The following is a 57,671-nucleotide window of genomic DNA, read 5'->3' on the forward strand; positions in this document are numbered from 1 at the left end:
TTGTAAAGGGAAAGTTAGAGGATTTTAACGTATTATTCCATAGTAATGATAAATTAAAAAACAAGAATTTTGATGAGACTAAACTTATGGAGGATATAGAAATTAGAGTAGAATTAAGAAGTTTTTCTAGAAGATATAATACAATAGTGGTAGTTCAGTCAGAAGATTATTATTTAACAGATGGATTTAGTGAATTTCATGTAGATGGATATCCAGATAAGTTTAGTAATATATTAGGAATTCAATCAATATTATGTGGATTAATTTCTGTGGGGGTTGCAGCTGCAAGTAATAATGAACAAATATTTAGAGCCGTCTTAGTTGCTATTATGACTATAGCAGTAAGTGAAAAAATAGTTATACAAAAGAACTTAAAACCAGAAAATAAAGTATGGTTAAAGGAATACTTATTAGATGAAATAGAAAATATAAATGCAGATAAATTAAATAGATTAGCAAAAGTTGATTATTCTTTTGTAAGATAAGTTAGTGGGAAGATATAATATTACTTGCGACCTCGCAAGATCCAAGTTGCCGTAATATTATATCTCCTTCTTTATAATGATTAAATAGAATTCATTGCTTGGGCAAATTTATGAATATTATCATTTAGTATATTTGATTTGCTGGAGGATGTTTTGGCTATTTTCTTAACTATAAATTTTTCAAAGAAGTTCATTTTGTCAAAATTGAATTCTCCTCCAAAATAGATCTTTGATATTGCTATATTAATTAATTCTGGCGGGAAATTTTCAATGAGTTCATTATTTATTGCATCTCCTTCTTGCATTCCACAAATGAATAAACCAATTTGCTTTTCTTTTAATTCTTTCAAATTATTTGAACAGAATTCTGTTACTTCTTTTTGTATTCTACCCATATATATTGATCCGCCAATAATGACTTTATCGTACTTTGAAATATCAATATCTCCTGAGTTTTTTAAGTTAATTATATTTGGTTTATCCTTAAGTTCTTTAGACATAAATTCTACACATCTTTCTGTACATCCGTATTTGCTTGAATAAAGGATTAAAGTACTCATTTAATTCACCTCATTTTTTATTTAATACATTTTCTATAGACTTAAGATAAGCTTTAGATGTTACTGTTGCGCCAGATATAGCATCTATTTTAGTGCTTTGGGTTTCAATAACTTTATTAAATAATTCCTCACTTACACCTGGCTTTGAAAAAGTAACATCATCTTTAATTAAAATCTCAGTAATTTTATTATTCTTAACTGTAATATCAAGCTTATTGGTCCATCTTCCATGATCATATTCTCCAGTGTATTTGCCATCATCTAATTTAGAGATGTCTATGCCATTTAAACTAATGCTCATACCTTCATTAAGACCTCGAGATAAATAAAAAATTACTCCTACAAAAATAAGCAAAAATAAAAGTATTAGTGACATTAATATTTTAAAAAATGTCTTCAAATAGATTCTCTCCTAACTATTTATTATTGTGAGCTATTTTTAATACTATTTCCTTTGAGTAAAACTCAATTAATTTTTGTTTTTGTTCTTCTTCCATATCTTTTTCTATAGATAGCTTTATTATAAGTCCTAATGTTGATACTGCTATAATTTGAGCAGTTAATTCTAGGGTTTCTTCATCTATGAGTTTATCTTTATAAATATCCTGTAAGCATTTATATAGTGAAGATAGAGCTGCTTTTTCTTTTGAGGCCCCTTTAAATAAATAGGATGTGTATTTTAAAGCTTCTTTTGACGTATTTAACTGAGCAGCCATAAATTCTTCAGGCATACTTAGGGCTATGTTTATATAATTTTTAGTCATTTCTATTAATTTTTCTTCAGCAGAATTAGATTTTGTTTCGGCTGAAGATATAGCAGATACTATTTTTTTATATCCTTTTAGCATTAAATTATTTATTATTTCTTCTTTATCGTTAAAGTAGTGATAAATTATAGCAGGTGAGTATTCAATTTTCTTAGCTATTTTTCTAATAGATAATTTTTCAAATCCTTCTAAAGCTATAATTTCATTTGCTGCTGAAAGAATAAGCTCTCTCATTTCTTCTATTTCACGATCTCTTCTTTTTTCTATAATCATAATTAACTCCTAATTTATTAAACATCGTTTAATTATTGAACAGTGTTTAATGATATAGTATCATTGTATTTTTTTTATGTCAATATATAGAAAAGAAATTAAAAAAAGATAGTGTAGAACTATTTCTAGTTATACACTATCTTTAAATATTGGTTGCGGGAGCAGGACTTGAACCTACGACCTTCGGGTTATGAGCCCGACGAGCTGCCAACTGCTCCATCCCGCGATATCAATGCACTAACCTCAGTCAGTATGTTAAGTATAGTACTATTATTAACAAAAGTAAAGGAAAATATTAAAATATTTTAAAAAAAATTTAAAAATATTAAAAAAACCATTACAAAACGTTTACGAATGATTTATTATTTAGTTAAGCGATTCACTAAACCGCTTCAGTAAATAATAAATCATTTAGGAGAGAGATTTATGAATAAGATATGTGTACTTGGAAGCATGAATATGGATTTAGTTTTAAAGGTTAAGGATATACCTCAAGTAGGTGAAACTATTTTATCAAAATCTTTTGAAAAGATATCAGGAGGAAAAGGAGCTAATCAAGCTGTAGCAGCAAGAAGAAGTGGTTCAAAAGTATTCATGATATCTAAAATAGGTAAAGATGATAATGGATTAATATTAAAAAGCAAACTAAAAGAAGATAATATAAATGTAAATTTCATATATGAAGATGACAAAGAAGCAACAGGAATGGCAATTATAATGGTTAACGAAAATGGAAACAATTCAATAGTTGTTGCACCAGGATCAAATATGACAATGAATGAAGGGGAAATTGATAAATCTATAAGAGCTTTAGAAGAAAGTGATATACTTATATCTCAATTTGAAACTCCTGAAGAAATTACATTAAAGGCATTTAAGAAATTTAAAGAATTTGGAAAAGTAACAATATTGAATCCAGCACCAGCAAAAACGATGGATGATGAACTTTTAAAAGTAACAGATATTATAGTTCCAAATGAAACAGAAGCAGAAGTCTTAACTGGGGTTAAAGTTGAAAGTTTAGAAGATGTAAAGAAAGCAGCGAAAACTTTCCAAGATAAAGGAGTGAAATTTGTAATTATCACTTTAGGGGCAAGAGGTGCAGCAGTAATAGGAAAAGATTTCTGTGAAGTAGTACCAGCATTTAAGGTTAATGCAATAGATACAACGGCAGCAGGAGATAGCTTTATAGGAGGTTTGAGTTCTAAATTAGATATAAGAAATTTGAATAAAGAAAATCTTATAAAAGCAGTAACCTTTGGTAATAAAGTTTCATCAATAGCAGTTCAAAGAAAAGGAGCACAACCTTCAATACCATATTTAAAAGAGGTGGAAGAGGTTTATGGAGAGGAGTAAGCTAATGAGAAACTATACTATTAAATAGAATATTATAGTAATTATTCATAGATAATGAAAAGATACTTTCATTAAAGAAGGTAACCTTTTTTATAAATATAAAATATATTCAAAATTTTAAAGAATATAATTTCAAAATTATAAATATTATGATAAATTATAAGTATAGGAATTATTTAGGGGGACTGTAGTAATGGATGTTATAATATATAAGCTAGTTTTAAATTACTTAAATGAAAAAGTAACAAATGAATTAAAGGATGAATTAAAGGATGAATTTATTAATGCAGCTTTACATTTTAATATAAATAATGATATATACCAAAAGTACTCACCAGTACAAATTGAATGTATGATAAATAAAATATCATCAGAAGAAATAATAGACTATGTTGAATTATGCTCAGTATATGGCTATATATTATATAGATCTATAGAACAGAATAAACTTAAAAATGAGGAAAGAATAGAAGTTCTTCAGATAGTTTTAAAAATAAGTAATACTATAACTGGCTATTTAAGAAATTTAATAAGTGAAGATGAATTATTTGAAAAGTTATTAAATATAACAAAGAAACTTAATTTAACAAAGGAACAAAACAAGAAGATAATTGAAATATTAAATCAATAAGCATAATTATGTAAACGTTAATTATAATTTTAAATAAGTAAGGTTTCTATTAGTATAGGAATCTTACTTATTTATTGCTAGAGGAAAGTATAAAAGTTCAGAGTTTTGAAAACGTAATCATATAATTTTTTATATGAAATGTTTTAATAATTTAAAAATATGGTAGAATTTTAAAGAGAAAGGAGTGGATAACGTTATGAATAAAGCAATAGAAGTGTTAGAAAAGTATTTTGGATATAACTCCTTTAGAGAAGGGCAAAGTGAAATAATATCTAATATTTTAAGGGGAAGAGATAGCTTTTGTATAATGCCTACTGGTGGTGGAAAGTCAATTTGTTACCAAATACCAGCTTTAATTCTTAATGGAATTACTTTAGTTATATCTCCTTTAATATCTTTAATGAAGGACCAAGTAGACTCTATAAATGATATAGGAATAAAAGCAGAGTATATAAATAGTACTCAAAGCTTAGATGAAATAAATGAAATTTTAAAAAGATGTTATGATGGTGAAGTTAAGCTTTTATATATAGCGCCAGAAAGATTAGAAAGCGAATATTTTAATAAAATGCTTAGAAAGCTTTGGATAAGTCAAATTGCCATAGACGAAGCCCATTGTGTTTCTATGTGGGGACATGATTTTAGAAAGAGCTATAGGTTTATATCTCCTTTTATAAAAAGCTTAAATGTTAGACCTGTAGTTACTGCATTTACTGCTACAGCAACTACAGAAGTAAGAAAAGATATTTTGAATCTTTTAGAGCTTATTAACCCATATACATATTTAGGTAGTTTTGATAGAGAAAATCTAGCTATATCAGTACATAAGGAAGAAGATAAAGCAGAATTTGTAAAAGACTATATTAAAGATCATGAAGAAGCTTCAGGAATAGTCTACTGTGCAACTAGAAAAGAAGTTGATGCTTTATATTACTATTTAAAAGAAAGAGGCTTATCTGTAGCTAAATATCATGGTGGTTTAAAGGATGATGAAAAAAACTATTATCAAGATGAGTTTTTAAAAGATAATTTTAATGTAATGATTGCAACTAATGCTTTTGGTATGGGAATAGATAAATCTAATGTAAGGTATATAATACATTTTACTCTATGCAAAAATTTAGAAAGTTACTATCAGGAAATTGGTAGAGGGGGAAGAGATGGTGAAAAAACGGAATGCCGTCTTTTATATAATAGAGAAGATATAAGAACATTAGAATATTTAATATATACTACGGTAGGAAATAATAGAAAAGAAGTTGAAATTAGAAAACTTCAAAATATGGTGGATTTTTGTGAATATGGCAATTGCTATAGGAGCTTTATATTAAATTATTTCGGAGATGAAAATGTAAAACCTTATTGTAATAATTGTAGTAATTGCTTAACTAATGAAGAGCTTAGAGATTTTACTATAGAAGCACAAATGATTTTATCATGTGTATATAGAACAAGAGAGCAGTATGGAATTTCAGTATTAGTTGATATTTTAAGAGGTTTTAAAGGACCTAAGATAATTCAAAATCAGCTAGATAAACTATCAACTTATGGAATAATGAAGGATTATAGTAGTAAATTTATTAGAGATTTAATTAAAACATTAATAGACTTAGGATATGTTAACTTAAAAGACGGTACATATTCAATGCTAAGATTAAATCCCAGATCAATAAAAGTATTAAAATCTCAAGAAAAAGTAATTTGTAAGTTAAGTGAAGATATAGAAGAAAAGATACTAAATAAAGATTTATTTAATAAATTAAGATTATGGAGAAAAGAGAAAGCAAACATATTAGGAATAAAGCCTTATATAATATTTTCAGATTCAACTCTTATAGAACTAGCTAATAAAATCCCAAAGGATAAAGAAGAATTACTTAATATAAGAGGTATGGGAGAAAAGAAATTTGAAAGGTACGGAGATGAAGTTCTTAATATAATAAATGTTAACTAATATTAATGAGTATGTATCAAATTGAATGTTAAATTCAATATGATACATCCATAGTGTATATTTATTATAAAATGCTAAGAATGAGTTTTGTAGTATTTACCGTAATTATAAGTATTATTTTAAAATTATTAATTTTAATCACATAAATAGGAAAACGTATGAATAAAAATGTAGAAGAATATAGAAAAATCTAGAAAAATATAAAATAAAATGTAGAAAAATACATATGTATATTGTATAATACCCATTGTAATTAGTTAAATTAAAAAACTTAATTAATTAAAAAAACTAGATAGAGAGGTTTGAGATATGTACACTGGGATATATGACATTATAAATAGTTTTCTTCAAACTATTATGATTATTATTACAATAAATTATTGTGTTGATAAAAAATATAAAAAAGATGCAATACAATTAATTGTATTGATAGTAGTGATATCCTTAGCAACAATACTGATTACCTCTTTTATGGGAAATTATAGTTTATCAATCATAATAATGCATATAGTATCATTAATTTTAGCAATTTTCCCTTATTACAAAGATAAATTATCAGCAACTATTGGATTTAGCATAATATATTTTATAATTTGTATGCATTCAATTATTAGTAATATTATACTTAGATTTCTTACCAATGTTATAAATGTTAATAGCAACAATATGAATTTACTAATGATATTAACTATATATTTGTCTTCATATATTATTTCATATTTTGTTTTAAGGAATATGAAATTTATGTATAAAGTATATTTAATGATTAAATCAAGAATTTCATCTATAATTACTTTTATAATAATAACAATAATATTTGATTTTATAATATCTTTATCATTTATTATTAATGGTAAGGATAATCCAATATTTGAAGAAACAATATTTTTATTATTAGGTGCATTTATTATTTTCGTTACTTTGTATTTTGCAAGCATAGATAAAAAATCTAAAGAGATAAATAGTTTAAACAAAGAATTAGAAAAGAAGATTAATGAACTAAAAAAAATAAAGCACGATCATGGTTCACAGATTTCATATTTATATGGAGCACATCTTATGGGGAATTATGAAAAGCTTGGAGAGTTATTAAAAGGTATAATAGCTGGTAATAATATTTCAACAAATGTTAAAGTTCTAAGTAGTGAATATTCCATTATATCTCAGATAGTTAATTCTATTGATTTAAAAGATGTAGATGTTTTAATAGACGAAAAAGCAGAATTAGAACATACAAATGTAAGTGAAATGGAGCTACAAAGAGTTATTTCTAACATAGTAAAAAACTCTGTTGAGGCATTAGATGGAAAAGGATTATTAATGATTAAAAGTTATTATAGTTATAATAATATTGTAATAAGTGTACAGAATAATGGACCAGAAATTGATAAAAATATTATCAATAGAATCTTTCAACAAGGATTTTCTACTAAAGAAAATAAAAATGGGGATAATGGTTTTGGTTTATACATAGTAAAAGAAATCGTTGATAAGTATAATGGAGATATTGATATATTAAGTAGTAAAGAGTTAACAGAGTTTATTATAAAATTACCATTACATATTAATTAGTTTATATATACATAAATAGAAAAAGCCTATAGAGTAGAGGGAAAATCTACTCTATAGGCTTTTTACTCTTTAGGAAATTATATTTCTATATTTATTGTGTATAACTATTGTAAGATGTTTAGTTATTAAAGTTATCTTCTAAAGAGTAAAAATATTAATAAATAAAAATATGTCGAATAAAATATTCGCAAAAAAGACGTTATTTTACATAGATTGAAGGCGATAATATATATAATGTAATATATGGGGAGAGAGTAATATTTTAAAAGTATTATATTGTTAGCCTTGTATGTTAAAGCTATGTTTCATATTGTAATTGATAAATAATAAAAAGCTTAAAAATTTTTATATAAAGGAGAATATTTATGGAAAATAAATTTGAATTACTGTGTAGTGATAGCAATAAAGTTATAAAGATAAATGCAGTTAAAGGAGAAGAGTTCATAGTTGAATCTGGTGCTATGGTTTCAATGAGTCCTGTATTTGATGTTAAAGCTAAAAGTGGAGGAATTGGAAAAACATTAGGAAGAATGTTTTCAGGAGAAGGTTTATTTATACAAAAGTTCAAGGCAAAAGAAGATGGAGAGCTTATATTGGCTCCTCAATTTTTAGGAGATATAAAATTAATAGAAATGGATGGAAGTATAAGTTATAGGTTAGGGAGATCGACATTCTTAGCATCAACATCTGGAATTGATGTAAGTACTAAATCAGGTGGTATTGCTGGAATGTTCTCAGGGGAAGGTTTAATTCAAATGCAGGCATCAGGAAGAGGTACTTTAGTAATTAGTTCTTATGGAGCTATTATAAAAAAAGAACTTGGTATTGGCGAAAATTATGTGGTAGATAGCAATCATATGGTGCTTTGGGATAGTAGAATGAAATATAGTGTTGAGTTTATGTCAGGAGTATTTAGTTCTATAGCTGGTGGAGAAGGATTAGTTTGTAAATTTGAAGGGCCAGGAGAGTTATGGATACAAACAAGGAACCCTGCAGTTATGCAACAACCTTCCAAATGATATAGGAGTTTTGGAAAAGAAAGGTGAGCATAATGCGAATATAGAATTCTATATTAAATTTAATCTATAGTATATTTAAAAGAAATGGAATAGAATTACTAAAAAAAGTTCTAGTTTTTAAAATTATAAGTGAAAAATGTAGAATAAGATATAGATATACTGTATAATATAAGTTACATAGTAAAAATAAGGTAAAAGGTAATTAAAATGGTAGAAAAGTTAATATATAGATGGGTTGAGAATTTAGGAGAATATAATAATTATAGTAATGAGCAAATAGAGCAAGCTAAGTATGCGTTAAAGATTTTTGTATATGAAGTTGTAAAATTTTCATTAATAATTTTTATATTTTCTTTATTAGGATATTTTAAAGAAAGTGTAACTATAACTTTTATTATGTGTATTACAAAGCCTTTCATTGGTGGATATCATGAAGATACACAAATAAAATGTTTTATTGCTACGTTAATGATAGTAGTATTAATAATAGTTCTATTTGAAAATAATAAATTAAATTTAATAAGTTGCATTATATTAAACCTAGTAAGTATATTTTCTATTTATAATAAGGCACCGATAATAGACAGTAGAATGCCTATTACAAGAGAAGATCTTATTAGAAAAAATAGAAAAATAGGTGTTATAAATGTTTTAATACTAACTCTACTTTCAATTATTATGTTCAAAATTAGTTGGTTTTCACAAATAATAGTTTGGACAATTTTAGTACAAGCTATATTAATGTTTAATAAATATAAAAATAAGGAGGTGAATCAAATGAAAAGAAAGAAGTATTTAGGAGCTTTTGTATTATTTTTAGCAGCAGTTTTAGTAAATGCAGGACCAGCATCTTTAGCAGGTATAGGTGTAGAAGATATGCCAGAAGCAATTAAAAAAACTAGATAGAAAAATTAGTTGGTTTTCACAAATAATAGTTTGAATAATTTTAGTACAAGCTATATTAATGTTTAATAAATATAAAAATAAGAAGGTGAATTAAATGAAAAGAAAGAAGTATTTAGGAACTTTTGTATTATTTTTAGCTGCATTTTTAGTAAATGTAGGACCAACATCTTTAGCAGGTATAGGTGTAGAAGATATGCCAGAAGCAATTAAAAAGACTAGATAGAGAGGTTTAATATATGTACACTGGGATATATGATATTATAAATAGTTTTCTTCAAACTATTATGATTATTAGTACAATAAATTATTGTGTTGATAAAAAATATAAAAAAGATACAATACAATTAATTGTATTGATAGTAGTGATATCATTAGCAACAATATTGCTTACATCTTTTATGGGAAATTATAGCTTATCAATCATAATAATGCATATAGTATCATTAATTTTAGCAGTTTTTCCCTATTATAAAGATAAATTATCAGCAACTATTGGATTTAGCATGATATATTTTATAATTTGTATGAATTCAATTATTAGTAATATTATACTTAACTTTGCTATCAATAGTATAAATATTAATATCAAGAATATGAATTCACTAATGATATTAATTACCTATTGGTCTTCATATATTATTTCATATTTTGTTTTAAGGAATATGAAATTTATGTATAAAGTATATTTAAGTATTAAATCAAGAATTTCATCTATAATTACTTTTATAATAATAACAATAATACTTGATTTTATAATATCTTTATCATTTATTATTAATGGTAAGGATAATCCAATATTTGAAGAAACAATATTTTTATTATTAGGTGCATTTATTATTTTCGTTACTTGGTACTTTGCAAGCATAGAAAAGAAATCTAAAGAGATAAATAGTTTGAATAAAGAGTTAGAAAAGAAAATTAATGAACTAAAAAAAATAAAGCATGACCATGGCTCTCAGATTTCATATTTATATGGTGCATATCTTATGGGGAATTATGAAAAACTCGGAGAGTTATTAAAAGGTATAATATCCGGGAATAATATTTCAACACAAGTTAAAGTTTTAAGTAGTGAAGATTCTATTATATCTCAAATAGTTAATGCTATTGATTTAAAAGATGTAGACGTTCTAATAGATGAAAAAGCTAAATTAGAAGATACAAATATAAGTGAGATTGAAGCACAAAGGGTTATTTCTAATATAGTAAGAAATTCTGTTGAAGCATTAAAGGGAAGTGGATTATTAATGATTAAAAGTTATTATAACTATAATCATGTTGTAATAAGTGTACAGAATAACGGACCTCAAATTGATAAAAAGATTATTGATAGAATTTTTGAACAAGGATTTTCTACTAAAAAAAATAAAAATGGTGATAACGGATTCGGTTTATATATAGTAAAAGAGATACTTGATAAGCATAATGGAAGTATTAATGTAGTAAGTAGTAGAGAGTTAACAAATTTTATAATAAAGATACCTTTATGTATTAACTAGTGAATAATAAAAATACATAAATGTAATATACCTATAGAGTAGATATAAAAAATCTACCCTATAGGTTTTTTTATGTTTATAATATTTAGTAGTATATAAGATAAGTACAGATATAAATATTATTTTGAGAAGAGGTGATACATATGAATTTAAAAGTTATGATGAATTATATTTTAAATTTAAGCTCTAGCATCTCAAAAAGAAATGGAATAGAGTTGTTAAAAAAAGAATTAATTTCTAAAGTTATAAGTAAAAAAATAAATGATACTTATCATATATATGGAAGAGTTTTAGAAAATAAAGATGAATATAGTACTCATTTAAAGTTTGATTCTAATAATAAAATAATTGATACTAAATGTAGCTGTAATCAATTTGAAGAAAATAGTAAGCAAATGAAAAATTATATTTGTAGTCATTTAGTAGCTACTATGTATAAATTTTATTATGCAATATTAAATAATAGAGAACAAGAAAATATTAGTGAAGAAAAAAATGACATTAATAAGAAAATATTAAAATTAGATATAAAGATAAAGCAAGTTAAAGTAAATAAAAATGAAGAATATCATTTAGAGCTTAGAGCAGGAGAAGAAAATACAATTGTAGTAGAAGTATTAGGTAAGTTTTTATTTGATAAAAATAATAAGTTTAATGAAAATGATACTTTAATAATAGATTTTTTAAAGGCGAGATTTAAAGAAAGTAAAAATAGAATTATAGATAGTAGAAACTTTATATTATATAGAGATGAACTTAGAAGTTTTTTAGAGTTAATAGATAATAATAAAAATATAGTTTTAACATATGACTATATGAACTATAATTCAATAATTCACAAAGAGGATATGCCTTTAATCTTTACATTAAAGAAAAAAGGTGAAGCTTTGATATTAAAGCCTCAAAAGAAGAGTACAATACCTATTGATAATAAAAAAGAAGTTTGGATATATGATAAGAAAATATATTTACCTACAGAAAAACAATTAAAATATTATAGAGCAATATATGATAAGCTAGCTCAAAAAGATAGTTTGATTTATAAAAATACAGAAAGTAACTTAAAGAAATTATTATTTATAGTAGGTGAAATTTCAAAGGATATAATTATAGATGAAACTGTAAAAAATGAAATAAATAAAGTTAATACTCCAAGATTTTATATAGAAAAAGAAAATGAAAATATATATTGTAGTATTGATATAAATTATGCAAATGCCTTAAATGGGTTAAAGGATACTAGAGCTAAAGAAAAAATAGAAATGGAACTTGAAAGATATAAGTTTATAAAACATAAAGATAAATTTATATTTATAGGAAATGATGAAGATAAATACATATTACTTAGTGAAGGTATAAATAAGTTGAATAAAATTGGAATAGTTACTTTATCTAATGAATTTGCTGAAATAAAGCTTATAAAATCTAATAATATATTAAGTGAAATTGAAGAAATAGAGGATTATTATAAGTTTAATTATAAGATAGATGGAGTAAACTATAACGAAATAGTAGATATAATGGAACAAATAAAAAAGGGAAAATCCTTTTATAAAACTAAAGAAAATAATTTTTTAGATTTAAATGACATGGAAGTAGTTGAGTTTTTCAAAACAATAGAAGAACTAAATTTATTTAATGATGTGTATAAAAAAGAAATATATGTGGATAAATTTAACTTATTACATTTAGAAAATAAAATAAAAAATAGAACAATTCCATTTATAACTGGAGAAGAAAAAATAAATGAATTAATAAATAATTTAAAGAATAAAGAAAAAAATTATGAGCTTCCAAAGGATTTAAATGCAAATCTTAGAACTTATCAAATTAAGGGATACAATTGGCTAAGGACAATAGAGAACCTAGGCTTTGGAGGAATATTAGCTGATGATATGGGACTTGGTAAAACTATTCAAACAATAACTTTATTACTTTCAAACAAAAATAAAAAGAGTTTAATTATAACTCCAACTTCTGTTGTATACAATTGGAAAAGTGAATTTGAAAAATTTGCAGATAGTTTGAAAATAGGAATAATTCATGGAAGTGTTAATGAAAGAAATAAAGTTAAAGATGATTATAAAAAATATGATGTTTTACTAACAACTTATGGAACTTTAAGAAGTGATTATGAATGGTACAAAGAGAAAAAATTTGATTTTTGTATAATTGATGAAGCACAAAATATTAAAAATAAAAAATCTAAAATTACAGAGTTAGTTAAATCAATAAAAGCTAACTGTAAATTGGCTCTAACAGGAACACCAATAGAAAATAATTTGCTAGAATTATGGTCAATATTTGATTTTATAATGTCTGGATATTTATATAATGAAGAAAGGTTCAAAAATAGATTTTTAAATGGAGATGATGAAAGTTTAAAAGAACTTAAAGAACTAATTTCTCCATTTATACTAAGACGATTAAAAGAAGATGTATTAGATGAATTACCAGATAAAATAGAAAAAGAATATTTAATACCAATGACATTTAGTCAAAAACAAATTTATAATTCATATATGAAAGAAGTTAAAAAGAAGCTTAAGGAAAATAAAAAAATTAAAGATAATAAAATTGTTATATTATCTTATCTTACAAAATTACGTCAGCTTTGTTTAGATCCATCTTTATTAATTGATGATTTTAAAGAAGAAAGTGCAAAGATAAAAGCAGTTAAGGAAATTGCAAAAGAAACTATAGACTCAAATAAAAAAATAATTATATTTTCACAATTTACATCTGTATTGAAAAAGATAGGAAATAAATTAGAAGAGGATAATATTAGCTTTTTATATCTAGATGGAAGTATTAAAGCAAAAGAAAGAATAAATTTAGTTAATGAATTTAATAATAGAGATAAAAATATATTCTTAATTTCTTTAAAAGCTGGTGGAGTTGGATTAAATTTAACTTCAGCTAGTGTTGTTGTTCATTTTGATCCTTGGTGGAATCCAGCAGTTCAAGATCAAGCGACAGATAGAGCTCATAGGCTTGGTCAAAAAAATGTAGTTGAAGTAATAAAACTTATATCTAAAGATACTATTGAAGAAAAGATTATAAAGCTTCAAGAAGAAAAGAAAGAATTAATTAGCAAAATAATAGATGGAAATATATTAAGTGGAGAAAGATTAAATACAATAACAGAAGAGGAGTTACTAAAACTATTTAGTTAGTAAAAATAAGCTATGGATATATATACAATAGGACATTCAAACTATACAGTTGAAAAGTTAATAGATATGCTAAGATATTATGATATTAATTGCGTTGTGGATATTAGAGGAACACCTTATTCTAAATATAATGTTCAATTTGACAAAGAAACTATAAAATATACCTTAACTAAAGCAGGATTTATATATATTTATATGGCTAAAGAGCTTGCAGCAAAAAGAATAAATAAAGTTTCTTATAACAATGAAGGATATTCAGACTTTGAAAAAGTTATATATGAAGAAGACTTTATAAAAGGTGTTGAAAGGCTAGAAGATGGTTGTAACAAGGGATATAAAATTGCATTACTTGGAGCAATGCAAGATCCAATAAGATGCCATAGAAGCATATTAGTTGGAAGGTCATTAAAAGAAGCTGGATTTAATGTAATGCATATTTTGGATGATTATTCTATAAAAAATCAAGATTACATTGATGAAAGAGTACTTGATAAATACTTTCCAGGTAGATCACAAATAACTATAGATGCTTTATTAGGAAATGAAATGAGTAGAGAAGAAATGGTAAATGAGGGATATAGAATGGCTAACAAGGAAATTGGTTATAGAATTGAATGTTTACCTGTAGAGAAAAAGCGTTGATCTAAGCGAAAACATTAATTATATAGTAAAACAAAGAGCTTTATGAAAGGAGAGAAATCTTTATGAGATATGTTATAGTTTGTGTAGTAAAGGGAGAAGCTGGTGATTTTAATAACGAAATGAGAAAGGATATTTTTCAAAAGTTTAAGGCAAAATCATCAAAACTTCCTGCACACTTTACTATAAAAGCACCTTTTGAGTACGATAAAAGTATAACAGATTTAGAAGAAGCTATAAGTGAATTTTGTAAAAATCAAGAAAAGGCAGAGTTTTCAATGAATAGATATAATCATTTTGATAATAGAGTTATTTATATGGATGTTGATATGTCTAGAAAAGGAAAAATTCTTCATAACAACCTAATAGACCTATTAAATAATTTTGATTATATTGAATTTAATAAGAAAGATGGAAAAGATAAGGTTTTTCATGTTACTTTAACATCAAAGAAGGTTCCAGAAATATATGATAAGGTATGGGAGTATGTAAATAAGCTTCCATTTAACTTCAATTGTTATTTTGATAATGTAAGTATATATAAGTGGGAAGAGAATACATGGAAGCTGCATAAAGAATTTATTATAGAAAATCATATAAGTAATTAATAAAAATGTAAAAAAATATAAAATAATTAGAAATAAGCATCTAATATTGATAGATGTTTATTTTTTATATACTTTCAAAATGATATTTTGATAAAATGATAAAAAAGTATTAAAATTATTAACTATATAAAATATTTATGTAAAAATATATAATATTTTATTAAGAAAATATTGATTTTATTAATATTTTAATATATCATATATTTAATGTTAATAAGCAATAAAAATAAAGATTTCAGAGGGGGCGATTTTATGGAAGAAAACAGAGAACAGTGGGGATCGAAACTAGGATTTATTGTAGCGGCAATTGGGTCAGCAGTAGGTCTAGGTAATATATGGAGATTTCCTTATATAGCATATACAAATGGGGGCGGGGCATTTTTAATACCTTATTTCTTTGCTATATTTACAGCAGGTATTCCATTATTAATACTAGAATATGGACTTGGACATAAATATAAGGGCTCAACTCCACTTGCAATTGCAAAAGTAAAAAGAAAGTGGGAATGGCTTGGATGGTGGCCAACTATAAATGCATTTATAATTCTTACTTATTATTCAATGATTTTAAGTTGGGCTGTAAATTATTTAAGGTATAGTTTTAATAAAGGTTGGGGCAATGATACAAATAAGTTTTTCCACGTTGATTTCTTAAAGCTTACAGATTCACCTTTTAATTTTGGTGGATACATTTTACCAATATTAATTGGAATCGGATTAATATGGTTTATAAATTGGTTTATTTGCTATAAAGGAATAAAAGGTGGAATTGAAAAAGCTAATAAAATACTTTTACCTATGCTTGTTATAATAATGATTGTAATAGCAATTAGAGCAGTAAATCTAGAGGGAGCATCATTAGGATTAAATACATTATTTACTCCAGATTGGTCAAAAGTTATGGATCCAAAAGTTTGGATAGCAGCTTATGGACAAGTATTTTTCTCTTTAAGCTTAGCAATGGGAATAATGATGACTTATTCTAGTTATTTACCTGAAAAAACTGACATAAACAATAGTGCATTTATGACAGCTTTTGCAAATTGTGGATTTGAATTTTTATCAGCAATTGCAGTATTTTCAATATTAGGATTTATGGCTAATATGAAAGGTGTTCCTATGAATGAAGTTGTTTCAAGTGGGGTAGGGCTTGCTTTTGTAGTTTTCCCAGCTGTGTTTGGAGAAATGGGAACTTTAGGAACTATTTTAGGTGTATTATTCTTTGTTTGCTTAGTATTTGCAGGAATAACATCAACAGTTTCTTTAATAGAAGCAGTTTCTGCACCGTTTATAGATAAGTTTGGGTGGGCAAGAAATAAAGTTGTTGCCTCAATTTGTTTAATAGGATTTTTAATTGGAAGTATATATTCAACTGGAGCGGGATTATATTTGCTTGATATAGTAGACAATTTTATAAATAATTATGGAATTGTTGTAGTAGGATTATTTGAAGTTGTATTAATAGGTTGGATATCAACTCCAGATAAAGTAAGAAATCATACAAATGAAATTTCCTATTTTAAGATAGGTAAGTGGTGGAATGTTTGTGTTAAGTTTGTTACACCATCTATATTATTATATATGTTAGTTCAAAGCATATTAACAGAAATAAAAACTCCTTACGGAGGATATCCACTTTCAGCATTATTTGCTTATGGTTGGAGTGTAATAGGATTTGGAATAATAGTTTCTTTAATAATTTCTAAAAAGAAATGGAGAAATAAAAATATAGAGAATTTAAATTGAAAATAAATTTAAGGGGGGCTTTAATTATGACAGGAGTATCATTATCATTTTTTGCATTAGGAGCAGTTGTTTTATGGGGAGGTTTAGTATTAACTCTTGGAATAACTATCTATAATGAAAGAAAAGAAGTTGTTTAATATTGATGATGTATTAAAGAGAAGAGTAAAGGGATAGAAATTAACTTCTATCCCTTTAATTTTTATATTCAACTTTAATATATTTTTTATCATACAGTTATAGTATTCTCCAAGGTTCCTCTATTTTTTCTTCAATAATAGTATATTTTATTTCTTTAGTTACTTCTCTAGGAATTTTTAATTTTTTAATTCTATCAGTAAATTCTGTAGAAAATACTTTTAATGATTTACCTATTTGCTTAGTAGAAGAATTAAATACTTCTAAAGGAGTTAAAAAGTCTTTACTATCTCTAAATTCATCTAGATATCTTGATGCTTCATTTGAAGCTTCAATTGCACATAGATTTATTTTATCTATCAATTGTTTATTAAATTCTTCTGGGTATGTTAATTCAAGAACTATCCTATAATTAGTTGATCTTCTTTGTTTACAAGGTATTTTAGCAGTTAGTTCGTTACCATCAACTTCTCCTAAATAATTAACTACAAAATCATCTTTTATTTCAGGAACTTCTACAGAAGTTAATAACCTTGTGTAAATATTTTTTATACCTGTAGGGGAATATTCCTTTCTTAGGCTTTTTAATGATTTGGTTTTATTTTTAGATTTAGAATTTGACTCACAACCTGATTCACAATTTGATTCACTTCTATAACATACAAATGAATCTATTCTTCTCAAGTCTAGCCCAAAGAACACCCAAGTTCCTCTAAACCAACGTAACCCAGACACAGTTCTTCTATCTACATTTAGTAAAAATGACCAGTATTCTCTTCCACTAGTTTCCCAAATATATGTGAATTTAAACAAACAAAAACTAATAGAACCAGGACTTACAGCTTTAGTTTGAGGGCCACCGGAGCTAAGGTGTTTTACGTCAGCACTAGTCTTAGATGGAGTAAAGTTTGGTGGTGGGCCTACATTTAAATTGCTTCCCATAGATGGAGAACCTTGAGGTCCTTGGGAAGGAGAACTTTTAGCAGGACCGGAACCAGGACCGGAACTTGGGAAGCCAGGAATTAAATTTCCAAGTGGAGGAGGTCTTAATCTAGAATCATCTGGATATAGAATTGAATCATCATCATTAAAATTCATTGATAAACTCCTAATATATTATTTTATAATCATTATAAGGAATTATGATAAAATTTGTTACTTAAATCTATAGATTTAACTATGTAACAATCTATTAAACTTCTTAATACAAATATCATGAGGTGATAAACTTGGGGTAGAAATAAGAAATGCCAAATTAGCGGATTATAAATATATAAGTAACATTTCAAAAGAATTACACATATTTCATGTTAAAAATAGACCTGATATATATAAAGAAGTCAGTAAGACCATATATAAGTCATATTTTAAAGAATTATTAAATGATGAAAATGTTGAGGTTATAGTAATTACCAAAGATAAAAAGATAGTAGGTTACACCATAACAAGATATGTAGAACTTAAAAATATGAATTTATTAAATGACAAGTTCTTTGCTTATATAGATGAAATTTGTATAAAGGAAAACTACAGAAGACAGGGATTAGGAAGAATCCTTTTTAATTACTTATATGACTTAGTAAAGAGTAAAGGTGCAGAAACTTTAGAACTGGGAGTTTGGAGTTTTAATGAGACTTCTATAGAATTTTATAAAGCCATGGGGATGGTAGAGAAGAATATCAGGATGGAGAAAAAATAAAAATGAAGAAAATAATTTGTTTAGAGCAAGTTATTATATCTAATTTTAAAGGGGCTCATGAAACGTGAGCCCCTTTGTAAGCGTTAATAGGAACTAATTGTAGGTGCTATAATGTTCTGTCTAATCTTAAAAGGGTGTCGCGAAATGTGCCCCCCTTTGTAAATCTTTGATTTTACTTCTTTTAAGAATTTTAGTAGATAAAAAATTATCTATTATATAAATATGCAAAAGAATATAGATTTTAAAAAATATATTATATAAAAAAATTAGAAAAAAATGTAAAAATCAGTTGACATTATATGTATATACTGTATATAGTATACATATACGGAAAATACAGTTTGAAAGGTGAAGAAATGAAAATAATAATTAGTAATTCATCTAAGCTTCCTATATATGAACAGATAGTAAATTCAATAAGAGAGGAAGTCATAAGTGGAGGATTAGAGCCAAATGAAAAATTACCTTCTATAAGGTCACTAGCTAAGGATTTAAACATAAGTGTTATTACAACTAAAAGAGCTTATGAAGAGCTTGAAAATCAAGGATTTATTGAAACAGTTGGGGGAAAGGGATGCTATGTTTCTTATTTTAATAAGGAACTTGTATATGAAGAGAAACTTAAAGAAATAGAAGAGAAATTAGAGGATATTATACAAACGGCAAGAACTATAAAGCTAAAAAAAGAAGATATTTATAAAATTATAGATTTGCTATATGAAGGAGAGTAAGTATGATTAGGGTGGAGAATTTAAATAAAGCTAGGGGGATTTTTAAACTTGAGAATATTTATTTTGAGTTAAAAAAAGGTTTTATAATGGGATTGGTAGGACCAAATGGATCTGGAAAAACAACTTTAATAAAAATGCTTCTTGGTTTAATTAAGGCTGATAGTGGTGAAATTAAAATATTTGATAAAGATATTTTTGAAGATGAGGTATATGTAAAAGATAATATAGGTTTTGTTTATGATAATTTAAATTTCTATGGTCACTTAAAAGTTAAGGATTTTAAGAGAATAGTTTCTAATTTTTATTCTAAATTTGATTCAGAGCTTTTTGATTCTTATATAGAAAGATTTGAAATAAATAATAAATCTTTAATAGGGAATCTTTCAAAGGGAGAAGTAATTAAAGTTATGATAGCAAATGCTTTATCCCATGATGCTAAGCTACTAATATTAGACGAACCAACAGCAGGATTAGATCCTATAATTAGGAAGGATATTTTAAAGCTTCTTCAAGAAGTAATAGAAGATGGAAATAGAAGTGTTATTATTTCTACGCATATAACTTCAGATTTAGATGGAATAGCAGATTATATAACCTTTATTAATAAAGGAAAATTAGTTTTATCAGAGGATATGGAATATATAAAGGATAGATATAGATTATTTAGAGGATCTAAGGAAGAACTTGAAAACAGTAATTTGAACTTTATTTCTAGAAAGGAATCAAAATACTATCATGAAGGGCTATTTATTAATAGAAAGGAATTAGATAATGAAAATATATCTATTCCAACTTTAGAGGATATAATTTATCACTATGTAAAGGGGGAAAAATAATGTTTAAACTTATAAAAAAAGATTTAATAGTAGGATTAAAAGTGAGATCCTTGAAGTCTGCTATTATTACATTTATAATTGTATTATTTTTATTAACAACTTTTTCATATGTATTTCCAACATTACTTCCAATAATGTTTACCTTTATTGTAGTCATGAATAGCTTTTATTATGATAGGTTAAATAATAGTGAAAGTTTTATATTAAGTCTTCCAAATAAAAGAGAGGATGTGGTTTATTCAAAATATATACTTACTTTAATAATACTTTTTATATCAATAATAATTATGTATATACTTTTTGGAATAAATATATTAAATTCTGCAAGAGTAATGGTTTTTCAAGATATATTTGTTGGCATGATAACTATATTATTTAGCTTTGCAATAATAATTCCAATTATATTTAAATATGGTTACAAGATAGGAAGAATTATTAGTTCTTTTATTATTATATTTATAGGATATTTAGTTTTTAAAAGTAATACTATTTCTAATTTTATTAGTAATGGAAGAGAAACACTTTTATTAAAGTTTTCACGAAAAATAGGTGTTTGTATCTATAATATATTTAGCTTAAAGAGTTATGACTTTAAAACTATGTCAGTAAATGTGTATTTTATTATTACATGCCTTATAGCATTAATTATATTTTTAGTATCTATGTATATTTCATTAAAGATTTATAAAAAGAAAGATATAGCTTAAGGGGGATAAGAAAATGAATAAAAAATTTATAATGATAAGTATAGGAATTTTTATATCAGTTTTTATATTCACTTTAGGCTTTAAATTTATATTAGGAGATAAGGTATTATTTGGTCAAGGAAATGATGAAGCTTTTAATAGTTCCAATCCTATAGTAAAATATGTAGGCTTCGAAGAAGACGAAAATATATTAAAGATAAAGATAAGTATAAAAAATAATTCTAATTATATTGCTAGTGTAAATAATGTAACTATGAGATTTGGAATTTTACCTAATGCAGTTAATGATTCTACAGTTAGTTCACGTAGTAATCCAATATTTGAAGGCTATGATAATGACTTTGAGAAAATAGCGAATGATCAGAATATAAAAATTAATAATTTTGATAGGGCTATATATCCTGGAGAAGAAAGAGAATATGCATTTGAAGTTACTAAAGGAATACACTTCGATAAAAAAGTGTTTGATACAAATAAAATGTATGTTTCATATAATATTAATTATTATAAATATAAAATTAAAGGAACTTTTATTGGAAATGTTATGGGTACTGGTGGTGGTGAAAGATTAGATAATTCATCAAATCCATATGTAATAGATTAATTTTAATGGGAGAAATTTTTATTCTCACTGGGGTATAAAAAATTTCAATTTAAAAAAGTAGAGAATCTGTTGATTCTCTACTTTTTTAGTTCAATTGTCCGAGTTACTAATGTAATGTTTTGGTTTCTTAAGACAATATATTATTTTGTGTAGTGAGGGAGGATTAATTTTAATCTCTATTTACTTTCTTTTTCAGCATCATAAATTTCTTCATAAGTTTTTTGCTCATTATTCATGTTTTGAACTATCTCTTCTGATTTTTCTCTTCTACATTTTTTACTTAGCATGCATGCTATTCCATCCATGTAAAACACCCCTTTATATTTTTTTATTTAATTCTTATTAATTTTAATATTCTCTTATTATTAATATAACTATAATATATTATAGCAAATTTGTCAATAAAAGTTACTAATTAATAATTGTTATTAATATATCTAGTTTGATAAATATTAAATGAACATTTTTTATACAGTATAAGAACTTTTTATTTATTTAAATATATTATTCTTTATTTTGCTAAATTATATAAGATTTTATTCATAAACCTGACAAATATAATATTTTTTTAGTTTATATATAAAGTTAAAATTTATATTTATATAGTAGTTTAATTATTAACTCCACATAAAAAATTCTATCTAAAAGATTTTGTCATATATAAAGTAGGTATAGGAATATATTTTAGTAAAAAGGGGGGGAGTAAATGAACTTTGAAGAATTTATAAAAAGTGATAGAGAAAGCAGAAACAAAGAAAAATTTGAAGGAACATTTCTTGATTATTTAGAGATAGTAAAAGAAAAGCCAGAGGTAGCCAAGCTTTCACATAAGAGAATTTATGATATGGTCGTTAGTAAAGGGATAGAAGTACTAAAGGGAGAAGAAAACCCTAAGGTAAAGAAAATATATGGAAATGATCCAATAAGAAGATATGGTTTTTTTAAAGATGATTTTTTTGGAATTGATAAGGTAATAATGAAGCTAGTAAACTACTTGCATTCAGCTTCAATGAAGGGAGAAGAGGCTAGGCAAGTATTATATTTAGTTGGTCCAGTTGGGGCAGGAAAGTCATCATTAGTTGAATCTCTAAAAAAAGCCTTAGTAGAATGTCCTCCAATATATTCATTAAAAGGGTGTCCAATGCATGAAGAACCATTACATTTAATACCTAAGCATTTAAGACCAAAATTTAAAGAATTATTAGGTGTTGAAATAGAAGGAGATTTATGTCCTGTATGTAAGTATAAGTTGGTTAATGAATTTAATGGTGAATATGAAAAATTCCCAGTGGAAACTAAGGGATTCTCCATTAGATCAAGAAAGGGAATAGGTGTTGTTCCTCCAGTAGATCCAAATAATCAAGATACTTCAATATTAACAGGTTCAATAGATATTTCCAAAATGGATATGTATCCAGAAGATGACCCAAGAATTTTTTCTTTAAATGGTGCATTTAATGTAGGTAATAGAGGACTAGTTGAATTTATTGAAGTATTTAAGAATGATGTTGAATATCTTCATACAATAATTACAGCAACACAAGAAAAATCTATACCTTCACCTGGTAAGGGATCTATGATTTATTTTGATGGTCTTATAGTAGCTCATTCAAATGAAGCTGAGTGGAATAAGTTTAAGTCAGATCATACAAATGAGGCTATATTAGATAGAATTGTGAAAATAGAGGTGCCATATTGTTTAGAACTTGACGAAGAAGTGAAAATATATGAGAAAATTTTAAAAAGGAGTAATTTTAATGCTCATATAGCTCCACATACAATGCAAGTAGCAGCTATGTTTGCAATACTTTCAAGACTATCAGCCTCTGCAAAGGTAGATCCTATAACAAAACTTAAGATTTACAATGGAGAAGAAATAGTTGAAAAAGGAAGTACTAAGAGAATTGATATAAATGAGTTAAGGGAAGAAGCAGGATCATATGAAGGTATGAAGGGAATTAGTACTAGATTTATAATTAAGGCAATAGATAATGCTCTTTCTAGCTCTGAATATAATTGTATAAATCCATTAAGTATAATGGAAAGTATAATAAAATCAGTTAAAGAAATGGATATAGGAGCAGAGGATAAAAAGAAGTATTTAGGATTTGTACAAGATACTATAAGAAAAGAATATAACAAGATATTAGAAAAAGAAATTACAAAGGCATTTATTCATTCATTTAGAGAACAAGCTGAGAGTTTATTTGATAATTATATAGATAACTCTGAAGCTTTTGTGAATAAGAGTAAAATAAAGGATTTATCAACTGGTGAGGAATTAAGCCCAGATGAAGAATTTATGAGAAGTATAGAAGAACAAATTGGAGTTTCAGAAAGTTCTTGTAAGGGCTTTAGAGCAGATGTTACTTCCTATATGTTCTATTTAGTTAGAAATGGAAGCAAGATAGATTATACTTCCTATGAACCTTTAAAGGAGGCTATTGAAAAGAAACTTATGGCATCTGTTAAGGATCTTTCAAGAATAATAACTAAATCTAGAGTTAGAGATAAGGATCAAGCTGAAAAATATTATTCTATGGTTGAGGAAATGAAGAATAATGGATATTGCTCTTATTGCTGTGATGTGATATTAAAATATGCTGCAAACAACTTGTGGAAGGATTGATAGAGATGGCAATCTTTAGAGATAGTGCAGATAACCCATTAGAGCATGACAGATCCATAGAGGATAGAAGAAGGCATAGACAATTAGTTGAAAAGTCTATAAAGGAAAATTTAGGGGATATTCTTTCAGAGGAAAGTATTATTGGTGAAAGTAAAAACAAGAAATTTAAAATCCCAATAAGAGGAATAAAGGAATATCAATTTGTATTTGGAAGGAATAATAAAGGGGTTGCTACTGGAGCTGGAGAGGAAAGAAGAGGAGATAAAATTTCAGATGGAAGTCCAAATGGAAAAGTAGGGAATAAAGGAGCAGGAAATTCACCAGGAGATGATATCTATGAAACTGAAATAACTATGGAAGAGCTTATGGACTATATTATAGAAGATTTAGAATTACCTAATTTAGATAGGAAAAGATATTCTGAAATAGTAACTGAAAGCTCAGGTAAAAAGCGTGGATATCAAAGATATGGAATAAACCCAAGACTTGCAAAGAAAAAGACTGTTATTGCAAAGATCTCTAGAAAGCAAGGGAAGAAAAGAGCTTTACTAGAAAGTGGATTAAAAGCAAATATAACTAGATTTCCATTTAGAGAAGAAGATCTTAGATATTATAAAGTTAAGAAAAAGCCTAAAAAAGAAAGTAATGCTGTAATGATATTTATTATGGACGTATCTGGATCTATGGATAGCAGTAAAAAGTATTTAGCAAGATCATTATTTTTTGTTTTATCTAGATTTATAAAAAGAAAATATAACAATATAGCTTTTGAGTTTGTGTCTCATACCACTGTTGCAAAAAAAGTAAATGAATATGAATTTTTTCATAAAGCAGAGTCAGGTGGAACTTATATATCAAGCGGACTTAATTTGGCATTAGATTTAATTAAAGAAAAGTATTCACCAGAAATGTGGAACATTTACCCTATATACGCTAGTGATGGGGATAACTGGAGTGAAGATAACGAAAGAGCTATGAAATCTGTAAAAGAATTATGTGAAATAAGCAATATGTTTGGATATGCAGAATTATTACCATCCACTTATTCAACAACAATGTACTATAGATTTAATAAAGAAATAAAATACAAGAACTTTATTTCTGTAATTGTGAAGGAAAAAAAGGATTTATGGGATGCATTAAAGATAATGTTGTCTAAAGAGCTAAAGGAGGAATAATTATGGAATACAATGTTAGTACTCTAGAAGAGTGGAATGAAATTATAGAAGAAAAGGCAAGAGAGATGGGACTTAAATTTTATCCACAAGAGTTTGAAGTAATAGGGTTTAATGAGATGCTAGGATATGAAGCTTATGTTGGTATGCCATCTAAATATCCTCATTGGAGCTATGGGAAAGCTTATGATAAAAATAAAACATTATACTCATTAAATATGACTGGATTACCTTATGAAATGGTTATAAATTCAAACCCTTGTCTTGCATATTTAATGAGAGAAAACACCTTGCTTTTACAAATATTAACTATGGCACATGTTTATGGACATAATGATTTCTTTGCAAATAATAGAATGTTTGTAGAGGGAACTAATGCAAAAGGTGCTTTAGAAATGTTTAAATTAGATGCAGAGATAATTAGAGGATATATAAATGATCCAAGTATAGGCTATGAGAAGGTTGAAAAAATATTAGATGCAGCACATGCAATTAAATTTCAAATACCTAGAGTGGTTGGAGTTAAAGAATTAAATAGTGAGGAAATAAAAGAAAGTAAAATTGCTGAATATTATTCAAAAAAAGAAAATAGAGGAATATTAGATTCTAATGAAGAAATTCCTTTTCCAGATGTATCTAAAATACCAGTAGAACCTTGTGATGATGTTTTAGGATTTTTAATAAGATATACTACTTTAGAAGAATGGGAAAAAAATATATTAAGAATAGTAAGAAGAGAAACACAATATTTTTTACCTCAAATAGAAACAAAAATAATGAATGAAGGTTGGGCAAGCTTTTGGCACTATAATATATTAAAAGAGCTAAATTTAAATGATGGATTACATTTTGAATTTTTAAAAAGGCATAATGATGTAGTAGCACCTATGGTTGGTGGTCTAAACCCGTATTATATAGGATTTAAAATATTTCAAGATATTGAAAAAAGATTTGGTATAGAAAAAATATTTGAAGTTAGAAAAACAGAAAGAGATAGTTCTTTCTTAAGACGATACTTAACAAGAGATCTTTGTGAAGAACTTAATTTATTTCAATATGTTAAAAAGAGCTTCGATTATGTAATTGAAGAGATATCAGATGAAATTGGGTGGAAGAAAATAAGAGATCATCTAGCAGATACCTGTGGTATTGCATCTATTCCATATATAAGGGTAACTGATTTAAATAGAAGAGATTTAACTTTAACACTAGAACACTTTTTTGATGGCCGTGAGCTTGAAATGTCATATGCTAAGGAAACCTTAAAATATCTTCAAGATCTATGGGGACATAAGGTAAGGCTTATAACAAAGACAAAAGAAGGAAAAGAAATAGAAATATCTTGTGATGAAGATAGGAAAGTTTCTATTAATTAGCTAATAGTTATATTTAAAATAAAGGCGAAGATAAATAGAATATGTGTAGTAAGCATATAGTGAGCAGTTAGAAGTACTTGGTGAAGGAAGAACTACTAGACCTTAGAGTTGTTGGTTTGTTTGAGTGTAGCGAATTTAAGCAAAACTCTTGGCATAGTAGTTTTTCGGAGCCTAGTACTTCTTTGCGTAGCTATTTAGCTTATGGAACATGTCTATTTATCGTAGCTCTTATATTCTCAATTTATTACTTAAGGGCACACTTAAATATGAGGTTGCATAAATTATAAGTGTATAAATTTTTAGGAGATAGAAATGGACTTTAAGGGAAGTAAAACTGAACAAAATCTTTATAAGACCTTTGCAGGGGAATCTAGAGCAAGAAATAAATATAATTTATATGCTGAAAGAGCAAGATTAGATGGATACCAATGGGTAGCAGAAATATTTGATGAAACAGCACATAATGAATTTGCTCATGCTAGAGAATCTTATGGAACATTTTTAAATTTAATAGGATGTACTAAAGATAACTTATTAGACTGTATTTTAGGTGAAACAGAGGAATATAAAATTATATACAAAGGGTTTGAAGAAGATGCAAGAGCAGAAGGGTTTATGGAAATAGCTGATTTTTACAAAGAGTTAGCTGAAACAGAAGAAAAGCATGCAGAAAGATTTAAAGCATTATACGATAAAATTGAAGATGGTACTATGTTTAAGAGCTCTGAAGAATCATTATGGATATGTATGAATTGTGGATATATCCATGAGGGAAAAGAAGCACCATTAGTTTGCCCACTATGTAAATATCCAAGAGCATACTTCAAACCATACTGTAAGGTTACAAATTCTTAAGGAGGCAGGTTATGTTTATATCAATACCAAAAGAGTTCTTTGTACCTGTATTGTTTAGTGAAGAGTTTAGATATAATTTTGAATCAAATACAATGGAATATGATACAGAAGAAACTACAAATGAAGAAGAAATATTTAAAAATAGTAGAAAAAGGTTAGCTGATATAGATTATATTGCAGATAAAAAGGATACTGAAGAAACAGAGGAAATTGTAGAGGATAACTTAAAAAATATAGAAAATGAAATTATAGAAGATTTTATTTTAAGGTATATAAAGGAATTTATGCGATATACTGAGGAGCTAAAGGAATATAGAGCTTTTGATAGTAATGAAGAAGAAATAATAAATCAATTAAACTTTCATGTAAAGAAGTTTAGAAATATTTATAATGAATATATAAATTTAATTTACAATACTAGAAAGCCATTATCTAAACCTGATATAGAAAGAATAATAAATCATTATGTTGGAGAAATTCATGGTGTTTATGATAAACATTTAAATTCATTAGATTGCAAAAAAATAGATTGTGAGCACATTGAAAATAAGGCAGAGGAAGTAGTTAATGATACAAAAGATGTATTAGAGCATTATATGAGAAAATTAAATTATAGTAATAATGATGACGAATGTAAGAAGCATAAAGATGTAGAAGAAGAATTTAAATATAGTGATAATGTTTTTAATATAGCAGATGATGAATTTATAAAGGGGATGAAGAGGGAAGAGGTGATTGATTGGGGTATAAAGATTTAATTAGAGGACAATATAACGAAATCAATAACTTAACTAACTTACTTAGTTCTATGGTTAATTCATATAGGCTATTAATTGGAGGCGCAAACGAATTAAATAATATATCAGAGGCTAAAAAAAGCCAAGTTAAAGAAGCTGTTGAAAGGGCAGATGATTTAGGTGATATAATAGATGAAATTATAAAGACAATAGAGGAGTGTAGTACTTCTTATACAAAATATTGTAAAATTAAAAAACAATTTATTGAGGAAAAGACAAATAAACATAATATATTAACAGAGATAGATTTTGATTTAGATTTTGATAATTCAGAAAGAGAAGGTGAAGAATAAAAAATAAAGCTATTCCAATTTTTTATTGAAATAGCTTTATTTTTTATTGAAATAGCTTTTTGCTTTTATCATATTTGTGACTAAAGTTTTTTTAATTTAAATGTACTTACCATAAGATATGAACCAAGTGCTAGAAGTATTATTGGAATCCATGGAGTCAATTTATAATTTACTGTAAAAAATACAAATATAGCCATGAAACTTCCGGCAATAGTTATAGGAACTCCTGTAAATACTCCATCAAATGAAGATGTATTATATCTAGCTAATCTATAGGCTCCACATATAGGGAAGGCTAATAAAACGGCAAAACCTATTATTCCAGCTGGTCCTACCTTTGCTAAATCATACATTAAGAAGATAAGTATAGATGGTGCAACTCCAAAGGATACTAAATCAGCTAATGAATCTAATTCCTTTCCAAGTTCACTAGAAACATTTAGCCATCTAGCCACTCTTCCATCATATCTATCTACAAGGCCTGCTATTAATATAAAGAAGCAAGCGAATAAATAATTTTGATCAAAAGTGTATAAAATAGATATTATGCCACATGATAAATTAATAAATGTAAAAACATTTGGAATACAACTCTTTTTCATAAAATCACTCCTGGTTTAAACCATTAATATTATTTATTTTCTAATCTCTGTTGTCAATGCAATATTATATCACATATTTATAATAAATATAAGATATTTAAAGGTTAAATTAATTATTAAGGTAAAATTAAGAATTATAATTAATAATTAATTTGATTTATATGTAAAATATAGTAATATACTATATATAAATATATGAATCATTATATTTATTGTATGGAATTATATAATTTTTATAATTGGAATATAATACAAAATTAGCCTAGGAGGGGTACTGTGAAAAAAGTAAAATTTATTTATAACCCATACTCGGGAGAAAATCTAATATTAGATAAACTAGACAAGGTTATAAAAATACATCAGAATGCAGGGTACACTATAGTACCGTATAGAATAGATAAAGACGAGGATGTTATAAATGCTTTTAATGACTTTAAAGATAATAACTATTATTATATTCTAATAGCTGGTGGAGATGGAACAATAGATAATGTAGTTAATGCAATGGCTAAGTCGGGAATTTCAATACCAATAGGAATATTACCAGTGGGAACTGCAAATGATTTTGGGAAATTTTTAGGTATGCCATCTGATATTGGAAAGGCATGTAAACAAATATTATCATCAGAAGTAACTTCTGTAGATTTAGGAAGTATAAATGATAAGTATTTTGTTAATGTAGCAAGTACAGGATTGTTTACAGATGTATCACAAAAAACAGATGTTAACTTAAAAAATACTATAGGTAAGCTGGCATATTATTTAAAAGGATTAGAAGAGCTTCCTAACTTTAGAAAACTTGACATAAGTATTAGATCAGAAGAAATGACATATGAAGGAAAAATGTACTTTATGCTAGTTTTTAATGGTCAAACGGCTGGTAATTTTAAGTTAGCTACAAGAGCAGATGCAACAGATGGACAGCTTGATGTAATTATATTTAAAGCTATTCCTATAATAGAATTAATCCCTCTATTTGTTAAAATGTTAAGAGGCGAACATCTAGATTCAGATAATGTTATTTATTTTAAAACAAATAATCTATATGTAGAATGTAATGAGAATATAGTTACTGATATAGATGGAGAAAAAGGGCCAGATTTTCCACTTCATATAAAATGCATAAAAGGTGGACTAAAAATTTTAGGAGTAAAATAATATAAAGTTAGAATAAAATAAGAAATTTATTAATAATTATAAATAGCAGGAATATAAAAGGGTGGGGGATTAGTTGTTAGAATTTAGCTATTTATGTCTTTTGCTATTTACAATTACATTTATATTATATTTAGAAAAAAGGAATTTAGATTTATCACCTAAAAAGATAAAATTATTTGTAAGTATATCATTAATGCCACTAATATTAAGATATATTGTACTACTACTTGGGGTATTTATAGAAAAGCAAGGGATAATATACTTTTTAAAGTACTACGTATTTTTTAACTATTTTAGTGTACCATTAATAATACTATCAGCTTTATATATTTTCTTAAGAAATGAAAAGCAGAAGTTTAATAGAAATTATATTTTTATGATAATTTTAGCTTTATTATATGTTGCATTAGTATATACATATAAAATTAGCATAAGTATAACTAATAATTTTGGATTTGTTATTTCATTAAAAGATGGAATGATACCAATTTTAATATATTTAATTATAATAGCTTCTTTATCAGTATTTATATTAATTAATTTAGATAAACCATTTAGTAATAAAGTTGGGATGAGGATACTTTTAATAAGCTTAATGCTATATATAATAGAGTATATTTTGCTTTTAGGTGGAATAAATATATATCCATATCCAATAATTGGAGAAGTATTAATATTAGGTTGTTTATTAAAAGCAATATGCACATTTAAATAATTATTTAAATAAAAAGTGAGAGTTAATTTTTAACTCTCACTTTTTATAATTTATTCTTTATAGTAGTTTAAGTGTGGATAGTAACTTTATGGCTAATTAGAGCGAAGCGACGTAGCAAAGAAAATTACTATCTACACTAAATACATTTCTCATTTAAAGAAAATAGGTTGCCTTTTTAGCAGGATTTAATATAATATAGTATTGGAGACGTTATGTATAATAAAATTAAAAATTATTTATTCTAAATAAATAAGGGGTGAATTTAAAATGGAGGGTGTCCCTCAGAGTAGTGACTTATCAAAATTGAATATTGGAACTTTAGAGGAGATAGACTTCATTATAAATTAGGTTTTATTATATTTATTGTCTAACTCCTCTAAAGGTGAGGAGGAAAAGATATGAAGAGACTATCAGTATTTCTATACACAAATATCTTAGGGAGAAAAATATACGATGAGTTTGACGAAAGTATAGGAGAACTTAAAGATATTTATGTAACCACTGAAGATGGCTATCCAAGGGTAATTGGGTATAAAGTGAGAAGAGATGGATATACTTTTCACTATGAATTTAGAAGTATTGCTTTTTATCAACAAGATAACAAGATAAAAATAGTTACAAGAGGAAGTAAAGAAATACTTCCAAGAACATATTCTTATCTTTTGTCAGAACACTTACTAGATAAAAAGATAGTAGATATAAATGGAAGGCAAGTAGTTAGAGTTGATGACCTAAGAATAGCTGAAATTGCTGGAGAATACAAGGTAATAGCTGTTGAAACAGGTCCTCTTGCAAGATTTAGAAGAATGAACTGTACAAAGCTTGGAAGCTTTATATATAAGATTCTTAAAAAAGATTATGAAGATAGAGTTTTAATGTGGGATGATGTTGAGTCCTTAGAAATGGTAAATAACAATTTGCAGATATCAGTGCCATATAAAAAACTTTCAACACTTCATCCGGCAGACTTAGCTGATATATTAGAAAACTTAGATGCTAGTTCAAGAAAACAAATTTTTGAGTCATTAGATGAAGATTTAGCAGCAGATACTTTAGAAGAAATAGAACCAGAATATAAGGGTAGCATAATAAAAGATTTAAGTGAAACAAAGGCAGCTGAACTTCTAGAAAATATGCCTAATGATGAAATTGCAGATATATTAGATGATTTAGATGATGAAGAGAGAGAAAAAATACTTGTAAACCTAGAAAGAGAAGATGCTGAAGAAGTAAAAGAGCTTTTAAGCTATGAGGATGAAGCTGTTGGTAGTATAATGAGTACAGATTTTATTTCATTTAATTTAGATATAACAATAGGTGAAATAATTGATATATTAAGAGAAATGGAAGAACCAGAAGAAGAGGAATTATATAGAATTTATATTACTGATGAAGAAGATAGAATATTAGGTTCTATTAACCCAGCAGATTTAATTTTAAATAAACCTAATGTTAAGGTTAGGGATATAATGAGTGAAAATATAAATGTTATACGACATGATGCAAATGTAGACGAGGCAATTGAACTTGCAGCTAAATATGATTTATTATCAATACCTGTAATTGATGAAGATGACAAATTAATAGGTGCTGTAAATTCTCATGATTTAATAGATGAAATATTATATCCACTTTGGAAGAAAAAGATAAAATAGAAAAAATTAAGTGGGTTGACAATTAAATGCTTAAGCATATAATGAAAATATAAAACTTACTAAAGTACTCAGAATTAAAAACTGTGAAAAAGAGAAGTAGTATAGAGTGGGGTTACAGAGAGGAAAGCATGCTGAGAGCTTTTTACCTATAATTTATATGAAGTGCACTTTGGAGTTGAAGTTTGAATTATAGTAGGACTTTCCGGTATCATCCGTTATAATGATAATGCATTAATTTGCATTAATGAGTGAGATTAAATTATTAATCTAATTAGAGTGGAACCACGGAGTTAACTTCGTCTCTATATTGTTTAGAGACGAAGTTTTTTGCATTTTAAGTTTAACTAAGTTATTAGGAGGAAAAGATGATATATAATGGAGTATTAGAGCTAATAGGAAAAACGCCAATTTTAAAATTAAATAACCTAATAGATGAAAATAGCGCAGATGTTTATGTTAAGTTAGAAAAATATAATCCAGGTGGAAGCATTAAGGATAGAGCAGCATTAGGAATGATTGAAAAAGCAGAAAAAGAAGGTCTTTTGAAAGAAGGCTCAATAATAGTAGAACCGACAAGTGGAAATACTGGAATAGCTTTAGCAATGATAGGTAGACTAAAAGGATATAAGGTTATAATAGTTATGCCAGACAGTATGAGTAAGGAAAGAAGAGACTTAATAAAGGCATATGGAGCAGAGCTTATATTAACTGATGGAGCAGAAGGTATGAATGGAGCTATAGAAAAGGGAAAAGAGCTAGCTAAACAAGATAATTACTTTATGCCACAACAATTTGAAAATTTAGCAAATCCAGAAAAGCATTATGAAACTACCGCCGAAGAAATATGTTCTGAAATAAATGACTTAGATGTATTCGTTGCTGGCGTAGGAACAGGTGGGACCATAACAGGAGTAGGGAGAAAGCTTAAAGAGAATATAAAAGGAATAAAAATAATAGCAGTAGAACCAATTAAGTCACCAGTATTAAGTGGTGGAAAAGCAGGAGCTCATAATATACAGGGATTAGGTTCAGGATTTATACCAGAAATATATAATCCAGAATGTATAGATGAAGTTAAGAAGGTTTCAGATGAAGATGCTTTTAGGTTAACTAAAGAAATTGCGGTTAAAGAAGGAATATTACTAGGTATATCATCAGGAGCAGCTATATTTGCAGCTTTAGAAGAAGCGAAGAAATTAGGTAAGGGCAAAAAGGTTTTAGCAATATCACCAGATGGTGGAGAAAAGTATATATCAATGGGAATTTATGATTAATATTAGCTATAAGTAATTTTAACAAAGGGGGAATAGCTGTGTTTGAAAAATTAAGATACGATATAAATAATATATATAAAAGTGACCCAGCTGCAAGAAGTAAATTCGAAGTACTTTTGTTATATCCTTGTATTCACGCTATTATAGCATATAGAATAGCACATTTTTTATATAATCATAAGTGTTTTTTTTGTGCAAGGCTATTATCGCAAATGGCTAGATTCATAACTGGAATAGAAATTCATCCGGGAGCTAAAATTGGAAAAGGACTATTTATAGATCATGGTATGGGAGTAGTAATAGGGGAAACAAGTGAAATCGGAGATAATGTTACTATATATCATGGAGTTACTCTTGGAGGAACAGGAAAAGAAAAAGGAAAAAGACATCCAACTGTTGAAGATGATGTTATAATCGGTGCAGGAGCAAAAGTTCTAGGACCTATAACTTTAAAAAAAGGATCTAGGGTTGGAGCTAACACTGTAGTTTTAAAAGAAGTTCCTGAAAAGGCTACTGTTGTTGGATGCGCAGGAAGAAATATTATAAAGAATATTAATGATATAATTGAAGTAATAGATGAAGATGGAAATAGAAAAACAATATATAATAATATGATTATATAGAGGTTATTATGATTAAAGAAAATATAATAAACTATTGTAACTCATTAGGTTTAGATACCTTAGGTTTTATAAAATGTAGGGAATTTACAGAACTTAAGGATTTCTTTTATGAAAGAAGAAAACAAGGTCTAGAAAATGAGTTTGAAGAAAAAGATATTGAAAAGAGAATTAATCCTTTAAATTATATGAATGAAGGGAAAACTATTATATCAATAGCTTTCCCTTATCTTCATGATGTAGATTATTTTGATAATGGATTTTCAGTATATACAAGAGGTATGGATTATCATAAAGTAGTAAAATCATACTTAAGCAAGATATGTGAATATATTGAAAATATTGGGGGAAAAGCTATTTCATTTGTGGATAATAATTTTTTACCTGAAAGATATATTGCTTATTTGGCAAGAGTGGGGTTTATTGGTAAAAATAATTTAATAATTACAGAAAAGTATGGATCATATGTATTTTTAGGAGAAATAATAACAGACTTAGAAATAAATTGTGATGAAGAAAGAAGTTTCAATGAAATTTCTTTATTTAAAGAATGTGGAGAGTGTCAATTATGTTATAAAAGCTGTCCAAGTAAAGCTATAAATGCATATAGAAAAAATAGCAATATATGTGTTTCATATTTTACCCAAAAAAAAGATTTAGAAGATAAACATATAAAATTATTAAAGGGAAGAGTTTTTGGATGTGACAGCTGTCAAACAAGTTGTCCGTACAACAATAATATAAGATTTTCCAATATAAATGAGTTTTATCCCTTTGAATTTATGAATAGAGAAAATACTATAGAGTTAGCTAACATAAATACTAGAGAGTTTAAAGAGAGCTTTTTAAATACTTCTTGTGGTTGGAGAGGAAAAAATGTGTTAAAAAGGAATGCTCTAATTAAAATGAAAGATAATAATGGAGATATTAGTGCAATAAAAACAGATTCTCTTTATTTAAAAGATTATGTTAATAGACTTTTAAATAGTAATAAAATATAATATTACATATAACAATAGGAAGTGAGGGATAATAATGTTATCACCAACATTAGTAAAGGTAATAAATGTTTTACCAGAATCATTAGTAGTAAAGATAACAAAAATTATTGTAAATAAGTATTTTAAAAAATATGCAAATATTAAAATAGAGGGATTCGAAAATATAGAAAAAGCAAAGGGGCCTAAAATATTCATATGCAATCATTTAAGTAATGCAGATGGGTTAATATTAGATAAAATTCTTAGAAAAGAATATGATCCAACCTTTGTTGCTGGAGTAAAACTTTCGAATGATCCTGTAACTAGACTAGGAACTGCAATGATAAAAAATGTAGGAATTAAACCGAATTCTGCAGATAAAGAGGCTATTACAAAGATAGTTAAGCTTGTTAAAGGTGGAGAAAATCTAGTTATTTTCCCAGAAGGAACAAGAAGTAGAGTTGGATCTATGATTGAAGGAAAAAGGGGAATACTATTAATAGCAAGACTTACAAAAGCACAAATAATACCAATTGGTATGTATGGAACAGAAATACTTTTACCTATAAATAAAGAGGGAGATATGGGTGGAGAAAAGTTTAATTATTCAGATGTAAATATTAAATTTGGAGAACCTATAGAACTACCTTTAAAGGAAAAAGATGAAGATAAGCATGATTTTGATGAAAGATCTATGATATACATAATGAAGTCAATTGCTAATTTACTACCTGAAAAATATAGAGGAATATATAAATAGGTGATTTTATGAAGCAAAGAACAAAAACTATATTAGAAATACTAAAAGAAGAATATCCAGATGCAAAATGTGAATTAAATCATGAATCTGCATTTCAACTTTTAGTTGCAACTATACTATCAGCACAAACTACAGATAAAAAGGTAAATGAAGTAACAGAAACCTTATTTAGAGATTATCCAGATTTAGATGCATTTCTAAAATTAGATGTAGAAGAGTTAGAAGAAAGAATAAAACAAATTGGACTTTACAGAAGTAAAGCAAAGAACTTAATAATGATGTGTAATCAGCTTAAAGAAAAATTTGGTGGAGAAGTTCCAAACACAATGGAAGAGATAACATCATTAGCAGGGGCAGGAAGAAAAACTGCAAATGTAGTTTTATCAAATGCTTTTGGAGTACCGTCTATAGCTGTTGATACCCATGTATTTAGAGTTTCAAATAGATTAGGTCTTGCAGATTCTGAGAATGTATTAGAAGTAGAAAAGCAACTTCAAAAAGAACTTCCTAAAAAAGAATGGAGTTTAGCTCATCATCTTTTAATATTTCATGGAAGAAGATGTTGCATAGCTAGAAATCCAAAATGTGAGCAATGTAGATTAACAAAACAATGTAAGTATTATAAGGAAATTAAGAAAAAAGAAATAAAAAAGAAATAAAAGGTTATAAAGTTTATTTTAAATTAGGATTTGTCAGATATTTTTGTTGATATGATAGTTGCATAATCACATATGAGCAAGTTTTTAGAATTTCATTATTTCTGTAGTAAATAATAGAAATTCTTAACGTAGCGAATTAGTGATGAAGTAACCATCATATCAACATTTTCCTTTAACAGAGACTAAATTAAAAATTTCTAGCTGATATGATTAAATTTATATAAACTGATACTTACAATCTAGTCAGTTATTTTATATAATAAACTAGATTTAAATTTAATTGGAGGTCTTGAAATGAAAGTTGGAGTTTTAATGGGGGGAATATCTTCAGAAAGAGAAGTATCATTAAATAGTGGAAACTCTATGATGCAACATATAAATAAGGAAAAGTATGAAGTGGTTCCTGTTGTTATAGATAAAAAAGAAGATGTTATAGAAAAGGTAAAAGATTTAGATTTTGCTTTACTTGCACTACATGGTAAATTTGGTGAAGACGGTACTGTTCAGGCAGTATTACAAACATTAGGTATTCCATATTCAGGATGTGATACATTAAGCAGTTCATTATGTATGGATAAAGATTTAACTAAAACAGTATTAAAGGCTAATGGAGTAAGAACTGCAAGATGGTTAAATGTTAAATCAGTAGAAGAAATTGATTATAATAAAATAGAAGAAATTGGATATCCAGTTTTTATAAAACCTACTAATGGTGGATCTAGTGTTGCAACATTTAAGATAACAAAAAAAGAAGATGTCGAAAATGCAGTTTTAGAAGGACTAAAATGGGACAAAGAGGTTATGATAGAAGAATTTGTTAAAGGTGATGAAATAACTTGTCCGGTTTTTGAGAATGAAATGTTCCCAGTTCTTGCAATAAAGGCAAAAACTGATTTCTATGATTATGAACAAAAGTATTCTGCAAATGGAGCTGAACATTATGCAATAAATTTAGAAAAAAATCTTCATAAAGAAGTAGAAAAGATGGCACTAGACACATATAAAGCATTAAAATGTTCTGTATATGCTAGAATTGATATGATAATTACAGAAGATAGTGTTCCATATGTATTAGAAGTAAACACTTTACCAGGAATGACAGCAACAAGTCTTTTCCCACAAAGTGCAGCTGAAAAAGGAATAAGCTATACTGAATTTATAGATATGATAATAGAATATTCATTAAAAAAATAAAATAGATAGTAAAAGTTTATATTAATATTTAGATAGGTGTGATTTTAAAATAATAAAATCATACCTATTTTTTATATAAGTAAATTATGAAAATTTAATTATTAATCAAAGTATTTTCCAAAAAAATGAAACGTATAATAAAGTGAGGTCTATATATTTGTATAATAGGAGGAATTATTATGAATTTCATTTTCTTAGTTTTAATTGGATCTATTTTAGGACTACTATTTGCAGTTTATCAAGGTTACTTTATATTAAAACAAGATGAAGGAGACGAGAAGATAAAAAGCATTTCAGAAAACATTAAAAAAGGGGCAAACGCATATTTAACTAGACAATATAAAGGAGTAGCAATATTCTTTATTTTGATGTTTGTTATATTTTTTATATTAAGTACCTTAGGATATGTTTCAATATTTGTACCTTTTTCTTTTATTATTGGAGGATTCTTATCAGGTCTTAGTGGATTTATTGGAATGAAAGTTGCAACAAATGCAAATGGAAGAACAACAACAGCAGCTAAAAAAAGCTTAAATGGAGCTTTAAAGGTTTCTTTTAAAAGTGGATCTGTAATAGGAATTGTAGTTGTTTCATTAGGATTACTTTATATAGGATTAGGATATTTATTTTTAGATTGGTATTATAGAGATTTAATAGAGTCAGAACGTATAATTCAAATTACTTCCAATATATTAACTTTTGGTATTGGGGCATCTTCTATGGCTTTATTTGCAAGAGTTGGGGGAGGAATATTTACTAAAGCTGCAGATGTAGGAGCAGACCTGGTTGGTAAGGTTGAAGTTGGTATTCCAGAGGATGATCCAAGAAATCCAGCAGTTATAGCAGATAATGTAGGCGACAATGTTGGGGATGTTGCCGGAATGGGAGCAGATTTATATGAATCTTATGTGGGAGCTTTAGTTTCATCTTGTGCTTTAGCAGTAGCAGCAGGTTTATCTACAAAGGGGGTAGCAGTTCCTTTATTAGTTGCAACTTTAGGAATACTGGCATCTATATTTTCTACATTCTTTGTTAAAGCAAAAGAAGATGCAACTCAAAAAAATCTCTTAAAAGCTTTAAGAAGAGGTGTATATATATCATCAGTAATTGTAGCTGTAGGATCATTTTTTATAGTAAAGGTTGTATTAGGAACTGAGAATATAGGAATTTATTTTAGTATATTATCAGGACTAATTGCAGGAATATTAATAGGATTTTTTACAGAATATTATACTTCAGACAACTATAATCCAACAAAAAAATTAGCTGATATGACTAAAACTGGTCCAGCAACTACAATAATTGGAGGATTATCCTTAGGGATGGTATCTACTGCAATTCCAGTAATTATTGTTTCTTTATCAGTTTTAATAAGCTTCAATTTGTCAGGAGGAGCAAATGATTTTAATTTAGGGTTGTATGGTATAGCTATTTCAGCAGTAGGTATGTTATCAACTTTAGGAATAACTTTAGCTACTGATGCTTATGGACCAATTGCAGATAATGCAGGCGGAATAGCAGAAATGTCAAATCAAGATCCAGAAGTTAGAAAAAGAACAGATGCATTAGATTCCCTAGGAAATACAACAGCAGCAACAGGTAAGGGTTTTGCCATAGGATCAGCAGCGTTAACTGCTCTTGCATTTATTGCAGCTTATAAGGACTCAATTGAAAATATAGTGAAGAGTGGAGCTTATAAATTTGAATTTAATTTATCGATATTGAATCCACAGGTACTTATAGGGCTATTTATTGGAGGAATGGTAACATTTTTATTTTCTTCAAAGACAATGGATGCAGTTGGACGAGCTGCCTCTAAAATTGTTGTAGAAGTAAGAAGACAATTTAAGGAGATTCCAGGTCTTATGGAAGGAAAATCAGAGCCAGATTATGCTGCTTGTGTTGATATTTGTACAAAATCAGCTCAAAGAGAACTTATAACCATAGCTATAATAGCGATAGTAACACCACTTGTTGTTGGATTATTATTAGGACCTAATGGTGTAGCAGGGTTACTTGCAGGTTCTACAGTAACCGGTTTTGCAGTTGCAATTATGATGTCAAATTCAGGTGGAGCCTGGGACAATGCTAAAAAGTATATAGAGTCAGGAGTTTTAGGTGGAAAGGGATCAGATTGTCATAAGGCGGCTGTAGTTGGTGATACAGTAGGAGATCCATTTAAAGATACTACAGGACCATCAATAAATATATTAATTAAGCTTATGTCAATGGTATCAATAGTTTTTGGAGCTCTAGTTTTAGCTTTTGGTATTCTTTAATTTAATATAATTTTCAATATATAAGGGAGGCTATGAAATCGAGCTTCCCTTATGGTTTAAATAAAAATAATTAGAAAAATGTGAAAATGTTAACAGGAATATATTGACAACGATTAATTACAAGCGTAAACTCAATATATAAATTACGAATGTAGTCAATGGGGGTTGATATTTATGAGTAAGTTACCTAGAATATCTGATGCAGAATGGGAAGTTATGAAAATAATTTGGAGATTAGAAGAAGTGACTTCAAGTGAAGTAATTGATAATCTTAAAGATAAGCAAAATTGGAAGAATACTACAATAAAAAGCCTTATAAGTAGGTTATTAAATAAAGAGGCTATAGGATTCAAAAAAGTAGGAAAAGAATATTTTTATTTTCCACTTGTATCTGAAGAAGAATGTATAAAAGAAGAAATGGAATCTTTTTTAAATAAAGTTTTTAATGGTTCATTGAATAGCATGTTACTTAGCTTTATTAAATCAAATAATTTAACAGAAGAAGAGATAAGGGAGTTAAAAGATGCTTTAAATATGCGTTATGCATTGGAGGAAAAATAAAATGAATTATCTTAAAGGCTTCAGATTTAAAGATTTATTGTTTGGAATAGTTATAATTACAGTTTTAGTTTTAGTAGGAATTGGGATAGCTTATAAAGTTAACAGTAAGGGTATAACTCAAATTAATAATAAAAAAGTTACTAGTATTTCTATCAAGTTAATGCCATCATCACCTAAACAAAAAGTTATAGATAATAAAAATGATATTGATAAGATAATAAAACATATAAATTCAATAAAAGTAAAAGAAAAAAAGCAAGAACCTTATAAAGGCTGGGAAATTAATATATCAATTTTAGGGGAAGAAAATTGCGATATTAGCTTTGTAGGAGAATATATTAATGTGAATGGAACTCAATATAGAGTAAGTAAAGATGAAATTGAAAAGTTAAGAAGGTTGTATGATAGCTTAAATTATGATGAAACATATGTATTGGATAAAACTGATGAAAAATTAAATTATACTAGCTTAATTAAAGGATTAATAAATAATAATTTAAAGATAGAAGAAATAGATAAAAGGACTTCTGCAGCAAAGGACAATGGATATTGTGCTAACATTTATAATCTAAAAATAAATGATGAAGATTTATTAGTGTATGAATATAATGATACTAAAGCCGCATTAAGTGAAGCAAATCTTATTAATGAAGATTCATTAAGGCAAATATATTATTCAGATGAAGATATGATAATAGATAGATTAAAGCTACTTTCTATTAATAATGCATATTTAAAGGTCAATCTTGTTTGTTTATATGATGGAGATTCAACAGAAATAAAAGAAGGATTACAATCACTTTTAGGCGAACCATTAATAAAGCAAAGTAAAGATCAATTAGTAATTTCGGATAATAGTGTAATCCTTAGATATCCAGCAAACTGGGATTATTATCAAACACCAAAGGAAATACTTATAGGAAAAGATTCTTATAAAGCAGATACTAGATTTATAAAGGTTAATAAAAATATATGTGAAGTTCCTATTGAAAGAGATGACTTAATCCATAAAATGAGAAAGTTTGATGAAGATGAGCTTAATGTTAATTGGATTTCAAAAATTGATAGTAATAATAAAGAGTTTTTAACTAAGATAGCTAGAGATGATTTTATAAGAGTTAGCAGATTAGGAAATACTTATGTAGACATCAATAAAGTTTATCCTGAAATTGAAATTGACTCAATTGATAAAACTTTAATTGGGAAAAAGCTATATGAGGAATATATAAAAATGCATACTACAAATTGGAGATTTCTTTTAGCTAATAATATTAAAAAAGAACCAGAAGTAACAGTTCTTGATAGCAAAGTTAGTGATGTTAGCCTTGTGGAAGAAGGTAAGAATGTATTTACAGTTAGTATCTCTTATGATATTAAAACTGCAAATGAAAATAGTCCTTGGCTTGCAGGGACTGGAGTAACAGAAGAAGATAATTGGATAAGGCATAAAATTCATATTGCAGATATAGAAAAGGTAGGAGAAAATAGATATAGAATTATAAATTTATATAATTAATTAAGCATAAAAAATAAATAGTTAATAGAAATACTGCATTATTAAAAGTGCAGTATTTTTTGTTAGTAAAGTATAAAAGTTTAAAGTTTCAAAAATTTGATTATATAAGGATTTTAGTAATTTAATGTGAAAGAGTAGAGTTGTTTTATAGTTTTCTTATATTCAGTTTGTAAGTGGACATATGTAAGTTTGCGTTGACTTGGAGCGGAGCGACGGAATAAGCAAACTTACATATGTCCACTTTTTTGAGTGAAAGACAGGGAAATATCATATTTAGGTAACTTTAAGCTAAGATACGGAATAAGCAAAATACTATTTATTATATAATTAAGGTTTTTTTAAGGAATAATAAAGTTTAATATTAAGATATTTTAACTACAATATAGATAAATAGTTAGAGTAAAAAATTAAAAGAATTCTTCTTTTATGTTAAACTAATTTTAGAAGTAGAGAGGAGTGGATTTTTTTGAGTAAAGAAAGAATTTTAATAGTTGATGATGAAAAGGAAATTAGAGATTTAATAGATATATATTTAAAGGGTGAAGGATATGACACAATAAAAGCAGAAAATGGTGAGGAAGCATTAAATATGCTTGGAAACAATGATGTGGATTTAATAATTCTAGATATAATGATGCCGAAGGTAAATGGGATAGAGGTTTGCTTAAAAATAAGAGAGGAAAGAGAAATGCCTATAATTATGCTTTCAGCTAAATCTGAGGATATGGATAAGATACTTGGTTTGAATACAGGAGCAGATGATTACTTAACAAAACCATTTAACCCACTAGAATTAGTTGCTAGAGTTAAATCACAACTAAGAAGATATAAAAGATTTAATAAAACTATAGTGAAAGAAGAGTTAAAGTTTGAAGAGGAAAATATTTTAGAAATTGATGATATAAGCATAAACTTAGAAACTCATGAGGTTTTTAAAGAAGGGGAAGAAATAAAGCTTACACCTACTGAATTTGATATATTAGTTTTACTTGGAGAAAATAGGGGGAAGGTATTTAGTATAGAAAATATATATAACAGTGTATGGAAGCAAGATTTTATGCAATCCGATAATACAGTTATGGTTCATATAAGAAAGGTAAGGGAAAAGATTGAGGAGGATCCTAGAAAGCCAAAATTTATAAAAACTGTATGGGGGGTAGGATATAAAATTGATAGGTAGAAAGAAAGAAGAGAAAAAAGAGAAAGTTAAAAAAGAAAGAGTAGGTTTAATAAGAGGAATAAGAAATCTTATAGTAAAAATTTTTTATAAATTCTACAACTCTAGAATAGGAATTAAAATTAAAGAATTATTAGAATGGATTTACAGAAGAATAGAAAAAAGTATAAGATTTGAGCTTATGGTTGTTTTTGCAATATGTTTTATATCTTCTTTTATGTTTTATGGATTTGCAAACAATATGCTATCTAAAAATAAAACAATAACAAGGCTTGAGTATGATATTGGAGAAGTTCAAGCAGAAGCAAACTCCATAGTTAGAGAATTAAGTGGTGACTATGGCGAAAAAGTAGAAGGATTAGATGATACTAAACACATAAATAATATATTACAACGTTATAATGGTGAAAAAACAAAAATATATATAACAGATTTAGATGGTAAAATATTATTTAAAGTAAATGGGGAATTTGAAGAAAAGGTAGATATATATGCAGTTATAGACAAAAGTAATTCTGTAAAAGATGACGGAAGTGAAAGGGTGTTTCTTTACCCTGTTACTATAGGAGGAGATAGAGCGTATCTTATATATTCAAAGATACCTACTCCATATATTTCGAATGATTACTATGTAGAGGAAAATTCATTTCTAGCCCTTGTATTATCAGTTATTATGTTTATATCTATATTCATAATAATAACAAATAAGAAAATGAAGTACATAGAAGAAATCGCATCAGGATTACGAGTTATATCAAATGGAGATTTATCATACAGAATAGAAGAAAGGGGAAAAGATGAAATAAAAAAACTAGCTGAAAATATAAATAATATGGCAGAAGAAATAGAAACTAGTATTGAAAGTGAAAGAAGAGCAGAAAAGACTAAAGGTGAACTTATAACAAATGTTTCACATGATTTAAGAACTCCATTAACATCTGTAATGGGATATATAGGTTTAGTGAAAGATGGAAAATATGAAGATGAAAACATGATGAAGGAATATCTAAATATAGCTTTTAATAAGTCAAATCAGCTTAAAGAGCTAATAGAGGATTTGTTTGAGTATACAAAGCTTAATAACAAAGGAATAGCTTTAGAAAAAACCAAAGTTAATATAGTAGAGTTTCTATCTCAAATTATAGAAGAATATATTCCTATATTTGAAGAAAATCAAATTGAGGTAGTAAAAAAATTTGTAGAGGAAAAAAGTATTGTAGAAATTGACGCAGGAAAGATGGTAAGAGTATTTGAGAACTTATTTTCAAATACAATTAAATACTCTTTTAAACCAGGAAATGTTATAGTATCTGCATATGAAAATAGTGGTTTTGTAAATATAGTAATAAGAAATAAGGGAGAAAATATTCCTAAGGAAAAGGTTGAAAGGCTATTTGATAGATTTTATAGAGTTGACGAAGCAAGAAATTCTAACACAAAGGGTAGTGGATTAGGACTTGCTATATCTAAGAATATAGTTGAACTTCATAATGGTAGTATATGGGCTGAGTGTGTTGGTAATGATGTAAGCTTCTTTATAAAGTTAAAATCAATTAGATAGTAAATAAAAGTAACCTTTAAGAAAGAAATTAATAAATTAATATAGAGATTATTTTTTTCTTGGAGGAGAAATGCAAAATAAAAATCCTAATAGTAGATTTGGAATAGACATAAATGAATATACACAAAGTGTTGATTTTCAAACTTTAGCAAAAACTATAGATTTTCTTTATGTAAGAGCATCAGGTTCAGGAGGAGGAAGCTTTAGAGTTGATAAGAAATTTTTAGAGTTTGCTAAAGCAGCTAGAAATTACGGAATACCAGTAGGAGCATATCATTATGCTTTACCTTCATATGATTTGACTACTGCAGATTCTCAATGTGATGATTTCATAAACATATTGCAAGAAGGTTTTGGTCAAAAGAACTATGGAGATTTATTTCCAGTATTAGATGTTGAAGCACCAATAGACAATAAAATAAGCACAAAAGCATTGATAGATTGGATAGAAAGATTTAGGAAAAGATTCGAAAAAAAAACTAGAAGAAGACTTATGCTATATACAGGAGCATTCTTTATAGAGCTTTATAATGATTTCAAACTACCTAATGGAACTCAACCACTTAAAACTATGCCTTTATGGATAGCTATGTATACACATGTGGAAATTAATCCAGATTATCCACCAAATTTAGGCGGATGGACTAGATGGAGAATTTGGCAATTTAGTGATAGACAAATTGTTAATGGAGTTGGAAACCCTGTTGATGCAAACTGGGGGCCTGATAGTGTAGATCTACTTATTCAGCCTAGGCAAGTAAGAGGATTAAATGCCATTAAAGAGGGAGGATTATTAAAGGTTTCTTGGATGAAGAATACTGATGTAGATTTACTAGGTTATAATATCTTTGAAAATGGATATTGGATTGGGACTGTAGATAAAGGTGATACTAGTTTTCAAATAAGACTATCAGAATTACCAGTTAAAACGACATCACCAGTTACCATAAGTATAGAAGCTTTTGATTATGATGGAGAGACCTCTCAAGTTAGGAGTAAGGTTACGGTATAGGGATATTTGAAATTAAAAAATAAAAATATTATAAGCCTGTAATGTTAAGTTAGTTTTAATATTATAGGCTTTTTTATTTTATAGCTTATTTAATAATAAAATGTCCACTTTTTTATTAAGTAGTTAATTTAAGTCAAAGATTTTATTTATATAAATATTTTAAATTTAACTATAGAATACAATACAATATTAATGATATATTATTATTGTATTTATAAATTAAAGTTCAATTTTCATAGTTTTATTAAGATTAATTAGGAAGGAGTGGGGAAATTGGAGAAAAAGGAAAAAAATAATAAAAAAGCATTATTTGTCAAAAATAAAAATACATTAATGTTTGCAGGAATTATAATAATAGTAATGATAATAGGAATTATAGGATATGCTTTTTCAGCTAATAATAGAGTAGCTTCATGGGAAAATAAAATCTATCCTGGAGTTAGTGTTTATGGTGTTGATTTAAGCGGTTTAAATAAAGAAGAAGCTATAAGCTTATTAAATGAAAAATTATCAGGTCTAATAATGGACAAGAAACTAGATGTTATAGTTGGAGACAAAAAAGTAGAATTATCTTATAAGGAAATACAACCTAAATATGATACCGAAGCTATTGCAGAAGAGGCTTTTAATTATGGAAAAAGTGAAGGTATGTTTTCTAAAAATTCACTTATTAGAAAGAAAAAGATTAATAATATAGATGCTAAGATTTCATATGATGAAGAAATTCTAAAAACTTTTGAGGATAAGGTTAAGTCTGAAGTTAATATAAATCCTAAGAATGCTAAAATAGAAATAAGTTCAGGCAACATAGTGATTACTCCAGAAGTTTCAGGAAAGAAAATAGATGAAAAAGAGCTTCATACTAAATTAGTTGAAAATATTAATGGAGATCCAACTAATATTGTTGAATTAACTTTTGAATTAAAAGAAGAAGAGGCAAAAGTAAAAGAAGATGATCTTAAGAAAATAACTGGCAAAATAAGTGGGTATAGCAATAGCTATAGGGATACAGGTGATGGAAGAGTAAGGAATATGCAAATTGCAGCAGAAACAGTTAATGGAACTATTGTTATGCCAGGAGAAGAGTTTAGTTATAATGCTTTAATCGGAGACACTACACCAGATAAAGGATATGAAAAGGCTAACACTTATGTAGGAAATAAGATAGTTCCTGATTATGGCGGAGGAATCTGTCAAGTATCAACTGCTTTGTATAGAGCGGCAATGAGAGCAAACCTAAGATCTACAGAAAGAGCAAATCATTCCTTAACGGTTTCATATTCAGAACCAGGATTAGATGCAACAGTTGCTTATGGATTTGTAGATTACAAATTTAAAAATTCATATGATTTTCCAATATATATACAAGGATATGTAGGGGGAGGATCAGTATCATTTAATATATATGGTAATGTTGAAGCTATGGAAGGAAAAACTTACGAACTAGTAAATGAAGTTCACGAAAAGTATAATCCTGAAGTAAAATATGAAAATGATTCTACTATGGATGAAGGTACTGAAAAAGTTGTTGTTAATGGGATGCCTGGATATAAGGCAAGTTCTTATCAAATAACATATAAAAATGGAGCTGAGATTTCAAGAGACTTTATAGCAACAGATATTTATTTAACAACTGATACTGTTATAAAAAAAGGAACAAAAAAGAAAGAAGTACCAAAGCAAAGTCCTACTGAAACACAAAAACCACAACAATAATATATAGAGAAAATAGAATGGCACAAAGAAATTGGCTATTCTATTTTTTTATAAATAATTAAATATTTTTTTAGGTTAAATAGGCATAATAAATCTTATCAATATGTTAAATTTATTGTTGAAGATTTAGTGTAATGATATTATAGTAATATAAAAGGTAAGTAAAGGAGTTTTTTATGGATTACAAAATGGTTTGTATTGATATGGATGGAACTTTACTTGGTAAGGGAAAAAAAGTATCTGAAGAAAGTAAAAAAGCAATAAAAGAAATTCATGATAAAGGAGTAGAAGTAGTAGTAACTACAGGTAGAATTTATAATAATGCAGAATACTATTCTAATCTTTTAGGAGTCGAATCACCTGTCATTGCGGCAAATGGAGCTATAGTTAGAGAAAAATATACAAATAAGGTTATATATGAAAATCCAATACAGACTGAAGAATGTATTAAATTAGTTGATATGTTATATAAGATGAAAATGTATTTTCATTTCTATACTTTAGATAGTATATATTGCAGTAATAATTTAACTCAATTAGCAACTAAGTTATATATGACAAAACAAGTAGGTGATGATAGCTTAAAAATAAATTATTACGTTATAAATAATATAGAGAAATGGAAGAGTTTTTTTAGGGAGAATAATGGCAAGATTACAAAATGTATAGCATTTTCATTAAACCCAGAAAAAATTAGCAAACTTAAAAATAGCCTAAATGAATTTGATCATATAGTGTATTTTGGAGCAGGAAGAAGAAGTGTAGAGATAAATAATAAAGGGGTTTCAAAAGGAAATGCAGTAAAAGTTTTAGCTGATTATTATGGATTTAAAAGAGAAGAAATTATATGTATTGGTGATAACGAAAATGACTTATCTATGATTGAATATGCAGGTGTTGGCATAGCTATGGGAAATGCTATAGAACCTGTAAAAAAAATAGCTGAGTACATAACTGATACAAATTTAGAAAATGGAGTTGCAAAAGCTATAAATAAATTTTTTGAACTTTAGATAAGAAAATATTTTGTTAATAAATACTAAATAACTTTGACTAATGTAGTTTCCTATAGTATCATTTTTTATATAGTTTTACTAAAGTAAGATGAATGCATCTTACTTTTTTAATCGGAGGTAAGAAAAATTGAATTTAAATATAGTTTTATACCAACCAGAAATACCACAAAATACAGGGAATATTGCAAGAACTTGTGTTTTAACAAATTCAACATTGCATTTAATCAAACCAATGGGATTTACAATAGATGATAAGCAAGTAAAGCGTGCTGGATTAGATTATTGGAGCGAGTTAAAGCTTGAAATTCATGAGAGTTATGAAGACTTTATGAAAAAATACGGAAATGAGAGAATATTTTTAGCTACAACGCATGGAGGGGTACATTATGATGAAGCTTCTTTTAAAGAAGGAGATTTTATAATGTTTGGAAGAGAATCCTCAGGCGTACCAGAAAGCGTACATAATAATCATGAAGGAATAAGAGTTCCTATGATTAAAACTAGCACTAGAAGTTTAAATCTTTCAAATACAGTTGCTATCATAGCTTATGAAGCATTAAGACAAATTGGTTTTCCTGGAATGAAGTAACTTTAGGGGGAATAAAAGTGGAAAAAATAAAAATATTAACAGATAGCTGTTTAGATCTTCCAGAAGAATTAATAAAAGAAAATAATATAGAAGTAATACCTGTTTTAATTAATTTTGGCGAAGAAAGCTACATTGATAGAGAAGAAATTAACTTAGAAGAAATGCAAGAAAAAATACAAAAAGATAAAGTTCTTCCAACAACAGCACAAATAACTCCAATCAGGTTTGAAGAATACTTTAAAAAAAGCTTAGATGAAGGATGTAAAGTGTTAGCAATACTTATGTCATCTAACATGAGTGGAACATATAATTCAGCTTGTATTGCAAGAGACATGTTAGAGACAGAAGATATAGTAATAGTTGATACACAAGTTATAACATCTGCTCAAGGATTTTTTGTATTAAAGGCTTGTGAGCTTAGAGATAAAGGTTTAAAAGCAGAAGAAATAAAAGAAGAACTTTTAAAAATCATACCTAAAATGAATGCTTCATTATGTTTTGAATCTCTTGAGAATCTAGTTAGAGGTGGAAGAATTTCAAAAACAGCAGGTGCAATAGGAACTGCTTTAGGGTTAAAAGTGATAATTGGATTCGAAGATGGAATGATGACATCAAAAGATAAAGTAAGAGGAAATAAAAAAGCTTTAAAAAAGATAATTTCTGATTATGAAACAAGCAATCCAGATAAAAGCGAACCTGTAATTTTAATAGAAATAGAAAGTCCAGAAATGAAAAGTGAGCTGAAAAAATATTTAGAAGAAAATAATATAAAATATATAGAAACAAAACCTGGATGTGCTGTTGGAATACACTCAGGTACAAGAGTAAGTGGATTATTCTTTTTAAGTAAGTAATATTTAAAATAACTAGTATTTTAAAAGTAATGCTTAAAGTTTTAATTCGAATAAAATTTTAATTAGTGCAATAATAAATTATTTTAAAATAATGTTTATATAAAGATAAGGAAAAATTCCTTATCTTTTTTGTTTTAAAGAAAGACAACCCGAATTTTTATATATTTATTGGGGTAAGCTAAAATAAAAAGGAAGGTGGTTACAGTGTATAAGAAAAAGATATTATTACTATCATTTACTATATATATTATATTTTCAATGTCAGGATGTCAGGCTCTTAATAGCTCAATAATAAATTTGGAAAAAGTTAAAGTTGCTTATGTTATAAATAAAGGATGTTTAGAAGATAAGGGATTAAATGAATTGGGGCTAGAAGGCGTAAACAAGGCTGCTACAGAACTTGGAGTTAAGATAACTACTATAGAAATAGATGAAAGTAATGAACAAAACTTTCAAAAAGAATTTATAAAAGCTACAAAGAGTAATGATTTAATAATTGTAGTTGGAGATGATTTTAATAATGTAGTAAATGAAGCTGCAACTAACTATAGAGATAAGAAGTTTATAGTAACATCAAATAGAATTAGAGAAAGTAATGTTCAAAATATAAGCTTTAGGTATGAAGAAGGTGGATTTTTAGCAGGAGTATTGGCAGGGAGAAAGAGCACAAATAAAGAAGTAGGTTATATTGCAATAAAAGACAGTGAACCAAATAAACAATTGTTATCAGGATATATGGCAGGAGTTAAAATAACTAACCCATCTGCATTATCCAAGCTATTATCAAGTGAAAATGTTAAGTATGTTGAAGATTGCACTAAAATAGATATAGCATATAATGAAGCTTTAAAACTTTATGGTAATGGTTGTGAAGTAATACTAACAGATGCTGGTAGAGCTTCTGAAGGGGTTTTTAAAGCAGCAAAGGAAAAAGGTAAGTATGTTATTAACATTGGAATGGATGCAAGAGAAGTATATAGTGATTATAGAGAAAATATATTAGGATCATTAAAGGTAAATTTTGATAAGGTGCTATATGAAAGTGTATCAGATGTAAAGAAGGGATTATTTAAGAGCGGTAAAGTTAATAAAATAAATGAAGGCTTAAAGGAAAATACTTTGGAAGTTATAATAAATGATGCTTTAATTGACATAAAAACCATAGATTTAATAAATACATATAAAAGTCAAGTAATTAAAGAAAAGATAGAGATTCCTAAGATAAAAGAAGAAGTGCTTGAATTTAAAGTTTAATAATGACTTGATATAACGTTTACTTAAGGTTTATACTAGTATTAAGGATTTATCTTTAATACTAGTATATTAAGTAAAAGTTATAGTTTTTTTGAATGAAGGTGTACTGTATGAAATTAGATTTTAATTTGAATCTCACGCAAGAACAAAAGTTAATAATGACTCAGCAAATGCAGTTATCTATAAAACTCTTACAAATGTCAACTTATGATTTAAGAGAGTATATAGAAAATGAATTTGTAGAAAATCCAATACTAGAAGGTGATTTTGATTTTGTCCAAGAAGACAAGGAGTATCAGGACAAAATTAATTACAAAGAAATGATAAAATACTTAGAATTTGATAATTATGGATCTCAAAGTTATGGAGAATATAATAAAGAAGATGATGTATCACCTTTTAATTTCATATGTGAAAAGGAATCTCTTACAGAATATTTGCACGAGCAGTTGTTAGAAAGTGATGAAGACGAATATAAAAAGGCTATAGTATCTTATATGATAGAAAATATAGATAGTAGAGGATATTTGGACATGCCTTTAGAATCCATATGTAAGGAGTTAAATATTTCAATTGTTTTAGGAGAAGAATCATTAGAAATACTTCAGGATTTGGAGCCAGATGGAATAGGAGCTAGAGATTTAAAAGAATGCTTAAAAATACAGCTAATTAAGATGGGAATTTTAGATGATAATTTAGAAATTATAATAGATGAGTATTTAGATTTAATTGCAGATAATAAATTTAATATTATAGCCAAGAATTTGAAAATAACTCCAAAAGAAGCTCAAGATTTAGGAGACATAATAAAGGGACTTGAACCTAAGCCTTCCAGAGGATTCTACACAGGAGATGAAGTTAAATTTATAATTCCTGATGCAGCTATTAGAAAAATAGATGGACAATACTTTGTTATAATGAATGATGGAGTTATACCAAGATTATCTATAAGTAATTTATATAAAAATATTATAAATAATAAAGAAGATAAAAATACAGAAAATTATGTAAAAGAAAAGTTAAGTAGTGCTATGTTTTTAATAAAGAGCATAGAACAAAGAAAAAGTACTTTGCTTAAAATATTAGAAAAGATAGTAGAAAAGCAAAGAGATTATTTTGATAAAGGTCAAAAATATTTAAAACCAATGACACTTAAGGAAATGGCAGAAGAGTTAGGTATACATGAATCTACTGTAAGTAGAGCTATAAAAGATAAATATATATTAACAAGTCTTGGTACTGTGAAAATTAAAGATTTATTTACTACAGGATTAAGTAAGTCAGAAGGTGACGGTGAGGATGTCGCTGTAGTTAACATTAAAAAGCAAATAAAAGAAATGATAGATATTGAAAATAAAAAGAAACCTTTATCAGATCAAATAATATGTGACGAACTTAATAAAAGAAATTTGAATATCTCAAGAAGAACGGTGGCAAAATATAGAGAAGAGATGGAAATAAAATCATCAAGCAAAAGAAAAAGAATAGAATAAATATTAAATTATAAAGAAAAAATAGTAATAGAGAGGTTGGCTATATATTATAATAAGTTGAATTTAAAGGTCAGCCTCTCTCTTATGAACCATTTGTGTAAAATAAGAACTTTAATGGAACATATGAATACAGAATGCTAAAAATTTGTAAAACTTTTAGAAAAGTTTAAAGAAAGTACTTTTAAATTTCAAAGAAGTGTTTTATAATAATAAATGTGGGACATATATATTATATGTGGGACTTTTTTAGACCAAAGGAGGGTTGGAAGTGCAGGAAATATTGTCTTTACAGAAAAAAATAGTTCCTGAACTTGTAGAAGTCCTAGAGAAAAGATATAACATACTTAGGACTATATATTACAATCAGCCTATCGGAAGACGTGTTTTAGCCAATCAGTTAGATCTTGGAGAAAGAATAGTAAGAACTGAAATAAGTTTTTTAAAATCACAAAATCTAATAGAAATAAACACTCCAGGAATGACAGTAACTGAAGAGGGACAAGAGGTAGTAGATAAACTTAAAGATTTTATACATGAAATTAAAGGATTATCTGATATTGAAGAAAACATAAAGGCCTTCCTTGGCTTAAGAGATGTAATAATTGTTCCTGGTGATGTAGAAATGAACCCTATAATTTTAAAAGAACTTGGTAAAGCTACAGCAAATTATCTAAAATCAATTATTAAAGATAATAATATAATAGCTATAACCGGGGGCAACACTATTAAAGAGTTTGTAGAAGCATTACCTAAGATAAATAATATTTCAAATATTCTCGTAGTTCCAGCAAGAGGAGGTATGGGAAGAAAAGTTGAAATACAAGCAAGTACATTAGCAGCATCCTTAGCACAAAAGCTAAATGGCGCTTATAAGTTGCTTCATATTCCAGAAAACCTTAGTTTAGAACTTTTAGATACTTTACTAAAGGAAAAAGAAATAAAAGAAGTAATAGATAATATTCATAAAGCAGATATTTTAATATATGGAATAGGGGATGCTTTAGTTATGGCTGAGAAGAGAGATGTTTTAGAGGAAGAACTTTATAAACTTAAATTTCTTGGAGCTGTAGGAGAGGCATTTGGATGTTACTTTAACAAAGATTCTAAGGTGGTTTCAGAAAATACTTCAATTGGAATAAATATTAATGAAGCAAGAAAAATTAACACACATATTGCAGTAGCAGCTGGGGAAAATAAAGTTGACGCTATTATTGCAACTATGATGAGAAACAATAATGCAGTGTTAGTAACGGATGAAGCAGCTGGTAGAAAAATCGTAGAATTTATCAAGGAACAAACTAAATAAGCTTAAAATTTTAAAAATTTTAAATATAACTATTTTTAGGAGGTAATTGCAAATGGTAAATGTAGCAATTAATGGTTTTGGAAGAATAGGAAGATTAGCATTAAGATTAATGATTGAAAACCCAGAATTCAACGTGGTAGCAATCAATGACTTAACAGATGCTAAAACTTTAGCTCACTTATTCAAGTATGACTCAGCACAAGGTAGATTTAACGGAGAAATCGAAGTTAAAGAAGGTGCTTTCGTAGTTAATGGAAAAGAAATAAAAGTAACAGCTGAAAGAAATCCAGCTGACCTACCATGGGCAGCATTAAATGTTGATGTAGTTTTAGAATGTACTGGATTCTTCACTTCTCAAGAAAAGGCTGGATTACACTTACAAGCTGGAGCTAAGAAAGTAGTTATATCAGCTCCTGCAACTGGTGATATTAAAACAGTTGTATTCAACACTAACCAAGAAATATTAGATGGTACTGAAACAGTTATTTCAGGTGCTTCATGTACTACAAACTGTTTAGCTCCAATGGCTAAAGTATTAAATGATAAGTTCGTAATCCAAAAAGGATTTATGACAACTATTCACGCTTACACTAACGACCAAAACACTTTAGATGGTCCTCACGCTAAGGGTGATTTAAGAAGAGCTAGAGCTGCTGCTGCTAACATAGTTCCAAACTCAACTGGAGCTGCTAAAGCAATCGGATTAGTTATTCCTGAATTAAAAGGAAAATTAGATGGAGGCGCTCAAAGAGTTCCTGTTATAACTGGTTCATTAACTGAATTAGTATGTACTTTAGACAAGAAAGTAACAGCTCAAGAAATCAATGAAGCTATGAAAGCTGCTGCAAATGAATCATTCGGTTATACTGAAGAAGAATTAGTATCAGGAGATATCATCGGAATCAGCTTTGGTTCATTATTTGATGCTACTCAAACAAAGGTTATGGAAGTTAACGGAGAACAATTAGTTAAAGTTGCTTCTTGGTACGACAATGAAATGTCATACACTAACCAATTAATCAGAACTTTAAAGTACTTCGTAACTAGATAATTAAATAGTTAAGTTTATACTTATAAAGAACATATTGTTGGTCTGGTTTTATAGTAAAATCTATGAGGCCAGACCAATTTTAAATTAAGCAGAGGTTGAAAATCTTTGATTTTTACTATTAATGCTTACTATTATGAATGAAATGAACAAGAGTTTCATTAAAAATAAATTTAAGAGGTGAAATCAATGAGCTTTAATAAGAAAACTATAGAAGATATAGCTGTTAAAGGTAAAAAGGTTTTAGTAAGATGTGACTTCAATGTGCCATTAAAAGATGGTGTTATAACAGATGAAAATAGATTAAATGGTGCATTACCAACAATTAAATATTTAATAGATAATGGTGCAAGAGTTATACTTTGCTCACACTTAGGAAAAGATGCATCAAAATCATTAGCTCCAGTTGCTAAAAGATTAAGCGAAATGCTAAATCAAGAAGTTGTATTTGCAAGAGATGAAGAAGTTGTAGGAGAAAATGCTAGAGCTGCTGTTGCAAACATGAAAGATGGAGATGTTGTATTATTAGAGAATACAAGATGCAGAAAAGAAGAAACTAAGAATATCGAAGAATTCTCAAAAGAATTAGCTTCATTAGCTGATATATTTGTAAATGATGCTTTTGGTACAGCTCACAGAGCACACTGCTCAACAGTTGGAGTTACTGAATTCTTAGATACAGCTGTATGTGGATACTTAATTCAAAAAGAATTAAAATTCTTAGGAGAAGCTGTAAATAATCCAGTTAGACCATTTGTTGCTATATTAGGTGGAGCTAAGGTTTCAGATAAAATAGCTGTTATAAACAACTTATTAGAAAAAGTTGATACACTAATAATTGGTGGAGGAATGGCTTACACATTCTTAAAAGCTCAAGGATATGAAGTAGGGTCATCATTAGTAGAAGCTGATAGAATTGAATATGCTAAAGAAATGATAGAAAAGGCAGCTTCTAAAGGAGTTAACTTCTTATTACCAGTTGACCACAGAGTTGCTGCAGAATTCAAAGATGTTGAACCTGTAATAACAGAAGATCAAAACATTCCAGCAGGAAGTATGGGATTAGATATCGGACCTAAAACAGAAACTATATACGCTGATGCAATTAAAGATGCTAAAACAGTTATATGGAACGGACCAATGGGAGTATTCGAATTCGAAAACTTCAACAAAGGAACAATTGCAGTTGCTAAAGCTATGGCAGATGCAGATGCTACAACAGTTATTGGTGGAGGAGACTCAGCTGCTGCTGTTAATATCTTAGGATTTGGAGATAAAATGACTCACATATCAACAGGTGGTGGAGCTTCTCTAGAATTCTTAGAAGGTAAAGCATTACCAGGAATAGAAGCTTTAAACAACAAATAAGCTTTAAAGAATTTGAATTTTTGATTTAAATATTAAAACTTATTTTTTTAGTACTCCTATGAACTTATGTTAATAGGAGTTTCTTAAAAATTTATAAACAATAAATCTGCAATATATATTGCAATTTTATATCAAATTATATGAGGTGATTTTAAATGAGAAAAGCAATAATAGCTGGAAACTGGAAAATGCATTATACTCCAGCAGAGGCTGTAAAAGTTATAGAAGAATTAAAACCATTAGTAAAGAATGCTACATGTGATGTAGTAGTATGTC

56 protein-coding genes, 1 tRNA gene and 1 other annotated feature (2 of these 58 cut by a window edge) are annotated in these 57,671 nt (G+C 27.2%); of the genes, 50 read left to right on the top strand and 7 right to left on the bottom strand.

Annotated elements, in window-relative coordinates; all coding sequences use genetic code 11:
* Nucleotides 1–485: the 3' portion of a hydroxyethylthiazole kinase gene (locus tag ACYUEX_RS01730; RefSeq protein WP_460286293.1), read on the top strand. 361 nt of this gene lie to the left of the window's left edge; only the last 485 of its 846 coding nucleotides appear in the window; its start codon lies beyond the left edge, outside the window; its stop codon occupies nt 483–485.
* Nucleotides 486–565: 80 nt separating this feature from the next.
* On the opposite strand, the gene ACYUEX_RS01735 is transcribed toward ACYUEX_RS01730, so the two are convergent.
* The 4 genes from ACYUEX_RS01735 to ACYUEX_RS01750 all read right to left on the bottom strand — a co-directional run bounded on the left by ACYUEX_RS01735 (nt 566) and on the right by ACYUEX_RS01750 (nt 2,311).
* A complete protein-coding gene (locus ACYUEX_RS01735) occupies nt 566–1,045 on the bottom strand; it encodes a flavodoxin domain-containing protein (RefSeq protein ID WP_460286294.1) in 480 nt (159 codons plus the stop codon).
* Between the two features lie 10 nt (nt 1,046–1,055).
* Complete coding sequence (locus tag ACYUEX_RS01740) at nt 1,056–1,445, bottom strand: FMN-binding protein (protein WP_460286295.1); 390 nt, start codon at nt 1,443–1,445, stop codon at nt 1,056–1,058.
* A 16-nt stretch (nt 1,446–1,461) separates the two neighbouring features.
* Nucleotides 1,462–2,085: a TetR/AcrR family transcriptional regulator gene (locus tag ACYUEX_RS01745; RefSeq protein ID WP_460286296.1), complete on the bottom strand. Its 624-nt coding sequence runs from the start codon at nt 2,083–2,085 to the stop codon at nt 1,462–1,464.
* A gap of 150 nt (nt 2,086–2,235) precedes the next feature.
* Nucleotides 2,236–2,311 (bottom strand) — tRNA-Met (locus ACYUEX_RS01750).
* 200 nt (nt 2,312–2,511) lie between these two features.
* Here ACYUEX_RS01750 and rbsK point away from each other — a divergent pair.
* From rbsK to ACYUEX_RS01815, 13 genes are all read left to right on the top strand, one after another.
* On the top strand, nt 2,512–3,441 hold the full coding sequence (rbsK, locus tag ACYUEX_RS01755) for a ribokinase (RefSeq protein WP_460286297.1): 930 nt from the start codon (nt 2,512–2,514) through the stop codon (nt 3,439–3,441).
* A gap of 193 nt (nt 3,442–3,634) precedes the next feature.
* The gene (locus ACYUEX_RS01760) at nt 3,635–4,072 is read left to right on the top strand and encodes a hypothetical protein (RefSeq protein WP_411169975.1); all 438 of its coding nucleotides are present in this window, start codon (nt 3,635–3,637) and stop codon (nt 4,070–4,072) included.
* Between the two features lie 196 nt (nt 4,073–4,268).
* Complete coding sequence (recQ, locus tag ACYUEX_RS01765; protein WP_460286298.1) at nt 4,269–6,026, top strand: DNA helicase RecQ; 1,758 nt, start codon at nt 4,269–4,271, stop codon at nt 6,024–6,026.
* 309 nt (nt 6,027–6,335) lie between these two features.
* Nucleotides 6,336–7,598 (top strand): sensor histidine kinase, encoded by a 1,263-nt coding sequence (locus ACYUEX_RS01770; RefSeq protein ID WP_460286299.1) that lies wholly within the window; start codon nt 6,336–6,338, stop codon nt 7,596–7,598.
* Between the two features lie 365 nt (nt 7,599–7,963).
* Nucleotides 7,964–8,617: a TIGR00266 family protein gene (locus ACYUEX_RS01775; RefSeq protein ID WP_460286300.1), complete on the top strand. Its 654-nt coding sequence runs from the start codon at nt 7,964–7,966 to the stop codon at nt 8,615–8,617.
* A 207-nt stretch (nt 8,618–8,824) separates the two neighbouring features.
* Nucleotides 8,825–9,523 (top strand): accessory gene regulator ArgB-like protein, encoded by a 699-nt coding sequence (locus ACYUEX_RS01780; RefSeq protein WP_460286301.1) that lies wholly within the window; start codon nt 8,825–8,827, stop codon nt 9,521–9,523.
* Between the two features lie 94 nt (nt 9,524–9,617).
* A complete protein-coding gene (locus tag ACYUEX_RS01785) occupies nt 9,618–9,746 on the top strand; it encodes a hypothetical protein (RefSeq protein ID WP_460286302.1) in 129 nt (42 codons plus the stop codon).
* Between the two features lie 13 nt (nt 9,747–9,759).
* Nucleotides 9,760–11,022, top strand: coding sequence for a sensor histidine kinase (locus ACYUEX_RS01790; RefSeq protein ID WP_460286303.1), 1,263 nt, complete (start codon nt 9,760–9,762; stop codon nt 11,020–11,022).
* Between the two features lie 143 nt (nt 11,023–11,165).
* The gene (locus tag ACYUEX_RS01795; protein ID WP_460286304.1) at nt 11,166–14,198 is read left to right on the top strand and encodes a DEAD/DEAH box helicase; all 3,033 of its coding nucleotides are present in this window, start codon (nt 11,166–11,168) and stop codon (nt 14,196–14,198) included.
* A 12-nt stretch (nt 14,199–14,210) separates the two neighbouring features.
* A complete protein-coding gene (locus tag ACYUEX_RS01800; protein ID WP_411169983.1) occupies nt 14,211–14,840 on the top strand; it encodes a DUF488 domain-containing protein in 630 nt (209 codons plus the stop codon).
* Nucleotides 14,841–14,902: 62 nt separating this feature from the next.
* A complete protein-coding gene (locus ACYUEX_RS01805) occupies nt 14,903–15,445 on the top strand; it encodes a 2'-5' RNA ligase family protein (RefSeq protein WP_460286305.1) in 543 nt (180 codons plus the stop codon).
* 252 nt (nt 15,446–15,697) lie between these two features.
* On the top strand, nt 15,698–17,191 hold the full coding sequence (locus ACYUEX_RS01810; RefSeq protein ID WP_460286306.1) for a sodium-dependent transporter: 1,494 nt from the start codon (nt 15,698–15,700) through the stop codon (nt 17,189–17,191).
* Between the two features lie 26 nt (nt 17,192–17,217).
* The gene (locus ACYUEX_RS01815) at nt 17,218–17,328 is read left to right on the top strand and encodes a MetS family NSS transporter small subunit (RefSeq protein WP_460286307.1); all 111 of its coding nucleotides are present in this window, start codon (nt 17,218–17,220) and stop codon (nt 17,326–17,328) included.
* A gap of 97 nt (nt 17,329–17,425) precedes the next feature.
* Here ACYUEX_RS01815 and ACYUEX_RS01820 read toward each other — a convergent pair whose 3' ends face one another.
* Nucleotides 17,426–18,424, bottom strand: a complete 999-nt coding sequence (locus ACYUEX_RS01820) for a hypothetical protein (RefSeq protein WP_460286308.1) — start codon at nt 18,422–18,424, stop codon at nt 17,426–17,428.
* Between the two features lie 142 nt (nt 18,425–18,566).
* Between ACYUEX_RS01820 and ACYUEX_RS01825 the strand changes: the two genes are divergently transcribed.
* The 5 genes from ACYUEX_RS01825 to ACYUEX_RS01845 all read left to right on the top strand — a co-directional run bounded on the left by ACYUEX_RS01825 (nt 18,567) and on the right by ACYUEX_RS01845 (nt 21,903).
* Entirely contained in the window at nt 18,567–19,025 is a 459-nt protein-coding gene (locus ACYUEX_RS01825; RefSeq protein WP_411170657.1) for a GNAT family N-acetyltransferase, read from the top strand.
* Nucleotides 19,026–19,381: 356 nt separating this feature from the next.
* Nucleotides 19,382–19,756 carry a GntR family transcriptional regulator gene (locus ACYUEX_RS01830; protein WP_411169987.1) on the top strand — a complete coding sequence of 125 codons (375 nt, stop codon included), beginning with the start codon at nt 19,382–19,384 and terminating at the stop codon, nt 19,754–19,756.
* Nucleotides 19,757–19,758: 2 nt separating this feature from the next.
* Entirely contained in the window at nt 19,759–20,592 is an 834-nt protein-coding gene (locus ACYUEX_RS01835) for an ABC transporter ATP-binding protein (protein ID WP_411169988.1), read from the top strand.
* On the top strand, nt 20,592–21,299 hold the full coding sequence (locus ACYUEX_RS01840) for an ABC-2 transporter permease (protein WP_411169989.1): 708 nt from the start codon (nt 20,592–20,594) through the stop codon (nt 21,297–21,299). Before ACYUEX_RS01835 ends, ACYUEX_RS01840 begins: the two co-directional genes overlap by 1 nt.
* Nucleotides 21,300–21,312: 13 nt before the next feature.
* Nucleotides 21,313–21,903, top strand: a complete 591-nt coding sequence (locus ACYUEX_RS01845) for a hypothetical protein (RefSeq protein ID WP_322382028.1) — start codon at nt 21,313–21,315, stop codon at nt 21,901–21,903.
* Nucleotides 21,904–22,079: 176 nt separating this feature from the next.
* Here ACYUEX_RS01845 and ACYUEX_RS01850 read toward each other — a convergent pair whose 3' ends face one another.
* Complete coding sequence (locus ACYUEX_RS01850; RefSeq protein ID WP_411169990.1) at nt 22,080–22,208, bottom strand: hypothetical protein; 129 nt, start codon at nt 22,206–22,208, stop codon at nt 22,080–22,082.
* A gap of 401 nt (nt 22,209–22,609) precedes the next feature.
* Between ACYUEX_RS01850 and ACYUEX_RS01855 the strand changes: the two genes are divergently transcribed.
* The 6 genes from ACYUEX_RS01855 to ACYUEX_RS01880 all read left to right on the top strand — a co-directional run bounded on the left by ACYUEX_RS01855 (nt 22,610) and on the right by ACYUEX_RS01880 (nt 29,028).
* A complete protein-coding gene (locus ACYUEX_RS01855; RefSeq protein WP_460286309.1) occupies nt 22,610–24,532 on the top strand; it encodes a serine protein kinase in 1,923 nt (640 codons plus the stop codon).
* A 5-nt stretch (nt 24,533–24,537) separates the two neighbouring features.
* Nucleotides 24,538–25,710 (top strand): sporulation protein YhbH, encoded by a 1,173-nt coding sequence (gene yhbH / locus ACYUEX_RS01860; RefSeq protein WP_460286310.1) that lies wholly within the window; start codon nt 24,538–24,540, stop codon nt 25,708–25,710.
* A 2-nt stretch (nt 25,711–25,712) separates the two neighbouring features.
* Entirely contained in the window at nt 25,713–27,083 is a 1,371-nt protein-coding gene (locus tag ACYUEX_RS01865; protein WP_460286311.1) for a SpoVR family protein, read from the top strand.
* A gap of 312 nt (nt 27,084–27,395) precedes the next feature.
* The gene (locus ACYUEX_RS01870) at nt 27,396–27,938 is read left to right on the top strand and encodes a rubrerythrin family protein (protein WP_460286312.1); all 543 of its coding nucleotides are present in this window, start codon (nt 27,396–27,398) and stop codon (nt 27,936–27,938) included.
* An 11-nt stretch (nt 27,939–27,949) separates the two neighbouring features.
* Nucleotides 27,950–28,696 carry a hypothetical protein gene (locus tag ACYUEX_RS01875; protein WP_460286313.1) on the top strand — a complete coding sequence of 249 codons (747 nt, stop codon included), beginning with the start codon at nt 27,950–27,952 and terminating at the stop codon, nt 28,694–28,696.
* Complete coding sequence (locus tag ACYUEX_RS01880; protein WP_460286314.1) at nt 28,678–29,028, top strand: hypothetical protein; 351 nt, start codon at nt 28,678–28,680, stop codon at nt 29,026–29,028. Before ACYUEX_RS01875 ends, ACYUEX_RS01880 begins: the two co-directional genes overlap by 19 nt.
* An 80-nt stretch (nt 29,029–29,108) precedes the next feature.
* On the opposite strand, the gene pssA is transcribed toward ACYUEX_RS01880, so the two are convergent.
* Nucleotides 29,109–29,630 (bottom strand): CDP-diacylglycerol--serine O-phosphatidyltransferase, encoded by a 522-nt coding sequence (gene pssA, locus ACYUEX_RS01885; protein WP_411169996.1) that lies wholly within the window; start codon nt 29,628–29,630, stop codon nt 29,109–29,111.
* Nucleotides 29,631–29,906: 276 nt separating this feature from the next.
* Here pssA and ACYUEX_RS01890 point away from each other — a divergent pair, with 276 nt between their 5' ends.
* From ACYUEX_RS01890 to tpiA, 25 genes are all read left to right on the top strand, one after another.
* Nucleotides 29,907–30,788 carry a YegS/Rv2252/BmrU family lipid kinase gene (locus tag ACYUEX_RS01890; protein WP_411169997.1) on the top strand — a complete coding sequence of 294 codons (882 nt, stop codon included), beginning with the start codon at nt 29,907–29,909 and terminating at the stop codon, nt 30,786–30,788.
* Between the two features lie 73 nt (nt 30,789–30,861).
* The gene (locus ACYUEX_RS01895) at nt 30,862–31,503 is read left to right on the top strand and encodes a hypothetical protein (RefSeq protein ID WP_460286315.1); all 642 of its coding nucleotides are present in this window, start codon (nt 30,862–30,864) and stop codon (nt 31,501–31,503) included.
* A 398-nt stretch (nt 31,504–31,901) separates the two neighbouring features.
* Entirely contained in the window at nt 31,902–33,158 is a 1,257-nt protein-coding gene (locus tag ACYUEX_RS01900) for a magnesium transporter MgtE N-terminal domain-containing protein (protein WP_460286316.1), read from the top strand.
* Between the two features lie 74 nt (nt 33,159–33,232).
* Nucleotides 33,233–33,465 (top strand) — a binding site (T-box leader).
* A gap of 58 nt (nt 33,466–33,523) precedes the next feature.
* Complete coding sequence (gene cysK, locus ACYUEX_RS01905; protein WP_460286317.1) at nt 33,524–34,432, top strand: cysteine synthase A; 909 nt, start codon at nt 33,524–33,526, stop codon at nt 34,430–34,432.
* A 38-nt stretch (nt 34,433–34,470) separates the two neighbouring features.
* A complete protein-coding gene (gene epsC / locus ACYUEX_RS01910) occupies nt 34,471–35,055 on the top strand; it encodes a serine O-acetyltransferase EpsC (protein ID WP_460286318.1) in 585 nt (194 codons plus the stop codon).
* Nucleotides 35,056–35,063: 8 nt separating this feature from the next.
* Nucleotides 35,064–36,053 carry a tRNA epoxyqueuosine(34) reductase QueG gene (gene queG, locus ACYUEX_RS01915; RefSeq protein ID WP_460286319.1) on the top strand — a complete coding sequence of 330 codons (990 nt, stop codon included), beginning with the start codon at nt 35,064–35,066 and terminating at the stop codon, nt 36,051–36,053.
* Between the two features lie 34 nt (nt 36,054–36,087).
* Entirely contained in the window at nt 36,088–36,792 is a 705-nt protein-coding gene (locus ACYUEX_RS01920; protein WP_460286320.1) for a lysophospholipid acyltransferase family protein, read from the top strand.
* Between the two features lie 8 nt (nt 36,793–36,800).
* Nucleotides 36,801–37,451 carry an endonuclease III gene (nth, locus tag ACYUEX_RS01925; protein ID WP_460286321.1) on the top strand — a complete coding sequence of 217 codons (651 nt, stop codon included), beginning with the start codon at nt 36,801–36,803 and terminating at the stop codon, nt 37,449–37,451.
* A 294-nt stretch (nt 37,452–37,745) separates the two neighbouring features.
* A complete protein-coding gene (locus ACYUEX_RS01930) occupies nt 37,746–38,645 on the top strand; it encodes a D-alanine--D-alanine ligase (RefSeq protein WP_460286322.1) in 900 nt (299 codons plus the stop codon).
* Nucleotides 38,646–38,824: 179 nt separating this feature from the next.
* A complete protein-coding gene (locus tag ACYUEX_RS01935; RefSeq protein ID WP_460286323.1) occupies nt 38,825–40,924 on the top strand; it encodes a sodium-translocating pyrophosphatase in 2,100 nt (699 codons plus the stop codon).
* A 174-nt stretch (nt 40,925–41,098) separates the two neighbouring features.
* Complete coding sequence (locus ACYUEX_RS01940; protein WP_460286324.1) at nt 41,099–41,485, top strand: BlaI/MecI/CopY family transcriptional regulator; 387 nt, start codon at nt 41,099–41,101, stop codon at nt 41,483–41,485.
* 1 nt (nt 41,486) lies between these two features.
* Nucleotides 41,487–43,001 (top strand): hypothetical protein, encoded by a 1,515-nt coding sequence (locus tag ACYUEX_RS01945; protein ID WP_460286325.1) that lies wholly within the window; start codon nt 41,487–41,489, stop codon nt 42,999–43,001.
* Between the two features lie 466 nt (nt 43,002–43,467).
* Nucleotides 43,468–44,181, top strand: coding sequence for a response regulator transcription factor (locus ACYUEX_RS01950; RefSeq protein ID WP_460286326.1), 714 nt, complete (start codon nt 43,468–43,470; stop codon nt 44,179–44,181).
* Nucleotides 44,171–45,739 (top strand): sensor histidine kinase, encoded by a 1,569-nt coding sequence (locus tag ACYUEX_RS01955; RefSeq protein WP_460286327.1) that lies wholly within the window; start codon nt 44,171–44,173, stop codon nt 45,737–45,739. Before ACYUEX_RS01950 ends, ACYUEX_RS01955 begins: the two co-directional genes overlap by 11 nt.
* A gap of 70 nt (nt 45,740–45,809) precedes the next feature.
* The gene (locus ACYUEX_RS01960; protein WP_460286328.1) at nt 45,810–46,751 is read left to right on the top strand and encodes a glycoside hydrolase family 25 protein; all 942 of its coding nucleotides are present in this window, start codon (nt 45,810–45,812) and stop codon (nt 46,749–46,751) included.
* A 273-nt stretch (nt 46,752–47,024) separates the two neighbouring features.
* Nucleotides 47,025–48,467 (top strand): VanW family protein, encoded by a 1,443-nt coding sequence (locus ACYUEX_RS01965; RefSeq protein ID WP_460286329.1) that lies wholly within the window; start codon nt 47,025–47,027, stop codon nt 48,465–48,467.
* A gap of 176 nt (nt 48,468–48,643) precedes the next feature.
* On the top strand, nt 48,644–49,480 hold the full coding sequence (locus ACYUEX_RS01970; protein ID WP_460286330.1) for a Cof-type HAD-IIB family hydrolase: 837 nt from the start codon (nt 48,644–48,646) through the stop codon (nt 49,478–49,480).
* Nucleotides 49,481–49,610: 130 nt separating this feature from the next.
* Complete coding sequence (locus ACYUEX_RS01975; RefSeq protein WP_411170014.1) at nt 49,611–50,072, top strand: tRNA (cytidine(34)-2'-O)-methyltransferase; 462 nt, start codon at nt 49,611–49,613, stop codon at nt 50,070–50,072.
* Nucleotides 50,073–50,089: 17 nt separating this feature from the next.
* Complete coding sequence (locus tag ACYUEX_RS01980) at nt 50,090–50,926, top strand: DegV family protein (protein WP_460286331.1); 837 nt, start codon at nt 50,090–50,092, stop codon at nt 50,924–50,926.
* Between the two features lie 204 nt (nt 50,927–51,130).
* Nucleotides 51,131–52,180 (top strand): BMP family lipoprotein, encoded by a 1,050-nt coding sequence (locus ACYUEX_RS01985; RefSeq protein WP_460286332.1) that lies wholly within the window; start codon nt 51,131–51,133, stop codon nt 52,178–52,180.
* 110 nt (nt 52,181–52,290) lie between these two features.
* A complete protein-coding gene (gene rpoN, locus ACYUEX_RS01990) occupies nt 52,291–53,673 on the top strand; it encodes an RNA polymerase factor sigma-54 (RefSeq protein WP_460286333.1) in 1,383 nt (460 codons plus the stop codon).
* A 268-nt stretch (nt 53,674–53,941) separates the two neighbouring features.
* Nucleotides 53,942–54,979, top strand: coding sequence for a sugar-binding transcriptional regulator (locus ACYUEX_RS01995; protein ID WP_411170018.1), 1,038 nt, complete (start codon nt 53,942–53,944; stop codon nt 54,977–54,979).
* A gap of 52 nt (nt 54,980–55,031) precedes the next feature.
* A complete protein-coding gene (gene gap / locus ACYUEX_RS02000) occupies nt 55,032–56,030 on the top strand; it encodes a type I glyceraldehyde-3-phosphate dehydrogenase (protein ID WP_460286334.1) in 999 nt (332 codons plus the stop codon).
* A 186-nt stretch (nt 56,031–56,216) separates the two neighbouring features.
* On the top strand, nt 56,217–57,395 hold the full coding sequence (locus ACYUEX_RS02005) for a phosphoglycerate kinase (protein ID WP_460286335.1): 1,179 nt from the start codon (nt 56,217–56,219) through the stop codon (nt 57,393–57,395).
* Between the two features lie 155 nt (nt 57,396–57,550).
* On the top strand, nt 57,551–57,671 hold the beginning of the coding sequence (gene tpiA, locus ACYUEX_RS02010; RefSeq protein ID WP_460286336.1) for a triose-phosphate isomerase. 626 nt of this gene lie beyond the right edge of the window; only the first 121 of its 747 coding nucleotides appear in the window; its start codon is at nt 57,551–57,553; the stop codon falls past the right edge of the window.

It is taken from the genome of Clostridium sp. CTA-7 (genome assembly GCF_054768095.1).

Coding starts and splice junctions, on each gene's coding strand:
- ACYUEX_RS01735 (WP_460286294.1), bottom strand. CDS start 1,045: ATGAGTACTTTAATCCTTTATTCAAGCAAATACGGATGTACAGAAAGA.
- ACYUEX_RS01745 (WP_460286296.1), bottom strand. CDS start 2,085: ATGATTATAGAAAAAAGAAGAGATCGTGAAATAGAAGAAATGAGAGAG.
- rbsK (WP_460286297.1), top strand. CDS start 2,512: ATGAATAAGATATGTGTACTTGGAAGCATGAATATGGATTTAGTTTTA.
- ACYUEX_RS01760 (WP_411169975.1), top strand. CDS start 3,635: ATGGATGTTATAATATATAAGCTAGTTTTAAATTACTTAAATGAAAAA.
- recQ (WP_460286298.1), top strand. CDS start 4,269: ATGAATAAAGCAATAGAAGTGTTAGAAAAGTATTTTGGATATAACTCC.
- ACYUEX_RS01770 (WP_460286299.1), top strand. CDS start 6,336: ATGTACACTGGGATATATGACATTATAAATAGTTTTCTTCAAACTATT.
- ACYUEX_RS01775 (WP_460286300.1), top strand. CDS start 7,964: ATGGAAAATAAATTTGAATTACTGTGTAGTGATAGCAATAAAGTTATA.
- ACYUEX_RS01780 (WP_460286301.1), top strand. CDS start 8,825: ATGGTAGAAAAGTTAATATATAGATGGGTTGAGAATTTAGGAGAATAT.
- ACYUEX_RS01785 (WP_460286302.1), top strand. CDS start 9,618: ATGAAAAGAAAGAAGTATTTAGGAACTTTTGTATTATTTTTAGCTGCA.
- ACYUEX_RS01790 (WP_460286303.1), top strand. CDS start 9,760: ATGTACACTGGGATATATGATATTATAAATAGTTTTCTTCAAACTATT.
- ACYUEX_RS01795 (WP_460286304.1), top strand. CDS start 11,166: ATGAATTTAAAAGTTATGATGAATTATATTTTAAATTTAAGCTCTAGC.
- ACYUEX_RS01800 (WP_411169983.1), top strand. CDS start 14,211: ATGGATATATATACAATAGGACATTCAAACTATACAGTTGAAAAGTTA.
- ACYUEX_RS01805 (WP_460286305.1), top strand. CDS start 14,903: ATGAGATATGTTATAGTTTGTGTAGTAAAGGGAGAAGCTGGTGATTTT.
- ACYUEX_RS01810 (WP_460286306.1), top strand. CDS start 15,698: ATGGAAGAAAACAGAGAACAGTGGGGATCGAAACTAGGATTTATTGTA.
- ACYUEX_RS01815 (WP_460286307.1), top strand. CDS start 17,218: ATGACAGGAGTATCATTATCATTTTTTGCATTAGGAGCAGTTGTTTTA.
- ACYUEX_RS01820 (WP_460286308.1), bottom strand. CDS start 18,424: ATGAATTTTAATGATGATGATTCAATTCTATATCCAGATGATTCTAGA.
- ACYUEX_RS01830 (WP_411169987.1), top strand. CDS start 19,382: ATGAAAATAATAATTAGTAATTCATCTAAGCTTCCTATATATGAACAG.
- ACYUEX_RS01835 (WP_411169988.1), top strand. CDS start 19,759: ATGATTAGGGTGGAGAATTTAAATAAAGCTAGGGGGATTTTTAAACTT.
- ACYUEX_RS01840 (WP_411169989.1), top strand. CDS start 20,592: ATGTTTAAACTTATAAAAAAAGATTTAATAGTAGGATTAAAAGTGAGA.
- ACYUEX_RS01845 (WP_322382028.1), top strand. CDS start 21,313: ATGAATAAAAAATTTATAATGATAAGTATAGGAATTTTTATATCAGTT.
- ACYUEX_RS01850 (WP_411169990.1), bottom strand. CDS start 22,208: ATGGATGGAATAGCATGCATGCTAAGTAAAAAATGTAGAAGAGAAAAA.
- ACYUEX_RS01855 (WP_460286309.1), top strand. CDS start 22,610: ATGAACTTTGAAGAATTTATAAAAAGTGATAGAGAAAGCAGAAACAAA.
- yhbH (WP_460286310.1), top strand. CDS start 24,538: ATGGCAATCTTTAGAGATAGTGCAGATAACCCATTAGAGCATGACAGA.
- ACYUEX_RS01865 (WP_460286311.1), top strand. CDS start 25,713: ATGGAATACAATGTTAGTACTCTAGAAGAGTGGAATGAAATTATAGAA.
- ACYUEX_RS01870 (WP_460286312.1), top strand. CDS start 27,396: ATGGACTTTAAGGGAAGTAAAACTGAACAAAATCTTTATAAGACCTTT.
- ACYUEX_RS01875 (WP_460286313.1), top strand. CDS start 27,950: ATGTTTATATCAATACCAAAAGAGTTCTTTGTACCTGTATTGTTTAGT.
- pssA (WP_411169996.1), bottom strand. CDS start 29,630: ATGAAAAAGAGTTGTATTCCAAATGTTTTTACATTTATTAATTTATCA.
- ACYUEX_RS01900 (WP_460286316.1), top strand. CDS start 31,902: ATGAAGAGACTATCAGTATTTCTATACACAAATATCTTAGGGAGAAAA.
- cysK (WP_460286317.1), top strand. CDS start 33,524: ATGATATATAATGGAGTATTAGAGCTAATAGGAAAAACGCCAATTTTA.
- queG (WP_460286319.1), top strand. CDS start 35,064: ATGATTAAAGAAAATATAATAAACTATTGTAACTCATTAGGTTTAGAT.
- ACYUEX_RS01920 (WP_460286320.1), top strand. CDS start 36,088: ATGTTATCACCAACATTAGTAAAGGTAATAAATGTTTTACCAGAATCA.
- nth (WP_460286321.1), top strand. CDS start 36,801: ATGAAGCAAAGAACAAAAACTATATTAGAAATACTAAAAGAAGAATAT.
- ACYUEX_RS01930 (WP_460286322.1), top strand. CDS start 37,746: ATGAAAGTTGGAGTTTTAATGGGGGGAATATCTTCAGAAAGAGAAGTA.
- ACYUEX_RS01935 (WP_460286323.1), top strand. CDS start 38,825: ATGAATTTCATTTTCTTAGTTTTAATTGGATCTATTTTAGGACTACTA.
- ACYUEX_RS01940 (WP_460286324.1), top strand. CDS start 41,099: ATGAGTAAGTTACCTAGAATATCTGATGCAGAATGGGAAGTTATGAAA.
- ACYUEX_RS01945 (WP_460286325.1), top strand. CDS start 41,487: ATGAATTATCTTAAAGGCTTCAGATTTAAAGATTTATTGTTTGGAATA.
- ACYUEX_RS01960 (WP_460286328.1), top strand. CDS start 45,810: ATGCAAAATAAAAATCCTAATAGTAGATTTGGAATAGACATAAATGAA.
- ACYUEX_RS01970 (WP_460286330.1), top strand. CDS start 48,644: ATGGATTACAAAATGGTTTGTATTGATATGGATGGAACTTTACTTGGT.
- rpoN (WP_460286333.1), top strand. CDS start 52,291: ATGAAATTAGATTTTAATTTGAATCTCACGCAAGAACAAAAGTTAATA.
- gap (WP_460286334.1), top strand. CDS start 55,032: ATGGTAAATGTAGCAATTAATGGTTTTGGAAGAATAGGAAGATTAGCA.
- ACYUEX_RS02005 (WP_460286335.1), top strand. CDS start 56,217: ATGAGCTTTAATAAGAAAACTATAGAAGATATAGCTGTTAAAGGTAAA.